The organism is Streptomyces goshikiensis, assembly GCF_014650555.1.
Lineage (GTDB): Bacteria > Actinomycetota > Actinomycetes > Streptomycetales > Streptomycetaceae > Streptomyces > Streptomyces goshikiensis.
This window is the reverse complement of the sequence record NZ_BMVE01000011.1, coordinates 111,184-167,392: the sequence shown is the minus strand read 5'-3', so window position 1 is coordinate 167,392 and position 56,209 is coordinate 111,184. Positions and strand designations below refer to the sequence as shown.

Here is a 56,209-nt window from a genome sequence, read left to right as displayed (position 1 = left end):
GGACCAGACCGGCGAAGGCGCCCCCGTGGGCGAGGAGCCAGGTGGCGAAGGCGCCGATGGCGGCGGAGACCTCGCCGGCGAGGAACATCAGGCCGAAGAGGGTGGCCAGGCCGGCGACCAGGACGGTGAGGGTCGGGGTGACCAGGGCGTCCAGCGCCTCGGGGACCCACCGGCGGCACAGCCGCTCCACGCGGACCGCGAGGTAGGCGGCCGCCAGCGCGCCGAGGACGCCGCCCTGGCCGGGGGAGAGGTGCTCGCCGAAGGCTTCGATCTTCGCGACGCCCGGGAAGACGATGATCGCGGCGACCGCCCCGCCCAGGATCGCGGTGCCGCCGAACTCCTTGGCGGTGTTGTAGCCGACGAAGACGGCGATGAGGGACATGAACCCCGAGGCGATGGCGGCGAGCGCGGGGACCAGGGTGGGCAGCCAGCCCAGGTTGGTCAGTACGCCGGCCAGGCCCGCGATGATGCCGCAGCCGATCAGCGCCGGGATCAGCGGGACGAAGATGTTCGCGACGCGGCGCAGGAACAGCTTGAGCGGGGTGGCGTTGCGGGCCTTCCGGGCCTCTCGCAGCGCCGCGCCCCGGTCGGCGAGCCCGGCGGCGGTGACGGGGCGCGGGGGCTCGGCGGCCCGTGGTTCCCCGGCCCTGCCTTCCTCCACCAGCGCCTCGAACTCGGGGGTGACGCGGGCGACGGCGCCCGGGCCGAGCACGATCTGGTACGTGTAGTCGTCCACGACGCCCAGGACGGCCGGGAGGGCCTTGAGCGACTCGTCCTGGACCAGCGCGCGATCGCGCAGGCCGATGCGCAGGCGGGTCATGCAGTGGGCGACGGAGGTGATGTTGTCCGGGCCGCCGACCAGCGGGAGGATCGCGGCGGCGGTGGCGCGGTGCGTGTCAGGGGACATCGTGGTCTTTCGCCTCGGGGTCGGTCGTCGGTGGTCGGGGGCGTCGGGGTCGTCGGTGCCGTGGGCCGGCGGCCGCGGTGTCAGCTGCCGCTGCCGCCGGTGCTCCGCGCGAGGGCTGCGCGCAGGTGGCCGCCCGAGGCGGTCAGGAGCGCGGCCGCGGTGGGGCCGTCGACTCCGCCGAGGACGACGAGGATGGCGTTCTTGACCTCGCCGCCGGTCGCGGTGAGCGCGGCCTCGGTCTCCGCGTCGGACGCCCCGGTCGCCAGCGCGACGATGCGGCGGGAGCGGGCGCGCAGCTTCTCGTTGGAGGCGCGTACGTCGACCATGAGGTTCCCGTACGTCTTCCCGAGCCGGATCATCGTGAGGGTCGAGATCAGGTTCAGCACCAGCTTCTGGGCGGTACCGGCCTTCAGGCGGGTGGACCCGGTCAGCAGCTCGGGGCCGGTCACCACCTCGATGCCGTGCTCGGCGGCCGCCGCGAGCGCGGACCCGGCGTTGCAGGACAGCCCGACGGTGAGGGCGCCGCGGGTACGGGCGAACTCGACGGCGCCGATCGCGTACGGGGTGCGGCCGGAGGCGGAGACGCCGACCACGGTGTCGGCCTCGGTCAGAGCCAGGGCGGTCAGGTCCTCGGCGGCCAGCTCCTTGGAGTCCTCGGCGCCTTCGACGGCCTTGACCATGGCGGTGGGGCCGCCCGCGATCAGGCCGATGACCTGGCCGGGGCCGGTGTTGAAGGTGGGCGGGCACTCGCTGGCGTCGAGCACGCCGAGGCGCCCGGCGGTACCGGCGCCGGCGTAGACCAGCCGCCCGCCGCGTGCCATCCGCGGGGCGATCCCGTCGATGGCGGCGGCGATCTCCTCCAGCCGCTCCGCGACGGCGGCCGCGACGGTGGCGTCCTCGGCGTTCATGACGCGGGCGATGTCGAGGGTGGTCATCCGGTCGATGTCCGCCAGCTCGGGGCGGAAGGCCTCGGTGGTCAGGGTGTCCAGCTGGGCGCGGAGTTCGGCGTACGACGCGGTCATGGGCGGCGGCTCCTGACGGTTCGGCGCGGGACGGGGCGGTGAGCCCGGTGCGCAGCAGTTTCCGCGCGGGGTCCCGGTGTACGGGGGAGGACGCGCCGATGCCCGCCGTCGCGCGCGTGCGCGCATCATCCGAAAACCCGCTTTTCGGGCGGGACGGCGGGCGGGACGGCGGGCGGCGGCGGGCAGGCCTTCGACTCTGGGCCGCGGCGGGTTCACAATGTCCCCATGGACCACGCGACCCCTCTGGAGCAGGCGCTGCACGCCGCCCGTGCCCTTGTACTCGCCGATCTCGTCGCGGGCGAGGTCGCCGAAGCCGATGTCGTCTCCCTCGTCGAGGACTCGGTCACGCACCGCCGGTGGTGGGTGGAGCAGTGGCCGGAGGGGGTCGACTACCTCGCCGGACTCGTCGCCCAGGACGTGCAGGACGCGCTGCTGGAGAAGTACGGGCGCTGGCCGCTGTGCCCGGTCTGCTCGCAGGGCGACCCGCACGCGCTGGACGTGGAGCCCGAGCTGGGCCCCGATCCGCACTGGGTGTGCGCGAAGACCGTGGTCAAGGTCGCCCCGGTGGGCGGTCTCGCGGCGGTCTTCGGCGCCGGTGGCGGCCGGTGAGCCGCCGGTGACGGTGTACATCGACCCGCCGACCTGGCCGGGCCACGGCCGTATGTGGTCGCACCTGGTCAGCGACGTGTCGTACGAGGAGCTGCACGCCTTCGCGGCGGGCATCGGCTGTCCGCCGCGTGCGTTCGAGCGGGACCACTACGACGTGCCGGAGCAGCGCTACGCGGGCGCGGTGGCGGCGGGCGCGGTCGAGATCGGCAGCAAGGAACTGGTCCGCCGCCTCACGGCGGCCGGCCTGCGGCGGCCGAAGGGGCGCCCGGCCTAGGAGCCCGGCCTGGGAGCCCGGCCTAGGAGTTCGGCTTGGGCGCCGTGGCCGGGGTCGACGGCTCCGGGACGGCGCTGGGCTGGGCCGCCGCCGGGAGCGCCCAGACGTGCTCCGGGGTCACGATCTTGGTGACCGCGTTGGCGATGAGGCCGCTCAGGCTGCCGAACTTGCCGTCGACGTCGGAGTTCACCACGATCACCAGCGTGGCGCGGGCCTGCGGGAGCCGGACGGCGATGGTCTCGTAGCCGGGCAGTTCCCCGTTGTGGCCGACCCAGCCGTCGATGTCGGCGATGCCGAGCCCGTAGCGCACGTCGGGGTAGCCGGTCGGCAGCACGCGCAGCCGCTGGGCCTGGGTGGCCGGCTCCAGCAGCCGCTCGCCGTCCGGCAGCCGCCCGCTGACCAGGGTCGGGACCCAGGAGCGCAGGTCGTCCATGGTGGAGGTCACCGCGCCGGCCGCCCAGCCCCAGGACGGGTTCCAGGTGGAGGCGTCGACGGTCGCGCCGTCCGGGGTGAAGTTCGTGTAGCCGTGCACGAACGGGGAGGCGATCTCCGCGCCGGTCGGCAGCGAGGTCGCGGCCAGGCCGGCCGGCTCGAAGACGTGCTGCTTCAGGTAGGTGTGCAGGGGCTGTCCGCTGATCTTCTCGACGAGTACGCCGAGCAGGACGGTGTTGGTGTTCGAGTACTCCCAGCGCGCGCCCGGCGGGAAGTCGGCGTGGTGCCGGAAGGCGATGGCCAGCAGCTCCCGCGGGGTCCACGCGCGGTGCGGGTCGGCCTTGAACGTGGCCAGCCAGCGCGGGTCCTCGGTGTAGTTGTAGAGGCCGCTGCGCATGTCGGCGAGCTGGCGGACGGTGATCCTCTCGCCGCCGGGCACGCCGTCGAGGTACGTGGAGACCGGCGCGTCGAGCCGTACCTTCCCGTCGTCGACGAGCTGGAGGACGGCGGTGATGGCGAAGGTCTTGGTGACGCTGCCGATGCGGGTGTGCATGTCGGTCTTGAAGGGGACGCCGGTGGCCTTGTCGGAGGTGCCGAAGGAGCGCACGTAGGAGTCGTCGCCGTCGATCCACAGGCCGACGCCCACACCGGGGATGGCGGCCCGGCGCATGGCCGCGGTGATCGCGTCGTCGAGCTGCCCGGCGACCACCGGGTCGATGTCGACGCGGCCCGGCGGGGCGGCGGCGGGGGCCTGGCCCGCGCACAGCGCGGTCAGCAGCAGCGAGGCGGCCGCCAGCGCGGTGGGCGTGCGGTACCGGCCCATGAAGGATCACCTCTGGCGCGCGTCCCCGAGCGGTTCCCGGATCCCCGGGCGGACCTTCCCATCGTAGGAAGCCGGGTCGGGGGCGGCGACCGGGCCCGCCGTCAGGCGCGGGCGGGCGCTGCGGCCGGGGTGACGGCGGCGCCGCCCGAGGCGACCACGCGGGCCGGGCCCTGCGGCGTACGGCGGTCCAGGCGCAGGGCGAGGGCCGCGAGGGCGATGGCGGTGACCGTCATGGCCGCGCCCGCCCAGGCGGTGGCGGCGAAGCCGCGGCCCGCGTCGATGACGGCGCCGCCGAGCCAGGGGCCGCCGGTGTTGCCCAGGTTGAAGGCCGCCGTGGTGGTGGCGCCGGCCAGGGTCGGGGCGGCGCCCGCCACGTTGAACATGCGGGCGTTGAGCGCGGGCGCCGTGAAGAACGCCGAGAAGCCGATCAGGAACGAGAGCCCGATCGCCGCGGCCGCGGCCGACGCCAGCAGGGCCAGCGCGGCCAGGAACACCGTCGACGCCGTGATGCCCCACAGCATGACGCCGAACAGGTGCGCGTCCGCGACCCGGCCGCCGACGGTGGTGCCGGCCAGCGCGCCGATCCCGAAGAGGCCGAGGATCCACGGCACCCAGCCGGACTCCAGCCCGGCCACGTCCGTGAGCAGCGGCGAGAGGTAGCTGAAGGCGCAGAACACGCCGCCGGCGGCCAGCGCGGTGATGCCGATGGCCAGCCAGACCTGCCGGTCGCGGTAAATGCGCAGCTCCCGTCCCAGCGACGGCTTCTCGGCGGGGAGCGGGATCCTCGGGATCAGCGTCAGGATGCCGACGAGGGCGACCGCGGAGGCCGCGCCGACCGACCAGAACGCGGAGCGCCAGCCGAGGTGCTCGCCGAGGAAGGCGCCGGCGGGGACGCCGAGGACGTTGGCGATGGACAGCCCGCCGATCATGACGGCCATCGCGCGGGCCCGGGCGTCGACGGGGACCATGGCGATCGCGACGGCCGCGCCGACCGCCCAGAAACCGGCGCAGGCGAGCGCGGAGACCACGCGGGAGGCGAAGAGCAGCTCGTACGAGGGGGCCAGCGCGCCCGCGATCTGCCCGAGGCCGAAGAGGCTGATGAGGGAGACGAGGGTGGTGCGGCGCGGGAGCCTCAGGGTGGCCACGGCCAGCAGCGGGGCACCGATGACCATGCCGATGGCGAAGGCGGATATCAGCAGGCCCGCCTGCGGAATGGTGACGCCCATGTCCTCGGCGATGGGCGGCAGCAGCCCGGAGAGCATGAACTCGCTGGTGCCGAGGGCGAACACCGACAGGCCGAGGACGTAGACGGCGACGGGCATACGGGTGCGGACGCGGGCGCGGGAACGTGCTTCGGCGGCTGAGGGCATGTCCTTCACCAACCCCGCCGAAGGTGATCGCATTCCCGGACGAATGTGTCAGGAGTGTTGCGCCCGCGCGGTCGGCGCCGCTACGCGAGCAGCGCGAGCTCGGTGGCGAGGTTGTGGCGCGCCGGGCCCTCCCAGTGCTCCGCGCCGTACGGGGTGCGGTACAGCCGGGGCAGCTCCAGCAGCTGGCGCAGCACGGCCGCGCGGCCGGCGCGGAAGGCGTCCTCGGGCACGAACGCGTACTCGGCGCGGACGGCGGCGGCGTAGCCGGCGTAGGCGGCCGGGTCGCCGGCGAGCACGGCGAGGTCGGCGTCGCAGAGGACCTCCCCGTTGGTGTCGCCGGGGGCGGGGTCGTGGCTGACGGTGAGCCGGACCAGCCGCGCGACCTCGGCGGTACGGGCGGGGCCGATGCCGAGTTCGGGCAGGGCGCGCTCGGCGAGGGCGGCGCTGCGCTCCTCGTTCTCGGAGCGGTCGGGGCGGTAGACGGCGTCGTGGAACCAGGCGGCGAGCTCGACGGCGGCGGGGTCCTCGGCGTGGCCGGCGAGTACGTCGATCCGCGCGAGCACATCGGCCAGGTGCGCGGTGGTGTGGTAGCGCCGCTGGGGCTCGGCCCAGGCGGCGAGGAGCCGGTCGGCGTAGGGCGCGGGGTCCCGGTCGGCGCCCGCGGCGGCGGCGGTGGCGTGCCAGCGGGCGAGGAGCGGCGCGGTGTCGTGGCGGGGCGCGTCGGGCGAGTCGGTGTCCATGGGGTCATTGTGCTGGTGGTGTGCGGCCGTGGACCCGTACCCTGATATTGGACTAGACCTATTTCGTACGAGCAGTCTTCCTAAGGATGGGATCGAATGAGCAACCGTGCGCTCCTGGAGGTGATCGCCCTCGACGTGGAGGACGCGGTCGCGGCCCAGGCCGGCGGGGCGGACCGCCTTGAACTGGTCACCGACATGGCCGCCGACGGGCTCACCCCGGCGCGCGAGACCTTCGCGGCGATCAGGGCGGCCGTGGACATCCCGCTGCGCGTGATGCTCCGGGGGGCGGACGGGTTCGCGGCGGGGGCGGTGGCCCCGCTCGTCGAGGAGGCGCGGGCACTGCGGGCGGAGGGCGCGCGGGAGTTCGTCCTCGGGTTCCTGAACCCCGACGGCACGCCCGACCTGGCGGCGGTCGGGGCGGTCGTCGCGGAGCTGGGCGGCTGCCGGTGGACCTTCCACCGGGCGATCGACCGGGCCGCCGACCGGGACGGGCTGCGCAAGGCGCTGGCGGAGCTGCCGGGGCTGGACACGTACCTGACGGCCGGGGCGGCGGCGGGGGTGTCCGACGGCCTGCCGGTGCTGGTCGCGGAGGCGGCGCGGCGCGGGGAGCCGGGGTACGGGCCTCGGATCCTGGTCGGGGGAGGGCTGACGCTGGCGCACCTTCCCGAGCTGCGGGCGGCGGGCATCGACGCGTTCCACATCGGCGGCGCGGCCCGTCCCTCCGGGTGGGCCGGCCCGGTCTCCGCGACGGCGGTCGCCACCTGGCGCGAGGCCCTCTCCTAGACCCGCCGCCCGCGCCTCAGACGCCGGACGGGACGGGTGTTTCAGCCTCGCCGGCGTTTGAGGCGCGGGTCCGGGCGGAGCCCGGGGAACGGGGACGGGCGGGGAGGGGGCCAGCCCCGCGGGGTGCCCGCCAACGCGCGCGGTTTCAGCGGTAGATGGGCGCCAGGCCCCCTGTTATGGTGCGCCGATGTCAATGATCAAGAAGTTCCAGGTGACCTTCGACTGCGCGGAACCCGAGCGCGTCGCCCGTTTCTGGTGCGAGGTGCTCGGGTACGTCGTGCCGCCGCCCCCGGAGGGCTTCGCCACGTGGGACGACTACAACGGCTCGTTGCCGCCGGAGCGGCGGGACGCGTGGTTCGTCTGCATGGATCCGGCGGGTGAGGGGCCGCGCATGTACTTCCAGCGCGTCCCCGAGGGCAAGGTCGCCAAGAACCGGATGCACCTCGACGTCCGGGCCGGCACCGGCCTCGTGGGCGAGGAGCGCCTGGCCACGCTCGACGCCGAACGCGCACGCCTGGTCGCGCTCGGCGCCGTGCACGTGCGCACGCTGCTCGCCGACGAGGAGAACGAGTCCTGCATCCTGATGCAGGACGTCGAGGGCAACGAGTTCTGTCTCGACTGACGGCGCGACGGCGCGCCGTCAGTCACGCCACGCCACGTCACGCCGCGGCGGCGGCCCTCAGGCCAGGGCCGCCGGCAGCGGGGCCGCGTGCAGGGCCGTCAGGCCGGAGACGGCCCGGGTGAGGCAGACGTAGAGGCGGCGCAGACCGGTGCGTTCGTCCGGTTCGCCCGAGACGATGGCCGCGGGCTCGTCCAGCACGACGTAGTCGTACTCCAGGCCCTTCGCCAGCGAGGCCGGGACCAGCGTCAGGCGCGACTGCGCCGTGGTCTCCTCGCCCGGCGACAGGTACGGCAGGCCCGCCGCCACCAGCGCCTCCCCGAGCTCCGGGATCCGCGCGTCCGCCGCGATCAGGCCGATCGAGCCCTCGTGGCCGAGCGAGCCGCGGCACGCCTCGATCACCGAGGCCGTCAGGTCCGAGGTCGGCGAGACGATCAGCGAGCCCGGGGTCTCGCGGACGGAGGAGACCGGGGCGAGCCCCGGGGAGATCGCCGGCAGCAGCCGCGACGCGTACGCGATCACCTCGCGCGGCACGCGGAAGCCCGCCGTCAGCTCCTCCAGCACCGCCTCCGGCTTGCCCAGGTGGGTCAGGGCCTCGGCCCAGCTGCGGGTGGCCCACGGGGTGGTGCCCTGCGCGAGGTCGCCCAGCACCGTCGCCGAGCCCGTCGTGCAGCGCCGCCCCACCGCCCGGTACTGCATCGGCGAGAGGTCCTGCGCCTCGTCGAGCACGACGTGGCCGAGCGAATGCGTGCGCTCCACCAGGTCCGCCGCCTCGTCGATCAGCACCAGGTCCGCCGCCGACCACTTCGCCGACTTCACGCTCCGGAATGGCTTGGGCCACAGGAGGAGCCCCCGCTCCTCCTCCGAGAGGACGCCGTCCGCGTGCTCCGCGAGGAACTCCGGGTCCGACAGCAGCCGCAGCACCAGCTTCGCCGGCTCCACCAGCGGCCACACCGCCTTGACCACCGCCTTCACGGCCGCGCTGCGCGCCACCGCGTCCTGGACCCGGTCGTCCGGGGCCTCGCCCGCCTGCTCCATCCGCACCAGCACCGCGTGCGCGATGCGCTGCGGCAGCGCGTCGCGGGCGGCGCCGTAGCGGATGTCCCGGTCGAGGAGTTCCGTGACGATCTGCTCCAGCTCGTACGCCGGCACCCGCCACCGCCGCGACCCGCGCACCACCATCAACGGCTCGACGGGCAGGCTGACGTGCGAGCGGACCGCGCGCCGCAGCACCTGCGCCATCCGGGCGTCGCCCTTGATGACGGCGGTTTCGGCCCGGTCGGCGCCGCGTACCTCCAGGCCCTCACGGGCGACGAGGTCGTCGACGGTGGCCTGCTTGACCTCCAGCTCGCCCAGCGCCGGCAGCACCTGCTCGATGTAGTGCAGGAAGGAACGGTTCGGCCCGATGACGAGCGTGCCGGTGCGGGCGAGCCGGTCGCGGTGCGCGTACAGCAGGTACGCGACGCGGTGCAGGCCGACCGCCGTCTTGCCGGTACCGGGGCCGCCCTGGACGCAGACGGAGCCGGACAGCCCGGAGCGGACGATCTCGTCCTGCTCGGGCTGGATCGTCGCGACGATGTCCCGCATGGGGCCGACGCGCGGGCGCTCGATCTCCTGCTGGAGCAGCTTGCTGACGGCGGCGGCCTCGGCCGGGTCGGACAGGTGCTCGTCCTCGTACGCGGTCAGCTCGCCGCCGGTGTAACCGAAGCGGCGGCGCAGCGCGATGTCCTGCGGGTCGTTCTTGGAGGCCCGGTAGAACGGCTGGGAGACCGGCGCGCGCCAGTCGATCACCATCGGGTCGCCGTCGGCGTCGTGGACGTGGCGCCGGCCGATGTAGAACTGCTCGCCCTCGGCGCCCTCGGCCAGTTCCGCGCCCGGGGCGTGCAGGTAGTTCAGGCGGCCGAAGAAGAGCGGGGTGTGCGCCAGGTCGGCCAGCGCCTTGATGCGGTCGTCGATCTGGGCCTGGAGGACGATCGCGTTGACCCAGTTCGCGGTGACGTCGCGGATGTCGAGCGCCTCGACGTCCTCGCGCATGGCGCGGAGCGCGGCGCGGGAGGCGGTGAGGTGCGACCGTTCGCGGGCCAGCGGGCCCGGTGCGTCGAGGAGGCCCGGGGCCGGGGCCGGGGACGGAGCGGTGCCGGTGGCGGTGGTGGTGTCGGACTCGGGGGCGTGCGCGGGCACGGGACTGCCTCCAGCTGCTGGTCTGCGTGGCGGATGCCCGCCGGTTTCCGTCCGGCGGGCGGCACTCCCCGGCGAGCGGTGGGAGGCGGCAAGAGCGGAGATTCTAGTCAGGGCGGCCGGTCCGCGCGAACGGTTTTACCGCCCGCTCCTTCCCCGGGCGAATACCTGCGGGGTAGAGCGCCGTACGGGTCATACCCGGGAGTGTCAGACCTGCGGCAGAGCCACTAGGGGACGTCATAGGCCGTGAGGAGGACACCGCGCGGCCCCGGGTTCAGCCCCCGGAGCGATGTGAAATCCGGCGCGGAAACGCACCATGGATGTATGAGCACCGCAACCTTCACCCCGATCCGGGGCGGCCGCCCGAGCGGCGCCACCGCCACTTCACCCGACTACCGGCCCCGGCACCGCGTCGGTGGCCTGCTGCATGCCGCGAAGGTCTTCGTGGCCACCGCAGTCAGCGTCGTCGTCATGGGCGAATACGCCGAGGAAGCCGGAGTCATACGCCGCTGACCTGCTGGTTCGGCCATCCGGGGGTCCGCCCGCCGGTACGGCGACACCCGCGCGCGCCCCGCTCCGAGGGGCCGGCGCCGAGCCGTGGCCTGAACCCGGCGGTACGCCGCCAGTGATCCACTAGGGTCACGCGCGTGACCCGCAGACCCACCCCCGACCGCTCGCCGGCGCCCCCTTTCGGCGCCCTGCCCGGCGCGCGTTCCGGCGCCCCCTCCGGGCTGTCGTCGGGGCTGTTCTCCGGCCGGCTGGTCACCGGCCCGCTGCTCCTGCTGGGCGTGCTCTGCGTCGCCCTGCGCATTCCGGTGGCCGACGCCCTCGTCCGCGGACTGCGCGCCGCCGAGTGGCACCCGCCGACCGCGTACCCGCCGTTCGCGGCGATCCTGTTCACCCCGGCCGCCTGGCTGCCGGCGGCCGTGCTCAAGGCCGTCATCGTCCTCGGCAGCGCCGGCCTGCTCGCGCTGCTCGTCCTGCTGTCCTGCCGCCTCGCGGGGCTGCGGGCCCGGCCGGGACCCGTCCTGGCCGCCACCACCGCCGGACTGTGGCTGGAGCCCCTGTTCCAGACCCCGCTGACCGGTCAGATCAACCTGGCGCTGGCCTGCCTCGCCGTCTGGGACCTGGGCCGGCCCCGCTCCGCCCTCGGCAAGGGGTTCGCTCTGGGCACCGCCGCCGGGATCACCCTGACCCCGGCGCTCCTCGTCCCGTACCTGCTGCTCACCGGCCGGGCCCGGGCCGGGCTGACGGCGCTCGCCGCCCTCACCGGCACCGCCCTGCTGGGCCTGCTCGTGCTCCCGCAGGCCTCCGCCGAGTTCTGGGCCGCCCACCTGCCCGCGACCGGCCGGGCCCTGCCGCCGGCCTGGCCCTGGTCGCACCTTTGGGTCTGGTCCGTACCGCTCCTCGCGGTCCTGACCCGGGCGGCCCAGGCGGCCCAGGCGGCCCGTGCGGCCCGGCCGTTCCGGGCCGGCCGCCCGGGCCCCGGCGCCGGTCAGCCGTCGGCCAGCAGCTCGTCGGAGTCCATGATCCGGTAGGCGTAGCCCTGTTCGGCCAGGAAGCGCTGCCGGTGCGCGGCGAAGTCCTGGTCGATGGTGTCGCGCGCGACCACCGAGTAGAACCGCGCCTCGTGGCCGTCGGCCTTCGGGCGCAGGACGCGGCCGAGGCGCTGCGCCTCCTCCTGGCGCGAGCCGAAGGTGCCCGACACCTGGATGGCGACGGTGGCCTCCGGCAGGTCGATCGAGAAGTTCGCGACCTTCGAGACGACCAGCACGCTGATCTCGCCCTCGCGGAAGGCGTTGAAGAGCTTCTCCCGCTGTGCGTTGGAGGTCTCGCCCTTGATGACCGGCGCGTCCAGGTGCTCGCCGAGCTCGTCGAGCTGGTCGATGTACTGCCCGATGACCAGGGTCTGCTCGCCCTGGTGCTTGCGCACCAGCGCCTCGGTGACCTTCCGCTTGGTGGCGGTGGTCGCGCAGAACCGGTACTTCTCCTCCGTCTCGGCGGTCGCGTACGCCAGTCGCTCGCTCTCCGTGAGGTTCACGCGGACCTCGACGCAGTCGGCGGGGGCGATGTAGCCCTGCGCCTCGATCTCCTTCCACGGAGCGTCGAACCGCTTCGGGCCGATGAGGGAGAACACGTCCGACTCGCGGCCGTCCTCGCGGACCAGCGTCGCCGTCAGGCCGAGCCGCCGGCGCGCCTGGAGGTCGGCGGTGAACTTGAACACCGGCGCGGGCAGCAGGTGCACCTCGTCGTAGAGGATCAGGCCCCAGTCCCGGGAGTCGAAGAGCTCCAGGTGCGGGTAGACGCCCTTCCGCTTCGTCGTCAGGACCTGGTACGTGGCGATCGTGACGGGCCGGATCTCCTTGCGGGTGCCGGAGTACTCGCCGATCTCCTCCTCCGTCAGCGAGGTCCGCTTGACCAGCTCGTGCTTCCACTGGCGGGCCGAGACGGTGTTCGTGACCAGGATCAGCGTCGTCGCCTTGGCCTTCGCCATCGCGCCGGCGCCGACCAGCGTCTTGCCGGCGCCGCAGGGCAGGACGACCACGCCCGAACCGCCGTGCCAGAAGCCCTCGACGGCCTGCTGCTGGTACGGGCGCAGCGCCCAGCCGTCCTCGACGAGCTCGATGGGGTGCGCCTCGCCGTCCACGTACCCGGCGAGGTCCTCGGCCGGCCAGCCCAGCTTGAGCAGGGTCTGCTTGATCTGTCCCCGCTCGGAGGGGTGCACGGCGACGGTGTCGGGGTCGAGCCGGGCCCCGACCAGCGGGGCGACCTTCTTCGACCGCAGGATCTCCTCCAGCACCGGCCGGTCGGTGCTGGTCAGGACCAGCCCGTGCACGGGGTGCTTGGAGAGGGTGAGCCGGCCGTAGCGGGCCATGGTCTCGGCGACGTCGACGAGCAGCGCGTGCGGGACGGGGTAGCGGGAGAACTCGACGAGCGCGTCGACGACCTGCTCGGCGTCGTGCCCGGCCGCCCGGGCGTTCCACAGACCGAGCGGGGTGATCCGGTAGGTGTGGATGTGCTCGGGCGCCCGCTCCAGCTCGGCGAAGGGCGCGATGGCGCGCCGCGCGGCTCCGGCGAGCTCGTGGTCGACCTCCAGCAGGAGGGTTTTGTCGCTCTGGACGATGAGGGGCCCGTTCACACACGTCCCTTTCGGCGTGGGGTGACCGCCCGGACGCGGGCGGCCAAACCTCCAGTCTGCCGTATCGCTCCGCGGGCGGGGAGATTCTGCCCCGGGCCAGGCCGGGCCGCCCTGCGGTGACGGGCTCCCGGTGGTTACGCGCCCAGGTGCGGCAGGGGCGGCGACGGGTACGGGGTTTCCCCGGGCAGCAGGGCGCGCGCCGCGTCCGTGTTCCCGGCCCGCAGCAGGCCGTGGATCTCCCGGGCCAGCGGGGTCACGTCGCGGATGGAGAGCGTCCACTCGTCGGCGTAGGCGCGCGAGGCCGGACCCGACAGTCCCAGCTGGAGCGAGCGGTAGGGCAGCGGGTTCAGGTGCAGGTCGCGCTCGGGGTCCCACTGCACGCGCGCCGGCGCCCCGCGCAGGGCCCGCTGCCAGGAGGCCCGGTCGGCGTGGGTGCCGGGCTCGTAGTGCGACAGGCAGGCCCGGCGCAGCGCGTGGTCGAAGCCCTCGCGGGTGATCTCGACCGCCAGCACCGTCTCCTGGTCGGCCTTGGTGGCCCAGCCGCAGCGGTACATCATCCACAGGAACGACGGCTTGACCCATGTCATCCGCTCCCGCTTCCAGGCGGGCGGGAAGCGGCCGTCCCGCGCCGCCGGCAGCCCCAGGTGCGGGGCGTACGCCTGGTAGACGGTGACCGTCCGGGCGGTGTGGGCGGCCCGGACGGCACGGTTCGGTACGGGTACGGGTACGGGCGCGGGGTCCGGGGTTTCGGGCATGCCGTTCAGGGTGCCCGGCGGGGCGCCGCGCCGGCCAGCGGATTACGGCCGCTCAGACCTGGTCCTCCGCCAGCTCGGCCACGCCCGTGATGCGGTGCAGCGCGTACGTCCGCACCTCGTCCGCCGTGTGGTCGTACCCGGTGACGAAGCCGCCCTCCACCCGTACCGGCGCGATGACCCGCTGGCTCGCCGCCCCGTCCGCGTTGACGTACCCGATCCACACCGCCGACCCGGTCAGCGCGGCCGCCTGCACCGTCGCCAGGGTCTCCGCCGCGCTGGTGCGCGGGAGTTCGCCCGCCGCCGGGGCCGGCGCCGAGGGCTCGGCCGGCTCCTTGCGCACCGCCGTCGCCGCCCGGTCGCCCGCGCGGATGGCCCGTACGGCCGCGCCCAGCAGGGTCGCGTCGGCCACCGGCGGGCCGTCCGGCACCGGTTCGGGCGCCGAGCGCGGCGCGGTCCGGCGGGCGTCCGCCCGGGCCACCAGGACGTCGCCGGTACGGGACTCCGCGGCCGGCGCGTACCCCATCGCCCGCAACCCGTCGAGCAGGGTGGTGGGTTCGGCCTGCGCGGCCAGCACCGTCGGGGCGAGGCGGCGCAGCCCGAGCCCCGCGGAGCGCTTGTCGGCCAGGATCTCGTTCAGCATGCCGTCGTCGTCGCAGCGCACGTACGAGGAGGCGGCGCCCACCCGCAGGTGCCCGTGCCGCCGCGAGACGTCGTCGATCAGGTACGTCAGCGGCTGCGGCACCGGGGTGCGGCTGTGCTCGGCGAGGAAGGCGTGCAGGTCGGAGGCGGTGTGCCCGGCGTCCAGGGCCCGGCGTACCGACCCGGGCGTGAAGCGGTACACCGTCGCCCCGCCCTTGGACTCGACGTCCGCGAGCACCGCCAGGGTGTCGCCGAGCGGCCGGCGCAGCGGCCCCGGCGCCACCGCCGTCAGGTCGGCCTGCAACAGGACGTGGTCCACCGGTTCGGGGAGCAGCGGCGCGAGCGGCGCCGCCGGGTCGCGGCCCTCCAGCAGGGCCCGCCCGGGCGCGGAGAGCGCTCCCCGGCCGGTGACGCCGAGGACCTCGGCCTCGGTCAGCGCCCAGTGCGCGAGGCGGGCCCGCAGGTCGCTCGTACCGCGCACCGGGCGTTCCCAGGCGAGCCGTGCGAGGAGGGCCGCCGGGTCGGCGGAGCCGCCCTCGGGGAGTTCGGCGAGGAGGTCGAGGACGCGGCGGCGCACCTCGGGCGCGGCGGAGCGGTCCAGGTCCGGGCCCAGCACCGACAGCGTACGGGCCTTGGCGTCCTGCTCGCCGACCAGGCCCGCGGTGCGGGTGGCGGGCAGCCAGGCCGCGGCGAGCACCGACCACCGCTCGGCGGGCGGGAGTTCGCACCAGTCGTCGAAGGCGGGGGTGGGCGCGTACCGCTCGTCGGCCTCGCCGTCGCCGGCCAGCAGGCCCGCCGCGTAGGCGAGTTCGATCCAGAACGCGGCCGTGCCCTCGGTGGCGTCCAGGGTGGCGGCGGTCCGCTTGAGGTCCCGTACGGAGAGTCCGCCGGCCCGCAGCACCGCCGGGCCCGTGTGCTCCCAGGACTTCACCAGTTCCTCGACGGTGGCGAGCGCGGCCAGCGCCTGCCCGGCCGCGTTCGCGTCCACAAGGTGTGGACGGTGCTCGCGGTGCGCGGGCACCGCCGGCGCCACCGGCTCCGGGACGCGGTGCGCGAGCCCGCCGCGCAGGTGCAGCGCCACCTCGCGGGGCAGTACGACGGTCCGCGCCGTGGCGGGGAGCAGCAGCCCCCGGTCGCGCAGCCAGCGCACCGGCGGGGTCGGCTGGGGCGTCACCTCCCCGTAGGGCGGGCCCCACACGAGCCGGCCGAGCACCTGGTGGGCCTCCGCCGGCGCCTCGTCGAGCAGCGCCGCCATCCGCTCCGGGTCGGTGAACAGGCCGGTCAGCGCGGCCACGGCGGACACCGGGTCGTGGGTGCCGGGCAGCCCGGCGGCCGCCACGATCTCCTGGATCCGGGTCGGCGACATCCCGGCGGTGGCCTCGGCGACGGTCGGGCCGAGCCCGGTCGGGGAGGGCCGCGTGGCGGACGGCGCGAGGAGCTCGCGGGCGGTGCGCACCAGCCGCAGCCGCTCGTCGTCGCCCCATACGAGGGCCTGCTCGCGCAGGGTGCCCAGGGCGCGCGGCAGCGCGGCGCGGGAGCCGTTGTCGGCGCCGCCGGTGGTGCCGTGCTCGCCGGCCAGCAGCGACTCCAGCACCGGGTACGGGCAGGGGTCCGGGGCGACGGCGAGGGCCTCGGCGCTCTGGAGCGCGAACCGGTCGAGCCGGTCCAGGGCCCGCACCACCGAGGCGCGGGTGCCGGCGCGGGTGGCGAGCTGGGTGATGTCGCCGGGCACCGGGTTCAGCAGGTCCGGGCGTGCGCGCAGCAGCGCGGCGAGCGAGTCGTCGTCGCGGGCGCGCAGTGCCTCGGCGAGGGAGCGCGGGGCGGCGCTTCCCGTGGTGCCGGTGCTCGGCCCGGTGCTTGGCTCAGGCACAGTCGCCTCCTGGTCGCGTCGGCCGGTCAGTCGGCCGGTCCCCATCCGGCCAACGGTATCCGCTGCGCCCGGGGCAGCTCCACGCCCGCACGCGCTACCTTTCCGGCAGGCGGTACGGGAGGAGCCTGGGCATGGGGATCGAGAGCGACCAGCTGGTCTACGAATATCTGAGCCGCGTAGGGGACTTGGCGCAGCGGCGGCAGCTGCCTGCCGGTGACCGGATGCGGCTGGTGGCGGGGCTGCGGGACGAGATCGACCGTCGGCGCGCCAAGTACGAACCGGAGACCCAGGCGTCGGTACGGAAGATCCTGGAGCGCATCGGCACGCCCGAGGAGGTGCTGGACACGCTGGGCGCGCTGTCGGACCCGGCCGCCGCGGACACCGCGCCGGGGGTTCCCGCCCAGCGGGCGCCGGGGGCCCGCGCGGCGGTGAACGTGCCGCCGCACCTGGCGGGGCTCGACGAACTCGGGCCGTCGGGCGGGGCCGGGCCGGACTGGTGGCGCGTCACCCCGGGGCCGTTCGGCGCGGGCGGGCCGCAGGTGGAGGGCTTCGCGGGGGGCATCGAGCTCCCGGACCTGTTCAAGGAGCCGGAGGAGGACGAGCCGGCGGCGGCCGCGGAGCCGGAGCCCGCGCCGGCGGCGTCCCGGGGGCGGCGGCTGGCCCGCTTCGCGCGGAAGCGGCTGGGCGCGGGGCTGGGCGGGGGCAAGAAGCCGGGCGCGGCGGCGGGGGCCGCCGGAGCCGCCGGGGCCGCCGTGGCCGTCGCCGCCGTGCGGCCGAAGGCGAACGCGTTCCTCCTGCTCGCGGCGGCGATCCTCGTGGCGGGCGCGGTGAGCGGGTACTGGCTGCTGCTCGGGCTGGGCTGGCTGGCGGTGTACGCGTCGCGGGTGCTGGGGCCGACGGAGCGGAAGGTGGCCGTCTTCGGCCTGCCGGGCGCGGTGTTCGCGGGCGCGGTGGTGTGGCTGTGGGGCCGCCAGAACGGGCGCTGGGGCGAGCCGCTGCCCGACGGCGGCCTCTCGGAGGTCCTCCCGGGCATGTGGCCGTGGCTGGCCCGCGGGGCCGGTGTGGCCTCGGCCCTCTACCTGGTCTGGCGGGCCCGCCGCCGCTGACTCCTCCGGGGCCCGCGCGGCAGCGGATTTCACCTTCCGGTAAGGCGGGGCTCGATCCACGTTCCCGGTCCGCGGGCCCGGCTGGGCACAATGGCCGGTATGACCCTGAGCCCCGAGACCACCGCCGAGACCACCGCCGCGCCGCTGACGGTCGGCTTCGACCTCGACATGACCCTCATCGACTCGCGGCCGGGCATCAAGGCCGCCTACGAGGCCCTGTCGGCCGAGACCGGTACGTTCATCGACGCCGAGCAGGCGATCACACGGCTCGGTCCGCCGCTGGACGAGGAGCTCGCGTACTGGTTCCCGGAGGCGGAGATCCCGGCGATGGCGGACCGCTACCGGGCGATGTACCCGGCGTACGCCATCGACCCGACGCCCGCGATGCCCGGCGCCCGAGAGGCGATCGAGGCGGTCCAGGCGCTCGGCGGCCGCGCGATCGTGGTCACGGCCAAGCACGAGCCCAACGCCCGCCTGCACCTCAAGCACCTCGGCATCGAGCCGGACGCCGTCATCGGCTGGCTGTGGGCGGAGGCCAAGGCGGGCGCGCTGCGCGAGTACGGGGCGCAGGTCTACGTCGGCGACCACGTGGGCGACGTACGCGGGGCCCGGGCCGCCGGCGCGGTGTCGGTGACCGTCCCGACGGGGCCGTGCCCGGAGCCGGAGCTGCTGGCGGCGGGCGCGGACGTGGTGCTGCCGGACCTCACGGCGCTGCCGGCGTGGCTCGCGGAGTACGTCCGTACGCGCGAGGTCTGACGGCAGGGCAGGGCCTAGGAACCCTGCGACGCCTTGGCGGCCCTGCGCTGCGCCGAGGCGGAGCGCAGCACGCCCGCCGCCGAGACGGCGAAGCCGACGCCCATGAGCATGCACACGGCCCACGCGTACGAGGGGAACGGGTCGATGTCGAGGAACAGCGGGGCCATCGTCGCCAGGGTCGCCACGGCGCCGACGATGAACACCACGCCGCCGGCCCGGACCAGCGCGTCGCCGGGCCGTGCTTCGTCGGTCTGAGGAGTAACAGTCACCCCACCAGGGTAGTTCCCTGGCCGAAGCGGTCGACCGCGAAGGACCGGGTAACGACTTGTCACGCGCCTGAGGACCATTAGCCTGGAGGTGTGGCGGGTCGGTGACCCGCTGTGCTGCTATCCGGAGCCGCCAGGGCGGCGAACCGGACCCGACGAGCACAAGGACAGAGGACGGACGTGCCTACCGGCAAGGTCAAGTGGTTCAACAGCGAGAAGGGCTTCGGCTTCCTCTCCCGCGACGACGGCGGCGACGTCTTCGTCCACTCGTCGGTGCTCCCCGACGGGGTGGACGCGCTCAAGCCCGGTCAGCGCGTCGAATTCGGTGTGGTCGCCGGCCAGCGTGGTGACCAGGCGCTTTCGGTGACGGTCCTGGACCCGGCGCCGTCCGTCGCGGCCGCGCAGCGCCGCAAGCCGGACGAGCTCGCCTCGATCGTGCAGGACCTCACGACCCTGCTGGAGAACGTCACGCAGCAGCTGGAGCGGGGCCGTTACCCCGACAAGGCGCACGGCGGGAAGATCGCCGGCATGCTGCGCGCGGTCGCCGACCAGCTCGACGTCTGAGCGGCGCGCACCCCCGTACGACGGTGCCCCGTCCCTCTCCGGAGGGGCGGGGCACCGTCGTACGCGCGTCCCCGCGGCCTACGGGAAGGCCAGCGCGTCCGGCGCGATGGCCGGAACCAGTCCCTCGGCGGCGGCGCGGGTCAGCAGCCCGCGGACGGCCGCGTAGCCGGCGTCACCGAGGCCGGCGGTGAACTCGTTGACGTAGAGCCCGATGTGCTGGTCGGCGACGGCCGGGTCCAGCTCCTGCGCGTGCTCGCGGACGTACGGGCGCGAGGCCTCGGGGTCGTCCCAGGCCATCCGCACCGACGTCCGGGCCGACTCGGCCAGCGCGCGCAGGGTCTCGGCGCCGAGCGAGCGCCTGGCGATGATCGCGCCGAGCGGGATCGGCAGGCCGGTGGTGGCCTCCCAGTGCTCTCCCATGTCGGCCAGGCAGTGCAGCCCGTAGTCCTGGTAGGTGAACCGGGCCTCGTGGATGACGAGTCCGGCGTCGACGCGGCCGTCGCGCACCGCCGGCATGATCTCGTGGAACGGCAGCACGACGACCTCGCCGACGCCGCCGGGCAGCACGTCCGCCGCCCAGAGCCGGAACAGCAGGTAGGCGGTGGAGCGTTCGCTGGGCACCGCGACGGTCTTGCCGGTGAGGTCGAGCCCGGGCTCGCGCGTGAGCACCAGCGGTCCGCAGCCCCGGCCGAGCGCGCCGCCGCAGGGGAGCAGCGCGTACTCCTCCAGCACCCAGGGCAGTACGGCGTACGACACCTTCAGGACGTCGAGTTCGCCGCGCTCCGCCATGCCGTTGGTGAGGTCGATGTCGGCGAAGGTGACGTCGAGGGCGGGCGCGCCGGGGATCCGGCCGTGCGCCCACGCGTCGAAGACGAAGGTGTCGTTGGGACACGGCGAATAGGCGATGCGGAGCGGCTCCGGCTCACCCGTGGTGCTGTCGCTGCTGCTCATGCTGTCCTCCCCAGTGGACGAGTACGGGTCCCAGGACGCGGAATCCGCCGGCCAGCGCGGCCAGCGCGTCCCCGATCCGCCAGGCGTCGCGGTCGCGCGGGCCGACGGCGTTGGACACGGCGCGGATCTCCAGTACGGGCAGCCCGTGGGCGGCGGCGGCCTCCGCCACCCCGAAGCCCTCCATGGCCTCGGCCCCGGCGAGGGGGTGCCGGGCGGCGAGCTCGGCGGCGCGGGCGGCGGTGCCGGTGACGGTCGAGACGGTGAGTACGGGTGCCAGCAGGCCGCCGGTCGCCTCGGCGGCGCGGGCGGCGAGCTCGGCGGGGGGCAGGTGCACGCTGCGGCCGAAGCCGAGCGCGTCGACGGACAGGAACCCGTCGGGTCCCTCCGCCCCCAGGTCGGCGGCGACGAGGGCGTCGGCGACGACGAGCGAGCCGGGCGGGGCGGCGGGGGCGAACCCGCCGCCGATGCCGGCGGAGATGACGAGGGAGTAGTCGGCCAGCGCGAGCGCGGTGGCCGTGGCGGCCGCGGCGGCGGCCGGTCCGACCCCGCCGACGAGCACGTCGGCGGCGAGACCGGGCAGGTCGCGGCGCGAGATCCGGTACCCGCCGGGCAGGGTGCGCGGCTCCGGGGTCACCGGGTCCTGATGAGGAGGCGTGAGACCGGCGGCGACGGAGTCTGCCTCCGCCGCCACCGCGGTCACGATGAGCGCGCGCACCGTTGCCGCCGCCGGGTTACTTGAGCTTGACGGTGAAGTTCCAGACGGCCTGGGGCTTGCCGCCTTCGGAGACCTGGACGAAGGAGAGCTTCTTCGAGGACGGGGCCTCGCCCTGGCCGCCGGTGGCGAACAGGTCGGCGCCCGGGAAGCTGCGGTAGGTGTTCGAGGAGGGCTCGGTGATGGGCTGCCCGTCCAGGACCGCCTGCCACTTGCTGCCGTCCTCCACGACCTCCGGCTCGACACCGAGGCGGAGCGTGTCGCCACGCGCGTACTCGATCGTCTTGGCGTCGGTGTGGTTCGTGAAGCACTCCTGGACCTTGTCCATGGTGAGCTCCTTGCCGTTGCCCTGGCAGGCGGCTTCGGCGGACACCGACGAGGTGCCGACCGTCACGGTCGCCAGCGGCGTCGGCTTGTCACAGGCGGAGAGGAGGAGGAGGCCGGCGGACACGGCTCCGAGGGCCGCGACGCTGCGGCGGCCCCTACCCGAGAAAAGCGGTGCGGTCATGAGCCGAAGGCTATCGGGCCACCCCCCTCCCCCGCCGCACGGGGTCCTCCGACCCCCGGCGCGGCGCCCCCGGGCGTGTCAGACGGGCGCCCGGACGGCCCCCGCGTCAGGCCGTCCAGGGTCGCGGGGAGTACGCCCGGACGGCCCCCGCGTCAGGCCACGCGGGGCCGTGGGGAGGACGGGTGGGGGCCCCGGGGGGCCGCGATGAGGCCGCGCAGGGCCATCGTCGTGCCCAGGGCGACGATGGCCGCCGCGACGGACATCCCGAGGACCCCGTTCAGCGGCAGGACGATGCCGATCGCCCCGCCCAGCACCCACGCCATCTGCAGCAGCGTCTCCGAACGGGCGAACGCGGAGGTCCGCACCGCCTCCGGCACGTCCCGCTGGATCATCGCGTCCAGCGACAGCTTCGCCAGCGCCTGGCAGAACCCCGCCGTCGCGCCCAGCACCGCCACCAGCGGCCCGCTGAAGAACACCGCCGCCAGGACCGCGACGCCCAGCGTCATCGACAGCACCGCCGCGATGATCACCTCCGGGGCGCGGGCCCGCAGCCACGCCCCCGCCGCCGTCCCGCACGCGTTGCCCACGCCCGCCGACACGCCCACGATGCCCAGCGACACCGCCGCGCTCTGCCCCGCCAGCGGGTGCTCCCGCAGCAGGAACGCCAGGAAGAAGATCAGGAACCCCGACAGCATCCGCATCGCCGCGTTCGCCAGCAGCCCGCACAGCACCGACGGGGACACCGTCCGCAGCCCCGGCCGCCGCGAGTGCGCCTCGTGCGTGGAGAGCCGCGCCCGGCTCTCCCCCTTCGCGTCGTCCACCTTGGGCGGCAGCGAGAACGCCGCGAACGTCCCCCACACGAAGATCACGCAGGCCCCGTACAGCGGCCACGGGGGCCCGATCGTGTGCAGCCCGGCGGCGACCGGCGCCGCCGCGCCCGTCGCCAGCAGCCCGGCCAGCGTGACCCGCGAGTTCGCCTTGACGAGTGAGAATTTCGGCGGGAGCAGCCTCGGCACCACCGCGCTGCGCACCACCCCGTACGCCTTCGACGCCACCAGCACCCCGAGCGCCGCCGGGTACAGCTCCAGCCCGCCCGTGGCGACCGCGCCCGACATCATCAGCGCGAGCAGCGCCCGCGCCAGCATCGCCGCCGCCATCGCGGCGCGCCGCCCGTGCGGCAGCCGGTCCAGCAGCGGGCCGATGACCGGGGCCAGCACCGTGAAGGGGGCCATCGTGATCGCGAGGTACAGGGCCACCCGGCCGCGCGCCTCGTCCGTGGGCACCGAGAAGAACACCGTCGAGGCCAGCGCCACCGTGATCATCACATCGCCGGCGCCGTTGATCGCGTGCAGTTCGATCAGCCTGCCGAGGCCCGACTCACCGGCCCCGTGCGCGTGCGTGGCCCGCCGGATCCCGCGCGCCGTACCGGTGATGGGGAGGTGCAGGGCACGCCCGACGGCCCGGCCGGCCCTCTTGGCCGGTCCCGAGCCGTCGTCGGACGACCGTACGGGTGCCACACTCGACATAGTGCCCCACTCGGGTCGCGCGGACCCGTCCCGGGGCCGTTCCGGCGCGTCCGGAAGCCCCTCGGGCCACCGGCTTGTCCGCGAATCGGACCTTGCATGTGGGCCGAAGGCGCCGGAGGAGGTAGCGTGCGTAGCGCGCCACCGGCGGTTGCTCTTGGCCGCGCGCCTCTTCGTGATCCCGCAGAATGGATCGCAGGTGGGTGCGCCCGAGGCCGATCGGGTGCGGACGTCGACGCGGCCCTCTGGTCCGCTCCGCCCGCGCCTCGTACGGACAGGACCGACGGGTCGTTCAGGACGACAGTACGGACGGCGCACTCGTGAGACGGCGTAGGAGAGAACGAGACCTGTGAGTGCTGCGACGACGCGAAGCCGTACCCCCGACCGCCTGTGCGCCGAGGCGGTAGACCTCGCCCGCACGGCGGCCGAGGAAGCCGCTGCTCCCGGAGTGGTGGGCGAGCATGTCTCCGCGATCGCGGAGGGCGACCGGGTCGTCACGCACCTCTTCGAGTGCAAGGACCCCGGCTACCGGGGCTGGCGCTGGGCCGTCACCGTGACCCGCGCGTCCCGCGCGAAGCTCGTCACCCTCAACGAAACGGTGCTGCTGCCCGGCGACGACGCCCTGCTGGCCCCCGAATGGGTGCCGTGGAGCGAGCGGCTGCGCCCGGGTGACATGGGCCCCGGCGACCTGCTCCCCACCGACGCCGAGGACCTGCGCCTGGAGGCGGGCTGGTCGGGCGAGGACGTCCCGCCGCCGAACTCCGTCGTCTCCACCGAGATGGCCGAACTGGTCGAGGCGGAGGACGCCGACGTCACGGACCGCACCGTGGTGCCGGTGCGCGGCTCCATCGCCGCCGTCGCCGAGGAACTCGGCATGCGGCGCGCCCGCGTCCTGTCCCGCTACGGGCTGCACAGCGCGGCCGACCGCTGGGACGAGTCGTTCGGCGCGAAGACCCCGATGGCGCAGGCGGCCCCCGCCTCCTGCGTCTCCTGCGGCTTCCTCGTCGCGATCGGCGGCTCGCTGGGCCAGGCCTTCGGTGTCTGCGCCAACGAGTTCAGCCCGGCCGACGGCCGCCTCGTGTCGCTCTCGTACGGCTGTGGCGGCCACTCGGAGGCCGCGGTCATGCCGAAGCCGCCGCGGCCCGCCCCGCCGGTCCTGGACTCCATGGCCACCGACGAGTTCCCGCTGCGGCCGGCGCCCGCCGGGGACACGGGTTCGGTGCCGGTCTCGGACCTGCCGGCCGCCGACCTGGGCCACTCCTAGGAGGAGCCCGGACGGGCCCGGGCCGTTACCCTCGGCCCATGGGGGACGAGGACATGATCGGCATGACCGGCCGGGTGACCGGCACGGTCGGACCGGGCCTGGTGGGCGAGGTCATCGTGCGGATCCGGGGCGGGGCCGAGCACTTCCTGGCCCACCCGGCACCCGGTTCGGGCCCGGACCGGCTGCCCGTGGGCACGGTGGTGACGGTCGTCGAGTACCTCCCGCCGCGCACGGTGTACGTGATGGCCGCCTACGACGGCTGAGACCCCGCGCCCGGCCGCGCCCACCTGTGCGTATCAAGATGGCGACAAGATCCCGCCGACGTCTTCACGGCATGCCGGGACAGGCGCACACTCGCCTCGTCGGCGCCGAACGGCGCCGCGATAAGGGGGAGTTGCCGATGGCTATCGGCGTCGTGGCGGGGATCGTCCTCGCTGCCATCACCGCTCTGATCGGCCTGTTCAAGCTCATGTGGCGGGTGGCCGAGCCCAACGAGGCGCTGGTCATCTCCGGTTCCACGCACAAGACCGAGGGTCTGGGCGAGGGCATGGGCTTCCGGATCGTCACCGGGCGCGGCACGCTGGTGCTTCCGGGCGTGCAGGCGGTACGGAAACTGTCGCTGGACCTCAACGAGACCCAGCTGAACGTGGACTGCGTGACGCACCAGGGCATCCCGCTGCGGGTGAAGGGCGTCGTGATCTTCAAGATCGGCGACGACCTCGTGTCGATCGCGAACGCGGCCCGCCGCTTCCTGGACCAGCAGAAGATGATGCCGGAGCGGGTGCACATCGTCTTCGCGGGCCATCTGCGTTCGATCGTCGGCGGATTGACGGTCGAGGACATGATCCGGGACCGCGAGAAGCTGACCGGGCAGACCCGGGCGGCCTGCGGTACGGAGATGGAGAAGCTCGGCCTGATCGTGGACTCGCTCCAGATCCACGAGATCGAGGACCCGACGGGATACATCAAGAACCTGGCGATGCCGCACGCGGCGGCCGTGCAGCGGGACGCGCGCATCGCGCAGGCCGAGGCGAACCGGCTGGCGACGGAGGCGGAGCAGACGGCGTTCGCGCGGATGGCGGAGGCCACCCGCGACAGCGAGATCCTCCAGGCGGGCTACCAGGCCGAGCGGGACAAGGCGGCGGCGACCGCCCGGCAGGCCGGCCCGCTGTCGGAGGCGGCCGCGAAGCAGGAGGTGGTCGTCCAGGAGACGCGGGTCGCGGAGCTGGAGGCGCACCGGCGCGAGCAGCAGCTCCAGGCGGACGTGCGCAAGCCGGCGGACGCGGCGGCGTACGAGACGCGGACGCGGGCCGAGGCGGAGCGCGACGCGCGGATCTCGGCGGCGCAGGCGAAGGCGAAGGAGACGGAGCTCGCGGCGGCCGCGGAGGCCACCCGGGTGACGACGGCCGCGACGGCCGACGCGTCGGCGACCGAGGCGCGGGGCCTCGCGGCGGCGAAGGCGACCCGGGCGACGGGCGAGGCGGAAGCGGCGGCGACGCAGGCGAAGGGCCTCGCGGTGGCGGCGTCGGCGAAGGCGAAGGGTCTGGCGGAGGCGGACGCGATCAAGGCGCGGGCCGCGGCGCTGGCCGAGAACCAGGAGGCGGTGGTCGCGCAGCAGCTGGCGGAGAACTGGCCGGCGATCGTGCAGGCGGGAGCCGGTGCCTTCGGCAACGTCGAGCACATGGTCCTGCTCAACGGGGCCGAGGGCATGTCGGAGATGTTCGCGAAGGCCCTCACCATGGGCGGCACCGGCCTGGGCCTGGCCCGCCAGCTCCTCTCCTCGATGACCCCGCCCCCGAACTCGGCCCCGGCCGCGGACCCGGCTCCGGCTCCGGCCCCGCCGATCCCGTTCCCGGTCCCGGTCCAGCCGATCCCGGTCACGGACGAGTAGCCCCCTCGGGCGCGGCCGGCTCTTCCGGCCCCGCCGGCGCCCGGGAAACCGCGAAAGGGCGGGGCGGGGAGTCCCTCCCCGCCCCGCCCCGCGGGTCACGGCTTGGGGCGGCGCCGGAAGAGCCGCTTCGCGGCGAAGAGCGCGGCCGTGGCTCCGGCCAGCACGAGGGCGCCCTTGGTGAAGCTGCCCCCGGCAGGCGACGGGCCGTCCGCCTGACCGCCGCCCGCACCCGTGGGGGCGTCCGCACCACCCGACGCCCCGGTCCCGGTCCCGCCCCCGGCCCCCGGCACCGGGACCGCCACCACCCGGCTCGCCGCGCCCTCCGCCCCGAACATCAGGGCGGAGCCGTCGGCCGTGTACGTCACGGACTCCGCCTGCCCCTGCCACGGCGCGTCGATCCGTTCCCCCTCGCCCTGCGGCCGCCCGTCCTTCCAGGGGTAGGTCCGGGCCAGGAAGTAGCCCCGTACCGTCAGCCGCTTGCCGTCCGGAGAGAACGCCCCGTCCGTCACCCACGGCAGGCCGGCGACCCGGCGGAACACGTTCGTGCCCGAGGCGGACAGCTTCTCCGGGCCCTCGTACAGCCCGCCCTTGTCCTCGCTCTTGCTCCCGATGTACACCCGCCCCGTCACCGGATGCACCATCAGCGCCTCCGCGTTCCGCGGGCCGTCCTCGTACCGCACCGTGAACTGCTCCGCCTTGACCGTGGTGTCGCCCAGCTGCTTCGGCTCCTGGAACCGGTAGATCCACACGTGGTCCCAGGTGCCGTCCCGGTTGTCCCCGATGTCGCCGACGTACAGTGCCCCGTCCGGCCCCAGCGAGATCGCCTCGACGTCGCGCGGCTTCCCGATGCCCGTCAGCGTCACCCGCGCCACCGTCTTCCCGGTCGCCGAGTCCACCGCGTAGACGTACGGGCCGTCGTCGCTGTCGTTGTGCGTCCAGTAGACGCCCGGGTGGATCCGGCTGGCCGCGAGCCCGCTCGACTCCTTGATCCGGGGGTCGGTGATGGTGAACCCCGACGAGGCGGAGCCCGACGGGCCGCCCGTGGCGGCGAAGGCCGGGGCCACCGGCAGCAGTACGACGACGGCGGCGGAGACGGCGGCGGAGACGACGGCGGCGGAGAACGCGGTGGGCGGCGGGAGCAGGCGCATGACCCAAGCCTGCCAGCACGCTCCGCGTGTCCGGCATCACAGCGGCCCACGCCGCGCGATCCGCGATGATGACGGGATGCGTTTCATGTTCGTCGGCGACTCCATGACCATCGGACGCGCCGGCGACTACACCTGGCGCTACCGGATGTGGCAGCACCTCAACGCGACCTTCGGCGGCCCGTACAAGATCGTCGGCCCGCGCTGCGAGGTGTACGACACCTTCGCCGACGCCCCCACCAGCCACGAGTACGCCGAGCCCGGCTTCCCGGACCACGCCCGCCGCCACCTCGCCGGCTGGGGCGAGGGCTGGCAGCACATGGTCCCCCTGATCGGGCCCGCCGCCCGCGCCGGCAAGGCCGACGTACTGCTCGTCTCCCTCGGCCTCATCGACCTCGGCTTCTACACCGACGCCCCCCAGACGGCCGCCAACGTCCGCCGCTTCGTCGAGGAGGCCCGCGCCGGCCGCCCCGGCATCCGAATGGTCCTGCTCCCCGTCATCCCGAACGTCCGCGCCGAGTCCGACGCGCCCTTCGCCGCCGAGGTCACCCGCTTCAACGAACTCCTCGCCAAGGCCGCCGCCGACCTGAGCACGGACGCCTCGCCGATCCTGCTGGGCGCGCGGCCGTCCTCGTACGAGATCCACCACGACACCTACGACGGCACGCACCCCAACGCCTCCGGAGAGCACCGCATCGCCGGGGAGTTCGCCTCGGTCCTGCACCAGGCGTGGGGCATCGGGGCGCCGTACCGGCCGGACCGGGACGCGTAACACGCCGTTCGCAGGGGGCCCTTGCCTGGAGCGCACTCCAGGCAGTTGGCTAGTGGCCCATGAAGTACACACAGCTCGGACGCACCGGTCTCAAGGTCAGCCGACTCGTACTCGGCACCATGAACTTCGGCCCCCTCACCGGGGAGTCCGAAAGCCACGCCATCATGGACTCCGCCCTCGACGCCGGCATCAACTACTTCGACACCGCCAATGTCTACGGCTGGGGCGGCAACAAGGGCCGCACCGAGGAGATCATCGGCACCTGGTTCGCCCAGGGCGGCGGCCGCCGCGAGAAGACGGTCCTCGCCACCAAGGTCTACGGGAGCATGGCCGCCGAGGGCGAGTCGTGGCCCAACTACGACCGCCTGTCGGCGCTGAACATCCGGCGGGCCGTCGACGCCAGCCTGAAGCGGCTGAACACCGACCACATCGACGTCTACCAGTTCCACCACGTGGACCGCCGGACGCCCTTCGAGGAGATCTGGCAGGCCATCGAGGTCCTGGTCCAGCAGGGCAAGATCCTCTACGCGGGCTCCTCCAACTTCCCCGGCTGGAAGATCGCCCAGGCGAACGAGACGGCCGCCCGGTCCGGCCGGCTCGGGCTGGTCAGCGAGCAGTGCCTCTACAACCTCGCGGAGCGGCGCGCGGAGATGGAGGTCATCCCGGCCGCCGAGGCGTACGGGCTCGGTGTGATCCCGTGGTCCCCGCTGCACGGGGGCCTGCTGGGCGGCGCGATCCGCAAGGCGGCCGAATCCGGCCGGACGGCCTCCGGGCGCTCGGCGGACGCGCTGGCGAACAGCTCCGTACGCGCGCAGGTCCAGGCGTACGAGGACCTGCTGGCCAAGCACGGCCTGGAGCCGGGCGAGGCGGCACTGGCCTGGCTGCTGACCCGGCCGGGGGTGACGGGACCGATCGTCGGCCCGCGTACGCCGGAGCAGCTCGCGTCCGCGCTGCGGGCGGTGGAGCTGGAGCTGTCCGAGGAGGTCCTGGCGGGCCTGGACGAGATCTTCCCCGGTCCGGGGCCGTCGCCGGAGGCCTTCGCCTGGTAGGGGCGGGGCCGGCTACTGCCCGACGGCGGCGGCCACCGCCACGACGACGAACATCAGTACGAGCACACCGGCCATGACACGGTTTCTGGTCTTGGGGTCCACCCGTCGAGCCTAACGCGACCGGCCCGGCCCCCCGTACGGAGGGGGCCGGGCCGGTCGCGAGGCGCGGCCTACGCCCCGCCGCCGAGGGGCCAGGCGGCGACGACCTCGTAGCGGGGCCGCTCGCCCGGGACCCCGGAGACGGGCAGGTTGCTCCGGACCAGGCTCAGCTCGCCGACCTGCCAGCGGGTCCCCTCGAAGGGGCCGAGCGCTTCGAGGTACGGGCGCAGGTCGACCGCCTCGCGGCAGCGGGCCAGGGTGAGGTGCGGGGTGTAGCGGCGGTGCTGCTCCATGGGCACCCCGGCCCGGCGGGCGGCCGCGTCGGCGCGCTCGGCGAGCATCCGGAGCGAGTCGAGCTCCCCGGCGGCCCCGGCCCAGAGGGCGCGGTCGCCGAAGTGCCCGCAGCCGTGCAGCCGGAGCCCGAAGGGGTCGGTGTGCGCGGCGGCCCGGCGCAGCCGTTCCCGCAGGTCGGGCAGGACGCGGTCGTCGACCTCGCCCATGAAGGCGAGCGTGAAGTGCCACCCGGCTTCCCCGGTCCACCGCAGCCGGCCGTCCGCGGGCAGCGCCCGCACGGCCTCGCGCAGCTCGTCCACGGCCCGCGCCGGCGGCAACACGGCGGCGAAGAGTCTCATCCCCCGACCCTAGCCACCCCCGCCGGGTCAGGCGGCTCGGGCGAGGGTGGGGGTGCGGGGGACCAGGGCGAGGCCGTGGTGGCGGGAGACGCGCAGGCGCAGGTTGCCGACGCGGGAGAGGATCACCGCGATCGTCAGGGCGCCGGCGAGGGAGATCAGGCCGCCCGTCGCCATGCCGATCCGCGCGCCGTAGGTGTCCGTGATCCAGCCCACCAGCGGGGCCCCCAGCGGGGTGCCGCCGGTGAACACCATCATGAACAGCGCCATGACCCGTCCCCGCATCTCGGGGTCGGTCGCCATCTGCACGCTGGAGTTGGCGGTCACGTTCACCGTCAGCCCGAACATCCCGATCGGCACCAGCAGCGCCGCGAACAGCCAGAAGTCGGGGACGAAGGCCGTCACCACCAGCAGCGCGGAGAACAGCGCCGCCGCCGCGACCAGCAGCCGCAGCCGCGAGTGGCCGCGCCGCGCCGCCAGCAGCGCGCCCGCCAGGGAGCCCGCCGCGATCAGGGTGTTGAAGAGGCCGTAGGTGCCCGCGTCCCCGTGGAACACGTCGCTGACGTACGCCGAGAGCCAGATCGGGAAGTTGAACCCGAACGTCCCGATGAACCCGACCAGCACGATCGGCCAGATCAGCTCGGGGCGCCCGGCGACGTAGCGCAGGCCCTCGCGCAGCTGCCCCTTGGCGCGCGGCCGCGGCCGCACCGGGTACAGCTCGTGCACCCGCATCATGAGCAGGCCCGCGACCGGGGCGGCGAAGGACAGCCCGTTCAGCAGGAAGGCCCAGCCGGAGCCGACGGCGGTGATCAGCACGCCGGCCAGCGCCGGGCCGACCAGCCGCGCGGACTGGAAGTTGGCGGAGTTCAGGCTGACCGCGTTGGCGACCTGCGCCGGGCCGACCATCTCCGAGACGAACGTCTGCCGGGCCGGGTTGTCCACGACGGTGACGAGGCCGAGCAGGAAGGCCGCGAGGTAGACGTGCCAGACCTGGACGTGGCCGGCGAGGGTGAGCGCGGCGAGCGCGAGGCCGGTCAGGCCCATCGCGGTCTGCGTGCCGATCAGCAGCGGCCGCTTGGGCAGCCGGTCGGCGAGTACGCCTCCGTAGAGGCCGAACAGCAGCATCGGGAGGAACTGCAGGGCGATCGTGATGCCGACCGCGGAGGCCGAGCCGGTCAGGGAGAGGACCAGCCAGTCCTGGGCGATGCGCTGCATCCAGGTGCCCGTGTTCGAGACCACCTGGCCCGTCGCGAAGAGCCGGTAGTTACGGACCTTCAGCGACGAGAACATCGAATTCTTGGGAGCGGGTGTGTGGTCGGGGGCGGAGTCTGCTCCGGATCCCGTACTCAAAAGGGTTCGCCTCCTGGCGTCTGCGGTTACAAGTGCGCGAGCTTCTCCAGGACGGGCGCGGCCGCGCGCAGCTTGGCCCATTCGTCCTCGGTCAGCTCGGCCGCGAGCCCGGCCAGGAAGGCGTTGCGCTTGCGACGGCTCTCTTCGAGCATCGCCTCGGCTTCCTCGGTCTGGCGGACCACCTTCTGGCGGCGGTCGTCGGGGTGCGGCTCCAGCGTGACCAGTCCCTTGGCTTCGAGCAGCGCGACGATCCGCGTCATCGAAGGCGGCTGTACGTGTTCGCGTCGGGCCAGCTCACCGGGGGTGGCCTGGCCGCAACGGGCAAGGGTGCCGAGCACCGACATCTCGGTCGGGCTCAGCGATTCGTCGACGCGCTGGTGCTTCAGGCGCCGGCCCAGCCGCATGACGGCGGAGCGGAGATCGTTCACGGCGGCAGCGTCGTCGCCATGGGAAAGGTCACGCATGTCCTTAGAGTAACTCATTACCCTAGCTAAGGAAAACGGATTGAGCCCTGCCCGGGGAGACCCTCATCACTCGTACGGGTGAGTGGGTTCGGGAAAGCGGCACGCGCCCACGCCCTGTGCCCCGACTCTTTCGGCATGGGGACACATGTGCTGAGCATGCGCATAGACGGGGAGCTGCTGGAGCGGCTCCGCCACCATGCCGCCAAACGCGGAATGAGCGTCCAGGACTATGTCGTCCGGACGCTCATTCGCGATGACTTCGACGAGCGGTTCAAGTCCTCCGTCGACGAGACGGAGAAGTTCTACGGCCTTATGTGAGGCCCAGCGCGGGCATCGCGTAGTAGAAGACGAACACCGCCGACACGATGTACATGGCCACGGGGACCTCACGGCCCCGGCCCGTCACCAGGCGCAGCACGCTGAAGCTGATGAAGCCGATGCCGATGCCGTTGGTGATCGAGTAGGTGAAGGGCATCATCACCATCGCCAGGAAGGCCGGGACGGCGATCGTGAGGTCGCTCCAGTCGATGTCCCTGACCGAGCCCGCCAGGATCAGGAAGCCGACCGCCACGAGCGCCGGGGTGGCCGCCTGCGACGGGACCATCGTGGCGAGCGGGGTGAGGAACAGCGCCACGGCGAAGAGGCCGCCCGTGACCACGTTCGCCAGGCCGGTACGGGCGCCCTCGCCGACACCGGCCGTGGACTCCACGAAGCAGGTGGTGGCGGAGGAGGAGGTCGCGCCGCCCGAGGCGACGGCGAGGCCGTCGACCAGCAGGACCTTGTTGATGCCGGGGAAGGTGCCGTCGCGCTCGATCAGCTTGGCCTCGTCGCCGACGCCGAGGATGGTGCCCATCGCGTCGAAGAAGCAGGACAGCAGCACGGTGAAGACGAAGAGGGCCCCGGTCAGCACCCCGACCTTGTCGAAGCCGCCGAACAGGCTGACCTGGCCGACGAGCCCGAAGTCGGGCGCGGCCACCGGGTTGCCGGGCCACTCGGGCACGGTCAGGCCCCAGCCGGTGTCGGGCAGCTGGACGATCAGCTGGACGGCGACGGCGACGACGGTCATGGCCACGATGGAGATCAGGATCGCGCCGGGCGTCTTGCGGATCAGCAGCGCCAGGGTCAGCAGCACGCCGACGGCGAAGATCAGGACGGGCCAGCCGTGCAGGTGGCCGTCGGAGCCGAGCTGGAGCGGGACCGTGGTGTGCGCGGCGTCCGGGATGCGGGTGACGAAGCCCGAGTCGACCAGGCCGATCAGCATGATGAACAGGCCGATGCCGATCGCGATGCCCTTGCGCAGGCCGAGCGGGACGGCGTTCATGACCCGCTCGCGCAGGCCGGTGGCGACCAGCAGCATCACCACGAGGCCGGCCAGGACCACCATGCCCATGGCGTCGGGCCAGCTCATCCGGGGGGCCAGCTGGAGCGCGACCACGGTGTTGACGCCGAGGCCGGCCGCGAGCGCGATCGGGACGTTGCCGATGACGCCCATGAGGAGCGTGGAGAACGCCGCCGTCAGGACGGTGGCGGTGACGAGCTGGCCGCCGTCGAGCTGGTGCCCGTACATGTCCTTGGCGCTGCCGAGGATGATCGGGTTCAGCACGATGATGTAGGCCATCGCGAAGAAGGTCGCCAGACCGCCGCGGAACTCGCGGCCCACGGTCGAACCGCGCTCGGAGATCTTGAAGTAGCGGTCCAGTCCGGAGGTGCCCTGGGGGCCGGAGGGCTGGGGCGATTCCGCGGTGGCGGGGGCGGGGGCCGACGTGCTCATACGGTCCTCAACGTCCTCATTGGGGTGTTCATACGAAGAAATTGGGCCACGCCCAAACCGTTTCAGTATGAACACATGAACGAAAGGCCGTCCATCTCCGCGCGTAGACCCCGTTCGCGCGCACCTAGACTTGAGGGCATGGCGAAATGGACTGCGAAGCACGAGGCGCCCGAGCCCCTTGAGGGCCCCGTCGTCGCGACCGTCACCGGCGGCACGATCGTCTGGTTCGCCCTCTTCGTCGTCCAGCTCCCCTTCTACGGGTGGTTCGCCGACCGGGACCTGCTGTGGTGGGTCTGGTGCTGCGCGGCCGGCGGCGTCCTCGGCCTGATCGGCCTCTGGTACGTCCGCGGCCGCGAGGCGGCCCTCGCGCGCCACGCCGATGCGCTGGCCGCGCGGGGAGCGCAGCCGGGGCCGGCGGGCTCCTCCGGCCCCTCCGGGCCCGAGACCGGCGCCGGCCCGGCGCAGGGCTAACCCGTCCGCCCGGGGGGCGCTACCCGGGAACGATTCGGCTCATCCCGAAGTCGGATATTCGGACATCTCGGCGGGTGAAGCGCCCCGAGCCCCTTTAACGTCGAAAGCATGACGCAGCGGGCGAAGATCGAATCCGACGGACCCGACGGGCCCGAGTCGCGCGGCGGCTCCGGCGCCATCGACGCCGGAGCCGAGCTCGACCCCGTACACCCCGTCCGGCCGCCCGCGCCGCGGTTCAGGCCCGGCGGGCTGAGCACCGCCGAGGTCGCCGAGCGCGTCGCCCGCGGCGACGTCAACGACGTCCCCGTCCGCAGCAGCCGCTCGACCTCCGACATCGTCCGCGCCAACGTCTTCACCCGGTTCAACGCCATCATCGGCGTCCTGTGGGTGATCATGCTCATCGTCGCGCCGATCCAGGACAGCCTCTTCGGCTACGTGATCGTCGCCAACACCGGCATCGGCATCATCCAGGAGCTGCGCGCCAAGAAGACCCTGGACGGGCTCGCCGTCATCGGCGAGGCCAAACCCAGCGTCCGCCGCGACGGCACGACCGCCGAGATCTCCACCTCCGAGATCGTCCTCGACGACGTCATCGAACTCGGCCCCGGCGACAAGGTCGTCGTCGACGGCACCGTCGGCGAGGCCGACGGCCTGGAGATCGACGAGTCCCTGCTCACCGGCGAGGCTGACCCCGTCCTGAAGAAGCCCGGCGACCCCGTCATGTCCGGCTCCTTCGTCGTCGCCGGCGGCGGCGCCTTCACCGCCACCAAGGTCGGCCGCGAGGCCTACGCCGCCCAGCTGGCCGAGGAGGCCACCCGGTTCACGCTCGTCCACTCCGAGCTGCGCTCCGGCATCTCCACCATCCTCAAGTACGTCACCTGGATGATGATCCCGACCTCGATCGGCCTGATCATCAGCCAGCTCGTCGTCAAGGACAACAACCTCAAGGACTCCATCGCCCGTACCGTCGGCGGGATCGTCCCGATGATCCCCGAGGGCCTGGTCCTGCTCACCTCCGTCGCCTTCGCCATCGGCGTCGTCCGGCTCGGCCGCAAACAGTGCCTGGTGCAGGAACTGCCCGCCATCGAGGGCCTCGCCCGCGTCGACGTCGTCTGCCTCGACAAGACCGGCACCCTCACCGAGGGCGGCATGGACGTCACCGAACTGCGGGCCCTCGGCGGCGCGGAACCCGCGTACGTGAAGAAGGTGCTCGGCGCGCTCGGCGAGTCCGACCCGCGCCCCAACGCCAGCCTCCAGGCCATCATCGACGCCTACCCCGACAGCGCGGACTGGCGCTGCACCGAGTCGCTGCCGTTCTCCTCCGCCCGCAAGTACAGCGGCGCCAGCTTCAGCGAGGGCGACGGCGAGAACTCCACCTGGCTGCTCGGCGCCCCCGACGTGCTGCTGCCCGCCGGGGACCCGGCGCTCGACGAGATCAACGGCCTCAACGAGCAGGGCCTGCGCGTCCTGCTGCTCGCCCGCTCCGGACGCGAACTCGACGACGCGGCCGTCGCCACCGGTGTGAAACCGGCCGCGCTCGTCGTCCTGGAGCAGCGGCTGCGCCCCGATGCCGCCGACACGCTGCGCTACTTCGAGGACCAGAACGTCCGGGCGAAGGTCATCTCCGGCGACAACGCGATCTCCGTCGGCGCGGTGGCCGGAAAGCTCGGCCTGCCGGGCGCCGAGAACACGGTCGACGCCCGGAAGCTGCCCACCGAGCGGACCGAGATGGCCGAGGCCCTCGACGGGAACGCGGTGTTCGGCCGGGTCACCCCGCAGCAGAAGCGGGACATGGTCGCGGCCCTCCAGTCCCGGGGCCACACCGTCGCGATGACCGGCGACGGCGTCAACGACGTCCTCGCCCTCAAGGACGCCGACATCGGCGTCTCGATGGGCTCCGGCTCCGAGGCCACCCGCGCGGTCGCGCAGATCGTCCTCCTCAACAACAGCTTCGCGACGCTGCCCTCGGTGGTCGCCGAGGGCCGGCGCGTCATCGGCAACATCACCCGGGTCGCCACCCTCTTCCTGACGAAGACGGTGTACTCGGTGCTGCTGGCCATCCTGGTGGTCTGCTTCCAGGTGGAGTACCCGTTCCTCCCGCGCCACCTGACGCTGCTGTCCACGCTGACCATCGGCGTACCCGCGTTCTTCCTGGCCCTGGCCCCGAACAAGGAGCGGGCGAAGCCGCACTTCGTGAAGCGGGTCATGCGGTACGCGATCCCCGGCGGGGTCATCGCGGCGGTGGCCACCTTCGTGACGTACCTGGTGGCCCGCCACCACTACACCGGCGCCGGAGCCCTGGAGGCCGAGTCCAGCGCGGCGACGCTGACGCTGTTCCTGACCTCGATGTGGGTCCTGGCGATCATCGCCCGCCCGTACACGTGGTGGCGGGTCGGGCTGGTCGGGGCCATGGGGCTGGCGTTCCTGATCGTGCTGGCCGTGCCCTGGCTTCAGACGTTCTTCGAGCTGAAGCTGATCGGTACGACGATGCCGTGGACGGCGGTCGCCATCGCGGCGTTCGCGGCGTTCCTCATCGAGATCACCTTCCGCTGGGTCAACCACAGGTTCCCCGCCTGAGCGGGCGCACCCGGGAGGAGACGGGCCGGGCCGTGCCCCCGCGCGGTCCGGACCGTCTCCTCCCGGGTGCGCCCGGGTGCTCAGGGCGTCACGCCGCGAGGCCGTGGGCCGTACGGGCCGCGACGCGGGTGCGCAGCGCCAGGGTGGCGGCCGCCGAGAGGACGCCGGCCACCAGGGCCGTCCACCACAGGGCCGCCGCACCGGCCCCGGTGTAGAGGGTGACGCCCAGGGTCAGGGCGCAGAAGCGGGCGACGCCCCAGGTCCAGCCGAAGGCGCCCTGGTAGCGGCCGCGCGCGGCGGCCGGGGCGAGGCCGGCGACCACCGAGACCGCGATCCCGGCGACCACCACCTCGCCGACGGACCAGACGACCACCGACGCCGCGTACCCGGCGACGGAGTCCGCGAGGCCGGTCAGCGCCACCCCGGCGGCGATCAGCACGCTGCCTGCCACCTGCACCGGGAGCTGCGGGAGCCGGTCGAGGCGGGCCGTCACCACCGGCTGGAGCGCCACGACCAGCACGGCGTTGACCGCCGCCATCGCCCCGTACACGGCGGGGGAGAGGCCGCTGTCGCGCACCGCCAGCGGCAGCGCGACCTCGGTCAGCGAGTACACGAACAGCTGGATGCCGAACAGCGGGAGCAGGGCGAGCATCAGCCGGTCGCGGAAGACGACCCCGTAGCCGATGCCGGTGTACTCCGCGCCCGGGGCTGCGGCTGCGGGGGCGCCGGCGGCGGCGGGGGAGGCTGTGGGGATGGGGGCGGGGACGCGGGCCGGCTCGCGCAGCCGGGTCGCCACGACCGTCGCGTAGACCAGCAGGGTTCCCGCGTCGACGGCGAAGAGCAGCCAGTAGCCGTGCGCCGCGAGGAAGCCGCCGAGCACGCCCGCCACGGCGGTGCCGATGTTGACGCCCCAGCCGAACAGGGCGTACGCGCTCCGCCGCCGCTCCGGGTCCACCGAGTCGGCCATCAGCGCGTACGCGGCGGGGCCGACCGTCGCCGACGCGACGCTGAGCAGCAGCGCGGCCGCCGCCATCGTCCACAGTCCGGGGGCGAGGAACAGCGCGCCCTGGGCGGCCGCCGCGCCGAGGAGCCCGATCAGCATGGTCGGGCGGCGGCCGATCCGGTCGGCGAGCACCCCGCCGAGCGCCGGGCCGAGCAGGTTGCCGGCCCCGAGCGCACCGAGGACGTACGAGGTCTCGGGGCCGGTGACGCCCCGGTCGGCCAGCAGGAACACCAGGAACGGGGTGACCAGGTGGCCGAGGCGGTTGACGATCGTGCCGGCGAAGAGCGTCCAGACGGTGGGCGGTAGTCCGCGGAAGGTGGAGGGCATGGCAGGAGCCTGCGGCCCACTGCCCCGGCCCCCAATTGATTAAGCTCAGACCGAATCCAACGAGTCACCGGGGGCGGCATGGAATCCGAACTGAGCTTCTCCGCGGCGGATCTGGCGCAGACCAGGTTCGCGGTCTCCCCGATGTGGGAGGTCGTCACCAGCTTCCGGCTGCTGAAGGATCCCACCGAGCCGCCGCTGCACCGCCGTTGGGCCGCGCAGGTGCGCCCGCGGCTGCTGCGCGCCGGCCTGGACCGGGGCTGGCTGGCCGCCCTCGTCCCCGGCGGCGGCTATCTCGCCGACTTCCTGAACCCCACCCCCGCCGGGCCCTTCCCCGCACTCGCCGACGAGCTGGCCGCCATCCGCCGCAGCACCCCGGAGCAGGTCCACGCCGACCTCGCCACGCTCGTGCGCAAGTCCGGCCCCTCGCCCCGGTACAGGCTGCTCCACGAGGAGCCCGAGGCGGCGCTGGAGAAGGTGGCCGCGGAGATCGAGACGTACTGGGAGCTGGCCCTCGCCCCGTACTGGCCGCGGGTGCGCCAGCTGCTGGAGGCCGATGTGTTCCACCGCGCCCGGCAGGTCGCCGAGCACGGTTCCGCCCACGTACTGAACGAGCTCCACGCATCGGTCCGCTGGGAGGCCGGAATCCTGCACGTGGTGCGCAGGCAGTGCCGGCTGACCCGGGACCAGACGGGAGCGGGGCTGCTGCTGGTGCCCTCCGCCTTCGCCTGGCCCCGTGTACTGACCCGTTCGGTGCCGCCCGAGCCGCCCCAACTGGCGTACCCGGCCCGGGGCATCGGCGCCCTGTGGGAGCCGCGCTCGCCCGGCCCGGCCGCCGAGGCGGTCGCCGCCGTGCTCGGCCGCTCCCGCGCGCAGCTGCTCGCCGAGCTCGACGTCCCCGCCTCCACCACCCAGCTCGCCCGCAGCTGCGGGCTGTCCGTCGCCGGGGTGTCCCAGCACCTCACGGCACTGCGCAACGCCGGCCTGGTCACCGGGCACCGCAACGGCCGCTCGGTGCTCTACGCCCGGACGGCCGTCGCGGACGCGCTGCTGACCCCGCAGCCCGCACCGTAGAGCCCGCGCCCCGAGCCCGCGCCCCGAGCCCGCGCCCCGAGCCCGCGCCCCGAGCCCGCGCCCCGAGGCCCGCGCCGGGTACCCGGGCCGCGCCACGCGCCACGCGCCCCGGGCTCGCGCCGGTCAGTCGAACCAGCGGTCGCGGGCCAGTTCCGCCGTGCGCGAGGGGTCCTCCAGCAGCGCCGCCACCTCGAAGCGGCGCGGCCACTGGCCCGCCGCCCACGCCAGGCCCGCCGCCACGCCCTCCAGGGTGGCCGCGTGCAGGGTGCCGTCCGGGGCGCGGCGCCAGTCCAGCTCGACGCCGCCCGCGATCAGCTCCTCGTGCTCCAGGTACGTCACCGGCGTCGCCGCGCCCAGCAGGACCCGCACCGCCTCCGGTACGTCGTGCTCCTCGCCCGGCGTCGTGACCTGCGCCGGGACCGTCTCCGACAGCCGCCGCACCTGGAGCAGCTCCGCCAGGTCCGCCGCCCGCTCCGGGGCGACCGGCAGCAGCGCCAGCCCCGCCGTCAGCGGCAGCAGGTCCGGGGCGTCCGCGATGACCGCGTCGGCCGCGTCCACCACGCGGACCTCCCCGTCGACCACCGCCCGCAGCTCGTCCGGGAGGGTCACCTGCTCGGGATCCAGGTCGGCCAGCGCCCCGTACAGGGCGTGCAGTTGCCGGTCGGACACCTCGCGGTCCGGGTCGGCGAGGCGGCCCAGCAGCTCGGCCGCGCCGCCGGGCTCCTCCAGCAGCGCCGCCACCGAGGTGCGTACGCCCAGCGCCCGCAGGACCTGCTCGTCCTCGAAGCCGGTGGCGTCCGCCGGGGTGTACAGGCCCGCCAGCAGCGGGTCCCCGCCCGCCGCGCGCAGCCCGGCCGGGCGGCGGCCGTCGAGCACCGGGTGGTCGCGCAGCCACCAGGCGGTGTACGAGCGCACCGACCGGGTGGTGCCGTCCGGCAGCAGGATCCGTACGGGCTGGGTCAGCGCGTCGCGCAGCGGCGGCTGCGCCAGCATGGCCAGCGCCTGCGGCCAGCAGTCGTCGTCGACGAGGTCGAGGTCGCGGACGGCGATCAGCTCCGTGGCCACCGGCGGCACCGGCGTCTGAGGTAGCTGGTCCAGGAGGTCCTCGCACCACACGTCCACCGCGTCCAGCAGGCCCGCGTCGTCCGGCTCGGCGAAGTCGCCGTCACGGGGCTCCAGTTCGTCCGGGTCGAGGACCACGTCGGTGGCGCGGACCAGCTGGAAGGCGGCCAGTACGCCCACGGCGGTGAGCGTGTCCGCGTCCCAGCGGGCGGCCAGCTCGGCGTCCAGGTACGGGATCTCGTCCTCCCGCACCACCGAGGCCAACGCGGAACCCGGCAGCAGGAGTTCGCCCGCCGGGGTCAGCTCGCCGTCCTCGTCGGGGAGGGCCAGCGCGCCCAGCCAGGGCTCGTCACCGGGGGCCAGGCCGGCGCCCCGCACCAGGGCGAGCACCACCTCGGCCAGCTCGTCGGCGTCGAGGGCGTCCTCGTCCCAGATCTCCCCCGCGTCCAGCGAGGCCGCGACGGCCGCCCGTACCTGCGGGGTCGTCAGGACCGCGCGGGGCGTCGCCGGGAGCGCGCCCAGCTTCTCCAGCAGCGGGTGCGCGGCGTCCGGGTGGGCCACCTTCAGCCCCAGCCGGGCCAGGCTCTCCGGGGTGTCCGCGCCGGGCAGCAGCAGGTGCCGCGGCCCGATCGCGGTCCGGCCGTCGGCGAGCGGCACCGGGAGCCCGGACAGCCGGTCCGGGTCCACCCCGGCGAGGCTGTCGTAGAGCCGGTGCCACCAGTCCGGGGTGCGCTCGATGCCGGCGATCCGCTCGATGGCGTCGCCCAGCGGGAGCCGGCCCACGCCCAGGGCGCGCAGCTCGGAGCGCCGCTCCAGCCCGGCCGGGAGCAGGGTCGGCAGCACCTCCGCGAGGACCCGTACGGTGTCGGCGCCCGCGCCCTCGACCACCTCCGCCTCGAAGGGGCGCAGGGCGGCGCGGCCGTCGCGCTCGGTGTCGGACGCGGAGTCGGGCCCGGCGTGGGTGCCGGCGTCGGTGTCGAAGCCGGGCGCGGCGGGCGCGGCGGGCGCCGCCGGCGCGAGGAACGCCGTCCGGGGCAGCCTCTGCAGCACCGCCGCGCGCAGGGCCCCGTCCAGCTCGCCCTTGCCGAGCGGCCCGGGTACGAGGTCCACGAGCGCGGTGCTCACCGGCTCCCAGACGCCCAGGAGTTCGGCGTAGGCGTCCGCCGCGCGCTCCACCAGGAAGTCGGTGAGCGGGCCCGGCGCGGGGTGGCGGCGGGCGGTGTCCAGCGGGAGGGTCGCGATGAGCAGCGCCGGGATGCCGAGGGGCTCGTCGGTCGGGGTCGGCGCGTGCACCACGGGCGCGGTGGCCGGGCGGACGGGCGCGCCGTCGGAGTCGACGGGGACCGCCCAGGACACCGTCCAGACGGGGCGCAGCCGCTCCTCGACCGGGCGGTCGGCGAGCAGGGCGCGCTCGATGGCGCCGCTGTGGCGGACGGTGCGCCAGCGGTGGGTGCCGGTGCGGGAGTCCTCGATGACGGTGTACGGGCCCTCCTCGCGGCGCCGCAGCGTCCGGGTGCCGCCGGCCGGGGTGTCGACGACGACCTCGCACAGCCCGGGCAGGGTGAGCAGCAGCGCGTCGTCGATGCCGGCCAGCAGCCGCTCCGCCAGGTCCTCGGCGGCGGCGTCGCGCAGCGGGAGGACCACGACCGTGTCGTACCCCTCGGGCGCGGTGCCCTCGGCGGGCAGCGGCAGGCGCAGCAGCGGGACGTGGCCGTCGCGGCGGCGCAGCTCGTCGCCGAGGCCGGGGCTGCCGCCCGCGGCGTCGCGGGCGAGTTCGCGGGCCTCGGCGAGGGACCAGCGGACCCCGCCGTGGCGGCCGAGGACCGCCGGTTCGTCGGACACGGCGAGGACGGCGGCGAAGCCGACGCCGAACCGGCCGACGGTGGCGCCGGAGCCGGTCCCGGTGCCCGGAGCCGAGGGCTCCCGCTTGGCGGAGGCGCGCAGGGTGCTCAGCGACTCCACGCCCGTCGCGTCCAGCGGGGCACCGGTGTTGGCGACGGCCAGCACCGCGTGCCCGCCGTCACCGGGGTGCAGGGTGAGCCGCATCCGCCCCGCCGCCCCGGCCCGGGCGGCCGCGTCGGCGGCGTTCTGCGCCAGCTCGACCACCAGCCGGTCCCGGTAGCCGCCGAGCGCCAGGTCCTCCTCGGCGTTGGCGTCCTCGCGGAACCGGGCCGGGCCCGCGCCCCACGTGTCGAGCACCCCGCGCCGCAGCCGGGCCGTGCCGAAGGGGTCCACGCCGCCTTGTGCCGCTGTCACTCGCACGCTCACGCCGCTGCCTCCAAGAATCGCCGAGCCCTGAACGTCCCGAAGGTATCGCGGCCGGACGCACGGGGTTTCGCCGGTGGTGCCCGCTGCGCGGCCGCGCGCCCGCCGCGCCCCGCCGCACACGGCGAGGCCCCCGGGGACGCGGTGGTCACCGGGGGCCTCGCGGGAGCGCCGTGCGGTCAGAGCTCCTTGATCAGAGCTTCTCGGTCAGAGCTTCTCGATGACGTGGTCGATGCAGGCGGTCAGCGCCTGCACGTCCGCCGGGTCGATCGCCGGGAACATCGCGATGCGGAGCTGGTTGCGGCCGAGCTTGCGGTACGGCTCGGTGTCCACGATGCCGTTGGCGCGCAGCACCTTGGCGATCGCGGCCGCGTCGATGTCGTCGGAGAAGTCGATCGTGCCGATGACGGCGGAGCGCTTGTCGGCGTCCACGACGAACGGGCTGGCGTACTTCGACGCCTCCGCCCAGCCGTACAGGTTCCGCGCGCTGGCCGCCGTACGTCCGGTCGCGAACTCCAGGCCGCCCTGGCCGTTCAGCCACTCCAGCTGCTCGTTCAGCAGGAAGAGGGTGGACAGCGCCGGGGTGTTGTACGTCTGGTTCTTCAGCGAGTTGTCGATCGCCGTCGGCAGCGAGAAGAACTCCGGGACGTGCCGGCTGCCGGAGGCGTGCACGCGGGCCGCGCGCTCCAGGGCCGCCGGGGAGAACGCCGCCAGCCACAGGCCGCCGTCGGAGGCGAAGGACTTCTGCGGGGCGAAGTAGTAGACGTCGGTCTCGGTGATGTCCACCGGCAGGCCGCCGGCGCCCGAGGTCGCGTCCACCAGAACGAGCGAACCGGCGTCGGCGCCCGCGACGCGCTCGATCGGCGCGGCGACACCCGTCGAGGTCTCGTTGTGGGTGTACGCGTACACGTCCACGCCCGCCTCGGCGACCGGGTCCGGGTGGGTGCCCGGCTCCGAGGAGATCACCGACGGCTCGTCCAGCCACGGCGCGAGCTTCGCGGCCTTGGCGAACTTGGAGGAGAACTCGCCGAACGTGAGGTGCTGGGACTTCCGCTCGATGAGACCGGCGGTCGCGACGTCCCAGAAGGCGGTGGAGCCGCCGTTGCCCAGGATCACCTCGTAACCCTCGGGGAGCGAGAAGAGGTCCCGGATGCCCTGGCGCACCGATCCGACCAGGTTCTTGACCGGGGCCTGGCGGTGTGAGGTTCCGAGCAGGGAGGTACCGGTGGCGGCGAGGGCGTCCAGCGCCTCGGTCCGCACCTTGGAGGGGCCCGCGCCGAAGCGTCCGTCGGCGGGCTTGATGTCAGCGGGAATCTGGATCTCAGCCACGAGCGGAGCGTATCGGGTCCCGGTCCACGCCTCGGAGGCGCGTCCACCCGGTGAGACGGGCCCGGCCGGTGGCAGGGTGGGCGGGTGACGTCACCCGGGGAACTCGAACGGACATTGCGGTCGCAGCTGCGCGGGGAGGTGGACTTCGGGGCCGCCGCACGGGCCCTCACCACGATGGACGCCTCGAACTACCGGCGCGTCCCGGCCGGGGTCGTCGCCCCGCGCGACGCCGGGGACGTCGCGGCCGCGCTGCGGATCTGCGCCGACGCCGGGTTCCCGGTCGTACCGCGCGGCGGCGGGACGTCCATCGCGGGCCAGGCCACGGGCGTCGGGGTGGTCCTGGACCTCACCCGGCACATGAACGCGCTGGTGTCGGTGGACCCGGTGGCGCGGACGGCCGTGGTGCAGCCGGGGCTGGTGCTCGACCGGCTGCGGGACGCGGTGCGCCCGTACGGGCTGGCCTTCGGGCCGGACCCCTCCACGCACGCGCGCTGCACCCTGGGCGGGATGATCGGCAACAACGCGTGCGGGGCGCACTCGGTGGCCTGGGGGACCACCGCCGACAACGTGACGGAGCTGGCGGTGACGGCGTACGGCGGCTCCTCGTACCGGCTCGGGACGGGCTGGGCGGGCGCGCCCGAGGGCCTGCGGGAACTGGTGGCGGGGAACCTGGCGGTGCTGCGCACGGGCCTGGCCGGCGGGTTCTCCCGGCGGATCTCCGGTTACGGCGGGCTGGACGCGCTGCTGCCGGAGCGGGGCGTGGGGGTGGCCCGGGCGTTCTGCGGGAGCGAGGGCACGCTGGGCGTGGTGACCGAGGCGGTGGTGCGCCTGGTGGAAGCGCCGCGCGCGCCGGTGCTCGCGGTGCTCGGGTACGCCGACGAGAGCGCGGCCGCCGACGCGGCGGCGGGGCTGCTCGGGGCCGGGCCGCTGACCGTGGAGGGCATGGCGCGGGACCTGGTGCCGGGCGCGGCGGCGGCCGGGCCGCTGCCGCGCGGGGACGCCTGGCTGTTCGTGGAGATGCGGGACGAGGGCGCCGCGCGCTCCCTCGTACGGGGCGCCGACGCCGCCCACTCCCTGCTGGTGACGGACCCGGCGGGGCAGCGGGCGCTGTGGCGGATCCGGGAGGACGCGGCGGGCACGGCGACGCGGACCCCCGACGGGGGGATGGCCTGGCCGGGGTGGGAGGACTGCGCGGTCCCGCCGGCCCGGCTCGGGGCGTACCTGCGGGAGTTCCGCGCCCTGCTGGCGGCGCACGGGCTGCGCGGGACGCCGTACGGGCACTTCGGCGAGGGCTGCGTGCACGTACGGATCGACTTCGACCTGGTGACCCCGGCGGGGATCGCCCGCTTCCGGAGCTTCTCGGGGGAGCTCGCCGACCTGGTCGTCTCCCACGGGGGCTCCCTGTCGGGGGAGCACGGCGACGGGCAGGCGCGGGCGGAACTCCTGCCCCGGATGTACGGGCCGGAGGTGATCGCACTCTTCGGCGCGTACAAGGACGTGTGGGACCCGGCGGGCGGCATGAACCCGGGGATGCTGGTCCGCCCGGCCCGTCTGGACGAGAACCTGCGCTTCGCGGCGCTGCCGCCGGGCGGCGGGGAGCTGTCGCACGGGGTGGCGCGGTGCGTCGGGGTCGCGAAGTGCCGGTCCACGGAGGTGGGCGGTCCGGGGGTGATGTGCCCGTCGTACCGGGCGACGGGGGAGGAGCTGCACTCCACGCGGGGCCGGGCGAGGCTGCTGCACGAGATGCTGGCGGGCGAGGTCGTCACGGACGGCTGGCGCTCGCGGGAGGTCGCCGAGGCGCTGGACCTGTGCCTGTCCTGCAAGGGCTGCCGCAGCGACTGCCCGGTGGGGGTGGACATGGCCGCGTACAAGGCGGAGTTCCTGCACCACCACTGGTCGGGCCGGATCCGCCCGCCGGCCCACTACCTGCTGGGCGGCCTGCCGCGGCTGCTCCGCACGGTCGCGCTGCTGCGGGCGGCGGCCCCGCTGAACGCCGCCGCCCGCCGCCTCCCGCCCCCGGGCCTGACCCGCGACCGCCCGCTGCCACCCCTGGCCCGCACCCCGTTCACCCGCTGGTGGCGCTCGCGCGCCGGGGAAAGCCGCCCGCAGGGCCCGGGAGCCACCGCCGTCACCCTCTGGCCCGACACCTTCACCGAGTACCTCTCCCCGCACACCGGCCGGGCGGCCGTCCGCGTGCTGGAGGCCGCCGGCCTGGACGTCACCGTCCCGCGGGGCCCCGTCTGCTGCGGGCTGACCTACGTCTCCACCGGCCGCCTCGACCGCGCCCGCACCGTCCTGCGCCGCACGCTCACCCGCCTCGAAGGCGCCCCCGACCGCCCCGTCGTCGTCCTCGAACCCAGCTGCGCCGCAGCCCTGCGCACCGACCTGCCCGCCCTCCTGCCCGACGACCCCCGCGCCCACCGCCTCGCCGCCGCCGTCCGCACCTTCGCCGAGGCCCTGGAGCAGTACGCCCCGCACTGGCGGCCGCCGCGCCTGGACCGGCCGGTCGCCGGGCAGACCCACTGCCACCAGCACGCCGTCCTCGGCGACGCCGCCGACCGCCGGCTGCGCGAGCGCGCCGGCCTGACCGGCGAGCTCAGCGGCGGCTGCTGCGGCCTCGCGGGCAACTTCGGCTTCGAGCCGGGCCACCACGCCGTCTCGGTGGCGTGCGCGCGGGAGCAGCTCCTGCCCTCCCTCGACGCGGCGCGCGACAGCGGGCCCGCGATCCTCGCCGACGGTTTCTCCTGCCGGACGCAGATCGCGCAGCTCTCCCAGTACCGGGCCCACCACCTGGCGGAACTCCTGGCCGACGGCCTCCCGATCGAGGGGCCCGCGGACAGCCCTTAGTCTGGACAAATGCCCGCACCTTCCCCGTCCCCGACGCACACCGCCACCGCAGCCCGGGCCACCGGAGCCGGCGGCAGCGCCCGCCCCTCCCCGCTGGGCCCGGTCGCGCTGGTGGTCTCGGCGGGGATCTCGGTGCAGTTCGGCGCCGCCCTCGCGGTCATGGTGATGCCCCGCGTCGGCGCCGCCGGCGTCGTCACGCTGCGCCTCGCCGCCGCGGCCGTCGTCCTCCTGCTGATCTGCCGCCCCAAGGTGCGCGGGTACTCCCGCTCGGACTGGACCACCGTCGTCTGGTTCGGCGTGACCATGGCCGGCATGAACGGCCTCTTCTACCAGGCCATCGACCGCATCCCGCTCGGCCCGGCCGTGACCCTGGAGGTCCTCGGCCCGCTGGCGCTCTCCGTCGCCGTCTCCCGCCGCCTGGTCAATCTGCTCTGGGCCGGTCTGGCCCTGGCCGGGGTGGTCCTGCTGTCCACGCACGGCGGCGGCGGCTTCGGCGGCCTGGACCCCCTCGGCGCCGCCCTCGCCCTGGGCGCGGGCGGGATGTGGGCGGCGTACATCGTCTTCAGCGCCCGCACCGGCCGCCGCTTCCCCCAGGCGGACGGCCTCGCCCTGGCCATGGCGGTGGCGGCGCTCCTGTCCCTCCCGCTGGGCGTGCTCGAAGCCGGCTCCGACCTGCTGCTCCCCGGCACCCTGGCCCTCGGCGTCGGCGTGGCGGTGCTGTCGTCCGTCCTCCCGTACACCCTGGAGCTGCTCGCCCTGCGGCGCCTGCCGGCCCCGACCTTCGCGATCCTGATGAGCCTGGAACCGGCGATCGCCGCCGCGGCCGGCTTCCTCGTCCTCCACCAGGCCATGTCCGGCCTGGACGCGCTGGCGATCGCCCTGGTGATCGCGGCCAGCATGGGAGCGGTCCGCTCCCAGACCCGCCGCCGGCGCGCGCCGGACGCCTGACACCCACGTGCCCCCGACCCCCGCCCGCCCGGCCGTGGGGGTCCGGCCGGGCGGGCGGGTGGGGGCGGGCCGCCGGTCAGCCTCCCAGCGGCAGCTCCAGGCAGCTCGGCGTCGCCTCCGGCGAGGTGAACGCCAGGGTCGCGCGGGGCAGGTTGGCGTCCCCGTAGAACGGGTCGAGCGCGTCGAGCACCAGCAGCAGGCGGTGCCCGCGCGGGACGTCGTAGGCCGTGGCCTGGAGTTCGAGGTCCGCGCCGACCAGGCGGTCCGGCTCGGGGCCGCGGTCGGTGTACGGGGCGTGCGTGACGATGTGCGCCGAGCCGTCGGGCGCCTGGTCGAAGAGGTACGCGACGAAGCTGGAGCCCGGGTTCGCGGCCCGGTAGGTGACCCGCAGCCGCGGTGTTCCGCGCAGCCGGGTGGTCTCCTCCACCGGCGGCGTGGCCCACACGGCCGCGACGGTGCGGTCGATGTCACGGGCCGGGTAGCGCTTCGGGCGCCCGGCCATCTCCGCGTACCCGGCCCGCACGATCGCGTCGGCGACGGCCGCCGGGGTGTCGACGCCGCACAGCACGGGCGTGCTCCAGCCGGCCTCGGGGCGGCCCGCGAGCTCCCCGCCGGAGCCGAGGTAGAGGCGGCGGATCCCCTCGGTGAGCGAGTGCCAGCCGGGGCGCGGCTCCAGGGCCCGGCTCCACATGACCTCGCCGATCACCTGGCCCTCGTCGGCGATGCCGGTGCCGATGCCGCGCAGGTGCTGGTCGAACCAGCGGTGGGCGTCCGTCCAGATCCGGTTGGGCAGGCCGAGCAGGCCGGACATCTCGGGGCCGCAGTGGTCGCCGATGGAGTAGTCGAGGCGCTTGGGGCCGGTGAGCTCGTTGAACATCTTGAGCGTCTGGTTGCCGGGGAAGAGCGTCTCGTGCCAGGCGTGCGAGAAGAACACCGGCACCTGCCTCCGGTTGAGCTCCTTGACGTGGCTGAAGGGCGAGCGCTTCTCCGCCCAGCGCAGGGTGCCCTGGACGTCCCGGTCGGTGAGGACGTTCTCGAACACGCTGCGCGTCTGCGGGCTCAGCCGCGCCCGCGCGGCCGCGTCGAGCAGTGCCCGCACGGCGGCGGTGCGGCGGGTGGAGTTCTCGTAGAACACCTCCCCGAGGTCGCCCCAGGTGCTGAGCGCCACGACGGCGTCGACGCGGGTGTCGTGCGCGGCGACGAGCTGGCTGATGCCGGAGCCGTACGAGGCCCCGAGGAAGCCGACCCTGGTGACCTGGCCGGCGCAGCGCTCGATGAGGTGGTCCAGGGCGCGGCTGCCGTCGGCGACGTCGAGCGGACCCGCGACGTCGACCTCGCCGAGCGAGCCGGCGAACCCGCGGGCGGTGTAGGCGAGCACGTCGTAGCCGCGGGCCGCGAAGAGGGTGGCCTGCACGGCGTACGAGAGCCAGCCGAGGTCCGTCCACGGCGAGGGCATCACGATCACGGCCCGCGGCTCGGGCCCGGTGTGCCGCCACAGCGCGGCGTCCAGCAGGTCCCCGTCGGCGCCGGTGACCTTGCCGCGGCTGAAGACGGCGACGGACCGGAACTCCTCGACCTCCGCGGCCCGCGCGGGGGAGAGCCCGCGCGCTTCACCGGTTTCGAGGGCGGCGGCGTAGGCGGTGAGGGCGGCCGCGTCGAGCTCGGGGTACAGCGAGACGGGCGGGAGCGGTGCGGGAGAGCGGGTGAAATCGGCTGAGGCCACGTCAGTTCATCCTCTGCGTCGAGTGACATGAACGTGTGCGCGCTCTGGGCCCGGAGCGGAGCCTTCAGTATCGGCGCGCCACCGACCCCGTTCCCCGCCTTCCCGCCGCACGTCCGAATCCACCCCCGCCCACCCGAAGCCCCGCCGCCCACCCGGGCCTGCCCGAAGCGGGTGCGCCGCTTCCGCCGTGCCACCTCGGGCCGGTTGCCCGAGGTGGCGAGAAAGGACCAGGGGCCGGACCGACCAGCGGCCCGGCCCCCTGGCGCACCGGTCAGCTGAGGGTGCGGGCGCGTCGCTCCCACGCGTCGATGCGGGCGATGACGGTGCCGACCTCCTTGAGCGCGGCGGCGATGTCCTTGGCGGGCCCGCGCAGTTCCCTGCTCATCCCGATCATCGACTTGATCGCCGTGCCGAAGGCCTTGACGCCTTCCATGGCCTGCCGGGTGCCTTCAGCTGTGCCGATCAGTCCGCTGATGAACTCGTCGTCGCTGTCACTGCGTTCGCCCGGCGGAATGGCTTGGTGGAAGTCCAGGGCGGCGTTCACCGCGGTGTCGACCTCGCTCATTCGCTCCGCGAACCGCTTCGCACTGTCCTTGAGGTCCGCGGCCGGTTCGCTGATGGCCGAGGCGTACTTCATCAGCAGCGGCATCCGGGCGCTGAGCGGGAAGCCCGGCTGGTTGGCGCGTTCCATCTCCGGGGTGGACTCCTGGGTGGCCGCCGCGATGCGGGCGAGCGCCTCCGCCATGGCGTCAGCGTCACCGGTGAGGGCGTCCATCTGCTCTTCGATCGCGACGAACCGGTCAATGAGCCCCGGGGCGTCCTCGTCCGCCGGCTCGTCTTCGGGGCCCTCGTCCACCGCTTCGGGCGGGATCTGCTTCCCTTGGAGGATCCTCGCGGGGGTCAGCAGGTCGAAGCCGTTGTGGATGCCCTCGTACAGGGCCTTCTCCAGGTTCCTGCGCGCCTCGATGAGGCCATTGCGGGAGCGCGTGAAACGGATGGTGCGGATCGGGGAGATGTCGAAGGGGAGCTGCCCGTTCTCCCCGATGTGGATCGCGGGCTTTCCGATGGCGTGGCGGAGACCGAGTTCGTACATGACGTTGGCGTTGCCCCCGCCCACGTCGGCGATGACGATGTCGGCCATGAGGACGTGACGGCAGATCTGCTCGGTGATCTCCCCGGCGCCGGCGAGCTCGTCGGCCCGTACCGGGGCGATGCCGAACCGCGCGCAGGCCGGGCGGATCACCTTCTCGAAGACTTCGAGAGCGGACTCGTATGCCGTCGCGGCCGCGGTACCGGGAACGGCGAGGTCGTCGCCGATCGGGCCGATGACGAAGCAGCTGAAGGCGCGGTCCTGGCCGTCGGCGGCCGCGGCGGTGGCGGTGGTGGCCTCGGTGGTGGTGGCGGTCATGCGCGGTACTCCTTGTCGTGGTGGGCGGTGTGCGTGGCTTCGGCGGCGTGGTCGGCGTAGTCGGCTCCGGCCTCCAAGTCGACGGCGTATACGGGCCTCTCCTCGATGCCGAGGGCGCGCAGGACGAAGGACGTGGGGATGCAGTAGCGGCGCCCGAGCCGGAGTACCGGGCACGGGAACTGCCCCAGGCGGATCAGCTTGTAGGCGGTGCCCGGGCATACACCGAAGGCCCTCGCGGCGGTACGGAGATCCATGCTCAGCGGGAGGTCGAAGGCCTCCGCGAACGACAGAGGGGGGCCTTTTCGTTCACTCATCGGCGTTCTCCGGCCGGCCGCAGGGACAGGGTTCCGATCAGAGTTCCCTCACCGGGCCGCCGGGCCCGGTGGACGATTTCCCGCAGGCCCAGCCCCTGGGCCAGCGCGCCCAGCCGCTCGCCTTCGATCTGGGCGGGCGAGGCGGTGAACCGGATCGAGGCGGACAGCCCGTCCGCACGGGCGGGCGGGTCGATCCCCAGCTCCCAGCCGTGCTCCGGCTCGGCGGGCATGGCGCTCGGGTCGTGGGCGAGGCGGGCGGCCGCGATCGCGGCGATGTCGGCCACGCATGTCTGTCCGGCGGACTGCGCGGCCAGGGCCCATGCCCGTCGGCGAGCGGCGCCGGTCAGCGTGTCGGCGAGGTCCGGCTTCTCCGGGTCGACGCTGGCCAGTTGTTCGAGCAGTCCCAGTACTGCCTCCGCCTGGACGTCGGCCGGGTCGGCTCCGAAGCGGGCCGCGGCCCTGTGCACCGTGCGGTACAGGCGCGGCAGTGCCAGCCAGATGGCCAGCAACTGCCAGGGTCCGGTGGCCGATGTCTCCCGCTGGGCGGCCGAGACTGCTTGCCGCCAGACGGCACCACGCAGCCGCTCGTCCGTTTCGGGTCCGTACAGCACCTCCCTGGCCTCCGTCGGCGTCAGCCTCAAGGTGCCGTGGTCGGCTTTGGTCACGACGAGGGTGGGAGGCTCGGGCGGTAACGCGGCGAGGTGCCTTGCAATGGCGTCGCAGAGCCGGGTTTCCGGGACCTGTGTCATGCGCCTACCCCCCGACCCGGGGCGAGCGGGCGCAGTGCGTCCGCTGCTTCCTCGCAGGCCTGCGCGAGGTGCTTGAGGGACAGGGCGTAGTCGAAGTGGCCGCAGGACAGCGGGAGCGGCTTCGGCCGGAGGGTGCGGGGAGCGGCCGGAGCGGGCCCGAGGCGCAGAAGGTCCCCGGAAGGGCGGGGAACGTACACCCATGCGGGCTGCGCGAAGCGCTTGCCGGGTACGGTCGCCTCCACCGCGATGCAACGGGCGGGGTGCAGGGCCGTGTAACCCCCCAGCACCACGTCCTCGAAGACGCGCTGGGAGATGATCGCGGCCACGTGGGTGGCCTCCGGATCCGCCTCCTTGAGGGCCTGTTTGACGGGTGTGGAGTCCAGTAGCCGATGCGTGTCGTTCCGTGCGGTCCCGTTGCCGTCGCCCGGCGCCCCGGAGTCCGGCAGCGGGCCGAGGTGGATGGCGACACGCAGGCGTACACGTGGCCCCGGCGAGGTGGCGTTGTGCCGGACGAGGTCCTGTTCCAGGACGTCGAGGTAGGGGGAGAGGACCGAGGGGAGAGAGCGGGTGTCGAAGCCGAAGACGATTCCGTCGCCCGTGTTCGCGGGGAAGCGTTTGGTGTCCCACAGCTCGCCGAGTCCTGCCGTCACGAGCGAGCGGTGCACGATCTGCTCGATCAGTGCACTGACCGGCGCGTGGTGTACGGCCGCCAGATCGGTGAAACCCACGAAGTCGAATCCGAGGATGCCCAGGGGAGCGGGCAGAGCGGCGTGTTCAGGCCGCGGTTCGGGCATGGCGAAGCTCCTGCCGCAGAGGGATGGTGGTGGGGACCGCGAGAGCGGCCGATTCCGAGCATGCGCGTGCTTCACCGAGGCCAGTGGATACAAATATCCCCTCGGAGTGTGAAGGCGGTCACGCGCGGGTGGAGGGGTCAGGTGATGGGCTCGCCGGCCAGGATCCGCAGCGCTCTCAGATCGTTGACGCTGATCACGCGACGTCCTACCTCCACCGTTCCGGATGCCTTCCATGCCTTCAGGGCCGACTTGACGGCGATGTGGGAAGCCCCGATGGCTCTGGCGAGTTCTTCCTGCGTCCAGCCGGTGATCTGGCCGCAGGGGGTGGAGAAGTCGACGAAGCGCAAGAGGAAGCGCGCCAGCCGGGTCTTCACCGGAAGGCTCCACTGCTCGCTGTGGGCGATGTCCTGTTCGTGCTGCCTCGCCAGCGTGTGGCGGTAGAGCGCGCAGGCGAGCTCATGCCGCTCGATGCGGCGCAGGAACGTGTCCGACCGCACGAGGACCGTCGTGCAGGGGCCGACGGCGAACACGTGGGCGTTGCGCAGGGCGCCGTGGACCACGGCCATTTCCCCGAGCAGCGAACCGGGGCCGCGATGCGCCAGCCAGAGCTCTGTTCCATCTGCCCTGCCGAGCACCACGCGTGCGACGCCGCTGGTGAGGAGCAGGACATGGGTCCCGTCGTCGCCTTGACGCAGCATCTGTTCGCGCGGCCTGAAGGGCCGGCGGATCCCGTCGCTCTGCAGCTCCGCGAATGCGCTTGTGGTCACGACGCGCCTGTTCCCCCTGCCTTGACGGGGACCTCCCGGTCCCCCTGGCGAGAGGTATGTCCGGCGCGGAGCGGACCCATGCCCGGGGTCACCGGGATGAGCGAAGACGTGGGGCAAAACCGGTGGCCGCGGCCCTGGCCAAGTCAACTTCCGTGCAGGGAAGGGCTGTTGTGGCAGATCTTGCCGTGCCGTCCTTTTTTCTAAAACAATGCAAGCATGCTTGATTGTTTTGGGCCCGGCTGTCAGTGTTCCCCTCACGCCGAGAAGGGGAGCGCACCGTGCCCGATCCGTCCGCCGTCGCCGTGTTCGCCGATCTCCGGGAGGAGGGGAGCGAACTCGAAGCGCTGGTAAGGGAGTTGACCGCGTCGGAATGGGCCGCGGCCACGCCCGCCTCCGGGTGGAGCATCGCCCACCAGATCGCCCACCTGCACTGGACCGACCGGGCCGCGCTGCTGTCGCTCACCGATCCCGCCGGCTTCGGGCGCATGGCCCGGGAGGCGGTGGCCGCGCCCGAGAGCTTCGTCGACGAAGGTGCCGCCGAGGGGGCCCGGCTGGCGCCCGCCGAGCTGCTCGCCCGCTGGCGGGAGACCCGTACCGTCCTCGACGGGGCGCTCGCCGTCGCCTCGCCCGACACGCGTTTCCCCTGGTACGGGCCGCCGATGAAGGCCGCCTCGATGGCCAGCGCCCGGCTGATGGAGACCTGGGCGCACGGCCAGGACGTCGCCGACGCGCTGGGGGTGCGCCGTGCGCCCACGGCCCGGCTGCGGCACGTGGCGCGGATCGGGGTGCGGGCCCGGGACTACGCCTACGCGGTACGGGGCCTGCCGGCGCCCGCCGCCGAGTTCCGGATCGAGCTGACCGCCCCCGACGGGAGCGGGAGCTGGGCGTACGGCCCGGCGGAGGCGGCCGAGCGGGTCACCGGCCCCGCGCTCGACTTCTGCCTGCTGGTGACGCAGCGGGCCCACCGCGCCGACCTGGCCCTGACGGCCACCGGCCCGGAAGCGGACCGCTGGCTGGACATCGCCCAGGCCTTCGCGGGCCCGGCGGGCCCCGGCCGCGCCCCGGGGGCCTCCCGGTGACCCGGCGGCCCCTGATCATCGGCAACGCCTCGGGGTTCTACGGGGACCGCGCCGCCGCCCTGCGCGAGATGCTGACCGGTGGCCCGCTGGACGTCCTGACCGGCGACTACCTGGCCGAGCTGACCATGCTGATCCTCGGCCGCGACCGGCTGAAGAACCCGGGGCTCGGCTACGCCAAGACCTTCCCGCGCCAGCTGGAGGAGTGCCTCGGGCTCGCGCACGAGCGGGGCGTACGGATCGTCACGAACGCGGGCGGCCTGAACCCGGCGGGCCTGGCGGACGCGGTCCGGGCCCTCGCGGCGAAGCTGGGCATCCCCGCCTCGGTGGCCCATGTGGAGGGCGACGACCTGATGCCCTACGAGGACGGGGCGCTGACGGCGAACGCGTACCTCGGCGGGGCCGGGATCACGGCCTGCCTGCGGGCGGGCGCGGACATCGTGGTGACCGGCCGGGTCACCGACGCCGCGCTGGTCAGCGGCCCGGCGGCGTGGTGGTTCGACTGGGCCCCCGACGACTGGGACCGGCTCGCGGGCGCGGTGGTCGCGGGCCACGTCCTGGAGTGCGGGACCCAGGCCACCGGCGGCAACTACTCCTTCTTCACCCGGCACGACGTCCGCGCGCCGGGATTCCCGCTGGCCGAGGTCTGCGAGGACGGCTCCTCGGTCGTCACCAAGCACCCCGGCACCGGCGGGGTGGTCTCCGTCGGCACGGTCACGGCCCAGCTCCTGTACGAGACGCAGGGCGTCCGGTACCTCGGCCCGGACGTGACGGCCCGGCTGGACACGGTGCGGCTGCTGTCGGTCGGGGCGGACCGGGTCGGGATCTCGGGGGTCCGCGGGGAGGCCCCGCCCGGGACGCTCAAGGTGGGCGTGACCCGGATCGGCGGGTGGCGCAACGAGGTGGTGTTCGTCCTGACGGGGCTGGACATCGAGGCCAAGGAGGAGCTGGTACGGGCGCAGCTGGCGGACGCGCTGCGGGACGTCGCGGAGGTGGACTGGACGCTGGCCCGGACGGACCACGAGGACGCGGCGACGCAGGAGACGTCGAGCGCGCTGCTGCGGCTGGTGGTGCGGGATCCGTCCCCCGACCCCGTCGGCCGGAGCCTCACCGCGGCCGCGATCGAGCTGGCGCTCGCCAGCTATCCGGGCTTCCACGTGACGGCCGCGCCGGGGCCGGCCCAGCCGTACGGCGTCTTCACCTCGGCCGAGGTCCCGGCCGCGTCCGTCCCCCACACGGCGGTGCTCCCCAACGGCACCCGCCTGCCGGTCCCCCCGGCCCTCGCGGTGCCGCCGTCCCTCGCGGTCCCCCCGGCCCTCGCGGCACCGCCGCCGTCGCCGGCCCCGCCGTCGCCGCCCCCGACGGCCCCGCCGGCCCCACCCGGACCGACGGGGCCGACGGGGCCGACCAGGCGCGGGCCGCTCGGGGCGCTGGTGGGGGCGCGCAGCGGGGACAAGGGAGGGGACGCCAACGTCGGCGTGTGGGTCGAGAGCGACGCGGCATGGGCCTGGCTGCACGCCACCCTCACCGTCGACGCCTTCCAGGCCCTGCTCCCCGAGACGGCCGGCCTTCCCGTCGCCCGCCACGTCCTTCCCCACCTCCGCGCCCTCAACTTCACCGTCCCCGGCCTGCTCGGCGACGGCGTCGCCTCCGGCCACCGCTTCGACCCCCAGGCCAAGGCCCTCGGCGAATGGCTGCGCGCCCGCCACACGGACATCCCCGTCGCCCTCCTCCCGGCCCCGGAGGCCACCCCATGACCCGTCTCGGCACCGCCGTCGACCCCCTCGCCCCCGAGTACGCCGAGGCCCGCGCCACCGCGCTCGAACGTCTCGACGGGCTCGCCGCCGAACACCACAAGGCCCTGGCAGGCGGCGGCGAGAAGTACACCGCCCGCCACAAGACCCGCGGCAAACTCCTCGCCCGGGAACGGGTGGAGCTGCTCCTCGACCCCGACACCCCGTTCCTGGAGCTGTCCCCCCTCGCGGCCTGGGGCAGTGACTATCCCGTCGGCGCGTCCATGGTCACCGGCATCGGGACCGTCGAGGGCGTCGAGTGCCTGGTCACCGCCAACGACCCGACCGTCCGGGGCGGCGCCTCCAACCCCTGGACCCTCAAGAAGGCGCTGCGGGCCAACGAGATCGCCCGCCAGAACCGGCTCCCCTGCATCAGCCTCGTCGAGTCCGGCGGCGCCGACCTCCCCTCCCAGAAGGAGATCTTCATCCCGGGCGGGGCCGTGTTCCGCGATCTGACGCGGCTCTCGGCCGCCGGGATCCCCACCGTCGCCGTCGTCTTCGGCAACTCCACCGCCGGAGGCGCGTACATCCCGGGGATGTCCGACCACACCATCATGATCAAGGACCGTTCCAAGGTGTTCCTCGGCGGTCCGCCGCTCGTCAAGATGGCCACCGGTGAGGAGAGCGACGACGAGTCCCTCGGCGGGGCCGACATGCACGCCCGCTCCTCCGGTCTCGCCGACTACTACGCCCTCGACGAGTACG

51 protein-coding genes (2 of these 51 running past the window's edge) are annotated in these 56,209 nt (G+C 74.3%); 23 read left to right on the top strand and 28 right to left on the bottom strand.

The genetic code is table 11. The features are described from left to right. On the bottom strand, window positions 1-907 hold the 5' portion of the coding sequence (locus IE248_RS27375; RefSeq protein ID WP_190032014.1) for a PTS transporter subunit EIIC. The gene continues 584 nt to the left of window position 1, outside the view; the window shows 907 of its 1,491 coding nt (coding positions 1-907); the start codon lies at window positions 905-907; its stop codon lies beyond the left edge, outside the window. 80 nt (window positions 908-987) lie between these two features. Continuing rightward, entirely contained in the window at window positions 988-1,929 is a 942-nt protein-coding gene (murQ, locus tag IE248_RS27370; RefSeq protein WP_190032013.1) for an N-acetylmuramic acid 6-phosphate etherase, read from the bottom strand. A gap of 225 nt (window positions 1,930-2,154) precedes the next feature. Between murQ and IE248_RS27365 the strand changes: the two genes are divergently transcribed. Then, window positions 2,155-2,538: a DUF8819 family protein gene (locus tag IE248_RS27365; protein WP_073799625.1), complete on the top strand. Its 384-nt coding sequence runs from the start codon at window positions 2,155-2,157 to the stop codon at window positions 2,536-2,538. Window positions 2,539-2,545: 7 nt separating this feature from the next. After that, window positions 2,546-2,812, top strand: coding sequence for a DUF4031 domain-containing protein (locus IE248_RS27360; RefSeq protein ID WP_037795369.1), 267 nt, complete (start codon window positions 2,546-2,548; stop codon window positions 2,810-2,812). Between the two features lie 22 nt (window positions 2,813-2,834). On the opposite strand, the gene IE248_RS27355 is transcribed toward IE248_RS27360, so the two are convergent. The 3 genes from IE248_RS27355 to IE248_RS27345 form a co-directional block, all read right to left on the bottom strand. Continuing rightward, on the bottom strand, window positions 2,835-4,067 hold the full coding sequence (locus IE248_RS27355; RefSeq protein WP_073799624.1) for a serine hydrolase domain-containing protein: 1,233 nt from the start codon (window positions 4,065-4,067) through the stop codon (window positions 2,835-2,837). 101 nt (window positions 4,068-4,168) lie between these two features. Beyond that, window positions 4,169-5,389: a Cmx/CmrA family chloramphenicol efflux MFS transporter gene (locus tag IE248_RS27350; RefSeq protein WP_037799698.1), complete on the bottom strand. Its 1,221-nt coding sequence runs from the start codon at window positions 5,387-5,389 to the stop codon at window positions 4,169-4,171. 128 nt (window positions 5,390-5,517) lie between these two features. Further along, window positions 5,518-6,177 carry an HD domain-containing protein gene (locus IE248_RS27345; protein ID WP_037795366.1) on the bottom strand — a complete coding sequence of 220 codons (660 nt, stop codon included), beginning with the start codon at window positions 6,175-6,177 and terminating at the stop codon, window positions 5,518-5,520. 96 nt (window positions 6,178-6,273) lie between these two features. Between IE248_RS27345 and IE248_RS27340 the strand changes: the two genes are divergently transcribed. Then, on the top strand, window positions 6,274-6,960 hold the full coding sequence (locus IE248_RS27340; RefSeq protein ID WP_008743817.1) for a copper homeostasis protein CutC: 687 nt from the start codon (window positions 6,274-6,276) through the stop codon (window positions 6,958-6,960). Between the two features lie 187 nt (window positions 6,961-7,147). Continuing rightward, entirely contained in the window at window positions 7,148-7,582 is a 435-nt protein-coding gene (locus IE248_RS27335; protein ID WP_037795365.1) for a VOC family protein, read from the top strand. A gap of 57 nt (window positions 7,583-7,639) precedes the next feature. On the opposite strand, the gene IE248_RS27330 is transcribed toward IE248_RS27335, so the two are convergent. Continuing rightward, on the bottom strand, window positions 7,640-9,760 hold the full coding sequence (locus tag IE248_RS27330; RefSeq protein WP_373301632.1) for a HelD family protein: 2,121 nt from the start codon (window positions 9,758-9,760) through the stop codon (window positions 7,640-7,642). Window positions 9,761-10,081: 321 nt separating this feature from the next. Here IE248_RS27330 and IE248_RS27325 point away from each other — a divergent pair, with 321 nt between their 5' ends. Together IE248_RS27325 and IE248_RS27320 are read left to right on the top strand one after the other, a co-directional pair. Continuing rightward, on the top strand, window positions 10,082-10,270 hold the full coding sequence (locus IE248_RS27325; RefSeq protein ID WP_100582856.1) for a hypothetical protein: 189 nt from the start codon (window positions 10,082-10,084) through the stop codon (window positions 10,268-10,270). A 134-nt stretch (window positions 10,271-10,404) separates the two neighbouring features. Further along, window positions 10,405-11,295 (top strand): glycosyltransferase family 87 protein, encoded by an 891-nt coding sequence (locus IE248_RS27320; protein ID WP_190032012.1) that lies wholly within the window; start codon window positions 10,405-10,407, stop codon window positions 11,293-11,295. Here IE248_RS27320 and IE248_RS27315 read toward each other — a convergent pair. The 3 genes from IE248_RS27315 to IE248_RS27305 all read right to left on the bottom strand — a co-directional run bounded on the left by IE248_RS27315 (window position 11,253) and on the right by IE248_RS27305 (window position 16,205). Then, a complete protein-coding gene (locus IE248_RS27315) occupies window positions 11,253-12,896 on the bottom strand; it encodes a DNA repair helicase XPB (RefSeq protein WP_008743810.1) in 1,644 nt (547 codons plus the stop codon). The two genes, IE248_RS27320 and IE248_RS27315, sit on opposite strands and share 43 nt — an antisense overlap. A gap of 134 nt (window positions 12,897-13,030) precedes the next feature. Beyond that, window positions 13,031-13,651, bottom strand: a complete 621-nt coding sequence (locus IE248_RS27310; protein ID WP_190032011.1) for a DUF4291 domain-containing protein — start codon at window positions 13,649-13,651, stop codon at window positions 13,031-13,033. Window positions 13,652-13,703: 52 nt separating this feature from the next. After that, a complete protein-coding gene (locus IE248_RS27305) occupies window positions 13,704-16,205 on the bottom strand; it encodes a helicase C-terminal domain-containing protein (protein WP_190032010.1) in 2,502 nt (833 codons plus the stop codon). 86 nt (window positions 16,206-16,291) lie between these two features. On the opposite strand from IE248_RS27305, the gene IE248_RS27300 reads away from it, so the two are divergent. Further along, window positions 16,292-17,266: a hypothetical protein gene (locus IE248_RS27300; protein WP_190032009.1), complete on the top strand. Its 975-nt coding sequence runs from the start codon at window positions 16,292-16,294 to the stop codon at window positions 17,264-17,266. Between the two features lie 90 nt (window positions 17,267-17,356). Further along, entirely contained in the window at window positions 17,357-18,022 is a 666-nt protein-coding gene (locus tag IE248_RS27295; RefSeq protein WP_373301630.1) for an HAD family hydrolase, read from the top strand. A 14-nt stretch (window positions 18,023-18,036) separates the two neighbouring features. On the opposite strand, the gene IE248_RS27290 is transcribed toward IE248_RS27295, so the two are convergent. Further along, window positions 18,037-18,291 carry a hypothetical protein gene (locus tag IE248_RS27290; RefSeq protein WP_037797811.1) on the bottom strand — a complete coding sequence of 85 codons (255 nt, stop codon included), beginning with the start codon at window positions 18,289-18,291 and terminating at the stop codon, window positions 18,037-18,039. Window positions 18,292-18,468: 177 nt separating this feature from the next. Between IE248_RS27290 and IE248_RS38430 the strand changes: the two genes are divergently transcribed. Beyond that, complete coding sequence (locus tag IE248_RS38430) at window positions 18,469-18,852, top strand: cold-shock protein (RefSeq protein WP_037797809.1); 384 nt, start codon at window positions 18,469-18,471, stop codon at window positions 18,850-18,852. Window positions 18,853-18,930: 78 nt separating this feature from the next. On the opposite strand, the gene IE248_RS27280 is transcribed toward IE248_RS38430, so the two are convergent. The 4 genes from IE248_RS27280 to IE248_RS27265 all read right to left on the bottom strand — a co-directional run bounded on the left by IE248_RS27280 (window position 18,931) and on the right by IE248_RS27265 (window position 22,549). Next, complete coding sequence (locus IE248_RS27280) at window positions 18,931-19,803, bottom strand: 1,4-dihydroxy-6-naphtoate synthase (RefSeq protein WP_190032008.1); 873 nt, start codon at window positions 19,801-19,803, stop codon at window positions 18,931-18,933. Beyond that, window positions 19,775-20,518 (bottom strand): futalosine hydrolase, encoded by a 744-nt coding sequence (locus IE248_RS27275; protein ID WP_047960613.1) that lies wholly within the window; start codon window positions 20,516-20,518, stop codon window positions 19,775-19,777. The genes IE248_RS27280 and IE248_RS27275 overlap by 29 nt, the downstream gene beginning before the upstream one ends. 16 nt (window positions 20,519-20,534) lie before the next feature. Continuing rightward, window positions 20,535-21,023, bottom strand: coding sequence for a hypothetical protein (locus IE248_RS27270; RefSeq protein WP_037797807.1), 489 nt, complete (start codon window positions 21,021-21,023; stop codon window positions 20,535-20,537). Between the two features lie 152 nt (window positions 21,024-21,175). Next, the gene (locus tag IE248_RS27265) at window positions 21,176-22,549 is read right to left on the bottom strand and encodes an MFS transporter (RefSeq protein ID WP_008743874.1); all 1,374 of its coding nucleotides are present in this window, start codon (window positions 22,547-22,549) and stop codon (window positions 21,176-21,178) included. Window positions 22,550-22,895: 346 nt separating this feature from the next. Between IE248_RS27265 and IE248_RS27260 the strand changes: the two genes are divergently transcribed. From IE248_RS27260 to IE248_RS27250, 3 genes are all read left to right on the top strand, one after another. Then, window positions 22,896-23,810 (top strand): DUF3027 domain-containing protein, encoded by a 915-nt coding sequence (locus IE248_RS27260; protein ID WP_073799617.1) that lies wholly within the window; start codon window positions 22,896-22,898, stop codon window positions 23,808-23,810. 38 nt (window positions 23,811-23,848) lie between these two features. Then, window positions 23,849-24,073, top strand: coding sequence for an NfeD C-terminal domain-containing protein (locus tag IE248_RS27255; protein ID WP_008743876.1), 225 nt, complete (start codon window positions 23,849-23,851; stop codon window positions 24,071-24,073). A 137-nt stretch (window positions 24,074-24,210) separates the two neighbouring features. Then, entirely contained in the window at window positions 24,211-25,701 is a 1,491-nt protein-coding gene (locus IE248_RS27250; protein ID WP_100582859.1) for a flotillin family protein, read from the top strand. Between the two features lie 95 nt (window positions 25,702-25,796). Here IE248_RS27250 and IE248_RS27245 read toward each other — a convergent pair whose 3' ends face one another. Then, window positions 25,797-26,849, bottom strand: coding sequence for a WD40 repeat domain-containing protein (locus tag IE248_RS27245; RefSeq protein ID WP_190032007.1), 1,053 nt, complete (start codon window positions 26,847-26,849; stop codon window positions 25,797-25,799). A 76-nt stretch (window positions 26,850-26,925) separates the two neighbouring features. Between IE248_RS27245 and IE248_RS27240 the strand changes: the two genes are divergently transcribed. Both IE248_RS27240 and IE248_RS27235 read left to right on the top strand, forming a co-directional pair. Next, on the top strand, window positions 26,926-27,618 hold the full coding sequence (locus IE248_RS27240) for a GDSL-type esterase/lipase family protein (protein ID WP_073799614.1): 693 nt from the start codon (window positions 26,926-26,928) through the stop codon (window positions 27,616-27,618). A 59-nt stretch (window positions 27,619-27,677) separates the two neighbouring features. Continuing rightward, the gene (locus IE248_RS27235) at window positions 27,678-28,667 is read left to right on the top strand and encodes an aldo/keto reductase (RefSeq protein WP_008743880.1); all 990 of its coding nucleotides are present in this window, start codon (window positions 27,678-27,680) and stop codon (window positions 28,665-28,667) included. A 170-nt stretch (window positions 28,668-28,837) separates the two neighbouring features. On the opposite strand, the gene thpR is transcribed toward IE248_RS27235, so the two are convergent. From thpR to IE248_RS27220, 3 genes are all read right to left on the bottom strand, one after another. Beyond that, window positions 28,838-29,398: an RNA 2',3'-cyclic phosphodiesterase gene (gene thpR / locus IE248_RS27230; RefSeq protein WP_008743881.1), complete on the bottom strand. Its 561-nt coding sequence runs from the start codon at window positions 29,396-29,398 to the stop codon at window positions 28,838-28,840. Window positions 29,399-29,425: 27 nt separating this feature from the next. Then, window positions 29,426-30,685 (bottom strand): MFS transporter, encoded by a 1,260-nt coding sequence (locus IE248_RS27225; protein WP_308438187.1) that lies wholly within the window; start codon window positions 30,683-30,685, stop codon window positions 29,426-29,428. An 86-nt stretch (window positions 30,686-30,771) separates the two neighbouring features. Beyond that, entirely contained in the window at window positions 30,772-31,209 is a 438-nt protein-coding gene (locus IE248_RS27220; protein WP_073799612.1) for a MarR family winged helix-turn-helix transcriptional regulator, read from the bottom strand. Between the two features lie 135 nt (window positions 31,210-31,344). On the opposite strand from IE248_RS27220, the gene IE248_RS27215 reads away from it, so the two are divergent. After that, window positions 31,345-31,527, top strand: coding sequence for a ribbon-helix-helix protein, CopG family (locus IE248_RS27215; RefSeq protein ID WP_073799690.1), 183 nt, complete (start codon window positions 31,345-31,347; stop codon window positions 31,525-31,527). On the opposite strand, the gene IE248_RS27210 is transcribed toward IE248_RS27215, so the two are convergent. Continuing rightward, window positions 31,520-32,980 carry an NCS2 family permease gene (locus IE248_RS27210; RefSeq protein WP_100582862.1) on the bottom strand — a complete coding sequence of 487 codons (1,461 nt, stop codon included), beginning with the start codon at window positions 32,978-32,980 and terminating at the stop codon, window positions 31,520-31,522. The two genes, IE248_RS27215 and IE248_RS27210, sit on opposite strands and share 8 nt — an antisense overlap. 138 nt (window positions 32,981-33,118) lie before the next feature. Here IE248_RS27210 and IE248_RS27205 point away from each other — a divergent pair, with 138 nt between their 5' ends. Next, a complete protein-coding gene (locus tag IE248_RS27205; protein ID WP_190032005.1) occupies window positions 33,119-33,451 on the top strand; it encodes a DUF2530 domain-containing protein in 333 nt (110 codons plus the stop codon). 108 nt (window positions 33,452-33,559) lie between these two features. Continuing rightward, on the top strand, window positions 33,560-36,028 hold the full coding sequence (locus tag IE248_RS27200; RefSeq protein ID WP_100582863.1) for an HAD-IC family P-type ATPase: 2,469 nt from the start codon (window positions 33,560-33,562) through the stop codon (window positions 36,026-36,028). Window positions 36,029-36,116: 88 nt separating this feature from the next. Here IE248_RS27200 and IE248_RS27195 read toward each other — a convergent pair whose 3' ends face one another. Continuing rightward, a complete protein-coding gene (locus IE248_RS27195) occupies window positions 36,117-37,358 on the bottom strand; it encodes an MFS transporter (RefSeq protein WP_190032004.1) in 1,242 nt (413 codons plus the stop codon). A gap of 78 nt (window positions 37,359-37,436) precedes the next feature. Between IE248_RS27195 and IE248_RS27190 the strand changes: the two genes are divergently transcribed. Beyond that, window positions 37,437-38,429: an ArsR/SmtB family transcription factor gene (locus tag IE248_RS27190; RefSeq protein ID WP_190032003.1), complete on the top strand. Its 993-nt coding sequence runs from the start codon at window positions 37,437-37,439 to the stop codon at window positions 38,427-38,429. A gap of 123 nt (window positions 38,430-38,552) precedes the next feature. Here the strand turns inward: IE248_RS27190 and IE248_RS27185 are convergent, their stop codons facing one another. Both IE248_RS27185 and serC read right to left on the bottom strand, forming a co-directional pair. Further along, complete coding sequence (locus tag IE248_RS27185) at window positions 38,553-41,753, bottom strand: sacsin N-terminal ATP-binding-like domain-containing protein (RefSeq protein WP_373301636.1); 3,201 nt, start codon at window positions 41,751-41,753, stop codon at window positions 38,553-38,555. 210 nt (window positions 41,754-41,963) lie between these two features. Further along, window positions 41,964-43,085: a phosphoserine transaminase gene (gene serC, locus IE248_RS27180; RefSeq protein ID WP_073799606.1), complete on the bottom strand. Its 1,122-nt coding sequence runs from the start codon at window positions 43,083-43,085 to the stop codon at window positions 41,964-41,966. 84 nt (window positions 43,086-43,169) lie between these two features. Between serC and IE248_RS27175 the strand changes: the two genes are divergently transcribed. After that, window positions 43,170-45,932, top strand: coding sequence for an FAD-binding and (Fe-S)-binding domain-containing protein (locus IE248_RS27175; protein ID WP_373301629.1), 2,763 nt, complete (start codon window positions 43,170-43,172; stop codon window positions 45,930-45,932). Between the two features lie 9 nt (window positions 45,933-45,941). After that, on the top strand, window positions 45,942-46,880 hold the full coding sequence (locus tag IE248_RS27170) for an EamA family transporter (protein ID WP_073775078.1): 939 nt from the start codon (window positions 45,942-45,944) through the stop codon (window positions 46,878-46,880). 76 nt (window positions 46,881-46,956) lie between these two features. Here the strand turns inward: IE248_RS27170 and IE248_RS27165 are convergent, their stop codons facing one another. The 6 genes from IE248_RS27165 to IE248_RS27140 all read right to left on the bottom strand — a co-directional run bounded on the left by IE248_RS27165 (window position 46,957) and on the right by IE248_RS27140 (window position 52,635). Next, a complete protein-coding gene (locus IE248_RS27165; RefSeq protein WP_190032001.1) occupies window positions 46,957-48,603 on the bottom strand; it encodes a CocE/NonD family hydrolase in 1,647 nt (548 codons plus the stop codon). 271 nt (window positions 48,604-48,874) lie between these two features. After that, complete coding sequence (locus IE248_RS27160) at window positions 48,875-50,011, bottom strand: hypothetical protein (RefSeq protein ID WP_190032000.1); 1,137 nt, start codon at window positions 50,009-50,011, stop codon at window positions 48,875-48,877. Then, window positions 50,008-50,325, bottom strand: a complete 318-nt coding sequence (locus tag IE248_RS27155; protein ID WP_190031999.1) for a helix-turn-helix transcriptional regulator — start codon at window positions 50,323-50,325, stop codon at window positions 50,008-50,010. Before IE248_RS27155 ends, IE248_RS27160 begins: the two co-directional genes overlap by 4 nt. Next, window positions 50,322-51,074 (bottom strand): hypothetical protein, encoded by a 753-nt coding sequence (locus IE248_RS27150; protein WP_190031998.1) that lies wholly within the window; start codon window positions 51,072-51,074, stop codon window positions 50,322-50,324. The genes IE248_RS27155 and IE248_RS27150 overlap by 4 nt, the downstream gene beginning before the upstream one ends. Then, complete coding sequence (locus IE248_RS27145; RefSeq protein WP_190031997.1) at window positions 51,071-51,868, bottom strand: hypothetical protein; 798 nt, start codon at window positions 51,866-51,868, stop codon at window positions 51,071-51,073. The genes IE248_RS27150 and IE248_RS27145 overlap by 4 nt, the downstream gene beginning before the upstream one ends. Before the next feature lie 137 nt (window positions 51,869-52,005). Continuing rightward, window positions 52,006-52,635 (bottom strand): Crp/Fnr family transcriptional regulator, encoded by a 630-nt coding sequence (locus IE248_RS27140; RefSeq protein ID WP_190031996.1) that lies wholly within the window; start codon window positions 52,633-52,635, stop codon window positions 52,006-52,008. A gap of 278 nt (window positions 52,636-52,913) precedes the next feature. Here IE248_RS27140 and IE248_RS27135 point away from each other — a divergent pair, with 278 nt between their 5' ends. The 3 genes from IE248_RS27135 to IE248_RS27125 all read left to right on the top strand — a co-directional run. Beyond that, window positions 52,914-53,714, top strand: a complete 801-nt coding sequence (locus IE248_RS27135) for a TIGR03084 family metal-binding protein (RefSeq protein WP_190031995.1) — start codon at window positions 52,914-52,916, stop codon at window positions 53,712-53,714. A gap of 68 nt (window positions 53,715-53,782) precedes the next feature. Further along, window positions 53,783-55,468 carry an acyclic terpene utilization AtuA family protein gene (locus tag IE248_RS27130; RefSeq protein WP_229895566.1) on the top strand — a complete coding sequence of 562 codons (1,686 nt, stop codon included), beginning with the start codon at window positions 53,783-53,785 and terminating at the stop codon, window positions 55,466-55,468. Continuing rightward, a protein-coding gene (locus tag IE248_RS27125) for an acyl-CoA carboxylase subunit beta (protein ID WP_073775071.1) crosses the window boundary here: on the top strand, window positions 55,465-56,209 show its beginning. It continues 854 nt past the right edge of the window; only the first 745 of its 1,599 coding nucleotides appear in the window; its start codon is at window positions 55,465-55,467; its stop codon lies off the right edge, out of view. The genes IE248_RS27130 and IE248_RS27125 overlap by 4 nt, the downstream gene beginning before the upstream one ends.

Bases quoted from the DNA above. Each gene is read 5' to 3' on its own strand.
- murQ (WP_190032013.1), bottom strand. From the start codon at position 1,929: ATGACCGCGTCGTACGCCGAACTCCGCGCCCAGCTGGACACCCTGACC.
- IE248_RS27365 (WP_073799625.1), top strand. From the start codon at position 2,155: ATGGACCACGCGACCCCTCTGGAGCAGGCGCTGCACGCCGCCCGTGCC.
- IE248_RS27355 (WP_073799624.1), bottom strand. From the start codon at position 4,067: ATGGGCCGGTACCGCACGCCCACCGCGCTGGCGGCCGCCTCGCTGCTG.
- IE248_RS27350 (WP_037799698.1), bottom strand. From the start codon at position 5,389: ATGCCCGTCGCCGTCTACGTCCTCGGCCTGTCGGTGTTCGCCCTCGGC.
- IE248_RS27345 (WP_037795366.1), bottom strand. From the start codon at position 6,177: ATGGACACCGACTCGCCCGACGCGCCCCGCCACGACACCGCGCCGCTC.
- IE248_RS27340 (WP_008743817.1), top strand. From the start codon at position 6,274: ATGAGCAACCGTGCGCTCCTGGAGGTGATCGCCCTCGACGTGGAGGAC.
- IE248_RS27335 (WP_037795365.1), top strand. From the start codon at position 7,148: ATGTCAATGATCAAGAAGTTCCAGGTGACCTTCGACTGCGCGGAACCC.
- IE248_RS27325 (WP_100582856.1), top strand. From the start codon at position 10,082: ATGAGCACCGCAACCTTCACCCCGATCCGGGGCGGCCGCCCGAGCGGC.
- IE248_RS27310 (WP_190032011.1), bottom strand. From the start codon at position 13,651: ATGCCCGAAACCCCGGACCCCGCGCCCGTACCCGTACCCGTACCGAAC.
- IE248_RS27305 (WP_190032010.1), bottom strand. From the start codon at position 16,205: ATGGGGACCGGCCGACTGACCGGCCGACGCGACCAGGAGGCGACTGTG.
- IE248_RS27300 (WP_190032009.1), top strand. From the start codon at position 16,292: ATGGGGATCGAGAGCGACCAGCTGGTCTACGAATATCTGAGCCGCGTA.
- IE248_RS27295 (WP_373301630.1), top strand. From the start codon at position 17,357: ATGGCCGGTATGACCCTGAGCCCCGAGACCACCGCCGAGACCACCGCC.
- IE248_RS27280 (WP_190032008.1), bottom strand. From the start codon at position 19,803: ATGAGCAGCAGCGACAGCACCACGGGTGAGCCGGAGCCGCTCCGCATC.
- IE248_RS27270 (WP_037797807.1), bottom strand. From the start codon at position 21,023: ATGACCGCACCGCTTTTCTCGGGTAGGGGCCGCCGCAGCGTCGCGGCC.
- IE248_RS27265 (WP_008743874.1), bottom strand. From the start codon at position 22,549: ATGTCGAGTGTGGCACCCGTACGGTCGTCCGACGACGGCTCGGGACCG.
- IE248_RS27255 (WP_008743876.1), top strand. From the start codon at position 23,849: ATGGGGGACGAGGACATGATCGGCATGACCGGCCGGGTGACCGGCACG.
- IE248_RS27250 (WP_100582859.1), top strand. From the start codon at position 24,211: ATGGCTATCGGCGTCGTGGCGGGGATCGTCCTCGCTGCCATCACCGCT.
- IE248_RS27245 (WP_190032007.1), bottom strand. From the start codon at position 26,849: ATGCGCCTGCTCCCGCCGCCCACCGCGTTCTCCGCCGCCGTCGTCTCC.
- IE248_RS27240 (WP_073799614.1), top strand. From the start codon at position 26,926: ATGCGTTTCATGTTCGTCGGCGACTCCATGACCATCGGACGCGCCGGC.
- IE248_RS27235 (WP_008743880.1), top strand. From the start codon at position 27,678: ATGAAGTACACACAGCTCGGACGCACCGGTCTCAAGGTCAGCCGACTC.
- thpR (WP_008743881.1), bottom strand. From the start codon at position 29,398: ATGAGACTCTTCGCCGCCGTGTTGCCGCCGGCGCGGGCCGTGGACGAG.
- IE248_RS27225 (WP_308438187.1), bottom strand. From the start codon at position 30,685: ATGTTCTCGTCGCTGAAGGTCCGTAACTACCGGCTCTTCGCGACGGGC.
- IE248_RS27220 (WP_073799612.1), bottom strand. From the start codon at position 31,209: ATGCGTGACCTTTCCCATGGCGACGACGCTGCCGCCGTGAACGATCTC.
- IE248_RS27215 (WP_073799690.1), top strand. From the start codon at position 31,345: ATGGGGACACATGTGCTGAGCATGCGCATAGACGGGGAGCTGCTGGAG.
- IE248_RS27210 (WP_100582862.1), bottom strand. From the start codon at position 32,980: ATGAGCACGTCGGCCCCCGCCCCCGCCACCGCGGAATCGCCCCAGCCC.
- IE248_RS27205 (WP_190032005.1), top strand. From the start codon at position 33,119: ATGGCGAAATGGACTGCGAAGCACGAGGCGCCCGAGCCCCTTGAGGGC.
- IE248_RS27200 (WP_100582863.1), top strand. From the start codon at position 33,560: ATGACGCAGCGGGCGAAGATCGAATCCGACGGACCCGACGGGCCCGAG.
- IE248_RS27195 (WP_190032004.1), bottom strand. From the start codon at position 37,358: ATGCCCTCCACCTTCCGCGGACTACCGCCCACCGTCTGGACGCTCTTC.
- IE248_RS27190 (WP_190032003.1), top strand. From the start codon at position 37,437: ATGGAATCCGAACTGAGCTTCTCCGCGGCGGATCTGGCGCAGACCAGG.
- IE248_RS27170 (WP_073775078.1), top strand. From the start codon at position 45,942: ATGCCCGCACCTTCCCCGTCCCCGACGCACACCGCCACCGCAGCCCGG.
- IE248_RS27160 (WP_190032000.1), bottom strand. From the start codon at position 50,011: ATGACCGCCACCACCACCGAGGCCACCACCGCCACCGCCGCGGCCGCC.
- IE248_RS27155 (WP_190031999.1), bottom strand. From the start codon at position 50,325: ATGAGTGAACGAAAAGGCCCCCCTCTGTCGTTCGCGGAGGCCTTCGAC.
- IE248_RS27150 (WP_190031998.1), bottom strand. From the start codon at position 51,074: ATGACACAGGTCCCGGAAACCCGGCTCTGCGACGCCATTGCAAGGCAC.
- IE248_RS27145 (WP_190031997.1), bottom strand. From the start codon at position 51,868: ATGCCCGAACCGCGGCCTGAACACGCCGCTCTGCCCGCTCCCCTGGGC.
- IE248_RS27130 (WP_229895566.1), top strand. From the start codon at position 53,783: ATGCTGACCGGTGGCCCGCTGGACGTCCTGACCGGCGACTACCTGGCC.